Source organism: Micromonospora sp. A3M-1-15 (assembly GCF_024213425.1).
GTDB lineage: Bacteria > Actinomycetota > Actinomycetes > Mycobacteriales > Micromonosporaceae > Micromonospora > Micromonospora chersina.
On the sequence record NZ_JANAVK010000008.1, the window covers coordinates 225,541 to 280,228 of the forward strand.

General features: G+C 73.2%; 55 protein-coding genes, 2 tRNA genes and 1 pseudogene (2 of these 58 running past the window's edge). 35 read left to right on the top strand and 23 right to left on the bottom strand.

Annotation, left to right across the window (positions count from 1 at the left end):
- The 4 genes in view from yidC to rpmH are tightly spaced (at most 41 nt apart) and all read right to left on the bottom strand, a layout consistent with a single transcriptional unit that may run on beyond the window.
- Window positions 1-820: the 5' portion of a membrane protein insertase YidC gene (yidC, locus tag NLX85_RS31305; protein WP_254341269.1), read on the bottom strand. 179 nt of this gene lie to the left of the window's left edge; the window shows 820 of its 999 coding nt (coding positions 1-820); its start codon is at window positions 818-820; its stop codon lies off the left edge, out of view.
- Entirely contained in the window at window positions 821-1,060 is a 240-nt protein-coding gene (gene yidD, locus NLX85_RS31310; protein WP_013477538.1) for a membrane protein insertion efficiency factor YidD, read from the bottom strand.
- Between the two features lie 41 nt (window positions 1,061-1,101).
- The gene (gene rnpA, locus NLX85_RS31315) at window positions 1,102-1,515 is read right to left on the bottom strand and encodes a ribonuclease P protein component (protein WP_254341271.1); all 414 of its coding nucleotides are present in this window, start codon (window positions 1,513-1,515) and stop codon (window positions 1,102-1,104) included.
- Between the two features lie 34 nt (window positions 1,516-1,549).
- Entirely contained in the window at window positions 1,550-1,687 is a 138-nt protein-coding gene (gene rpmH / locus NLX85_RS31320; protein WP_074478258.1) for a 50S ribosomal protein L34, read from the bottom strand.
- Between the two features lie 575 nt (window positions 1,688-2,262).
- Here rpmH and dnaA point away from each other — a divergent pair.
- The 5 genes from dnaA to NLX85_RS31345 all read left to right on the top strand — a co-directional run bounded on the left by dnaA (window position 2,263) and on the right by NLX85_RS31345 (window position 8,649).
- Entirely contained in the window at window positions 2,263-4,089 is a 1,827-nt protein-coding gene (gene dnaA, locus NLX85_RS31325) for a chromosomal replication initiator protein DnaA (RefSeq protein WP_254341273.1), read from the top strand.
- A gap of 759 nt (window positions 4,090-4,848) precedes the next feature.
- Window positions 4,849-5,982, top strand: coding sequence for a DNA polymerase III subunit beta (dnaN, locus tag NLX85_RS31330; protein WP_148429202.1), 1,134 nt, complete (start codon window positions 4,849-4,851; stop codon window positions 5,980-5,982).
- A 40-nt stretch (window positions 5,983-6,022) separates the two neighbouring features.
- Window positions 6,023-6,895, top strand: coding sequence for a phosphogluconate dehydrogenase (NAD(+)-dependent, decarboxylating) (gnd, locus tag NLX85_RS31335; RefSeq protein WP_254341275.1), 873 nt, complete (start codon window positions 6,023-6,025; stop codon window positions 6,893-6,895).
- A gap of 16 nt (window positions 6,896-6,911) precedes the next feature.
- A complete protein-coding gene (recF, locus tag NLX85_RS31340; RefSeq protein ID WP_254341277.1) occupies window positions 6,912-8,045 on the top strand; it encodes a DNA replication/repair protein RecF in 1,134 nt (377 codons plus the stop codon).
- Window positions 8,035-8,649 (top strand): DUF721 domain-containing protein, encoded by a 615-nt coding sequence (locus NLX85_RS31345; RefSeq protein ID WP_374628705.1) that lies wholly within the window; start codon window positions 8,035-8,037, stop codon window positions 8,647-8,649. Before recF ends, NLX85_RS31345 begins: the two co-directional genes overlap by 11 nt.
- Window positions 8,650-8,652: 3 nt before the next feature.
- Here the strand turns inward: NLX85_RS31345 and NLX85_RS31350 are convergent, their stop codons facing one another.
- Complete coding sequence (locus NLX85_RS31350) at window positions 8,653-8,883, bottom strand: hypothetical protein (protein WP_254341278.1); 231 nt, start codon at window positions 8,881-8,883, stop codon at window positions 8,653-8,655.
- 100 nt (window positions 8,884-8,983) lie between these two features.
- On the opposite strand from NLX85_RS31350, the gene NLX85_RS31355 reads away from it, so the two are divergent.
- Entirely contained in the window at window positions 8,984-9,478 is a 495-nt protein-coding gene (locus NLX85_RS31355) for a MarR family transcriptional regulator (RefSeq protein WP_254341280.1), read from the top strand.
- Here the strand turns inward: NLX85_RS31355 and NLX85_RS31360 are convergent.
- Window positions 9,463-10,017 carry a hypothetical protein gene (locus NLX85_RS31360; protein WP_254341281.1) on the bottom strand — a complete coding sequence of 185 codons (555 nt, stop codon included), beginning with the start codon at window positions 10,015-10,017 and terminating at the stop codon, window positions 9,463-9,465. The two genes, NLX85_RS31355 and NLX85_RS31360, sit on opposite strands and share 16 nt — an antisense overlap.
- Before the next feature lie 581 nt (window positions 10,018-10,598).
- On the opposite strand from NLX85_RS31360, the gene gyrB reads away from it, so the two are divergent.
- The 7 genes from gyrB to NLX85_RS31395 all read left to right on the top strand — a co-directional run bounded on the left by gyrB (window position 10,599) and on the right by NLX85_RS31395 (window position 17,283).
- Window positions 10,599-12,545, top strand: a complete 1,947-nt coding sequence (gene gyrB, locus NLX85_RS31365) for a DNA topoisomerase (ATP-hydrolyzing) subunit B (protein WP_254341283.1) — start codon at window positions 10,599-10,601, stop codon at window positions 12,543-12,545.
- Between the two features lie 130 nt (window positions 12,546-12,675).
- A complete protein-coding gene (gene gyrA / locus NLX85_RS31370; RefSeq protein WP_254341285.1) occupies window positions 12,676-15,201 on the top strand; it encodes a DNA gyrase subunit A in 2,526 nt (841 codons plus the stop codon).
- Window positions 15,202-15,204: 3 nt separating this feature from the next.
- Window positions 15,205-16,113, top strand: coding sequence for a DUF3566 domain-containing protein (locus NLX85_RS31375; RefSeq protein WP_254341287.1), 909 nt, complete (start codon window positions 15,205-15,207; stop codon window positions 16,111-16,113).
- Window positions 16,114-16,265: 152 nt separating this feature from the next.
- Window positions 16,266-16,339 (top strand) — tRNA-Ile (locus tag NLX85_RS31380).
- Between the two features lie 43 nt (window positions 16,340-16,382).
- Window positions 16,383-16,511 carry a DLW-39 family protein gene (locus tag NLX85_RS31385; RefSeq protein ID WP_222866068.1) on the top strand — a complete coding sequence of 43 codons (129 nt, stop codon included), beginning with the start codon at window positions 16,383-16,385 and terminating at the stop codon, window positions 16,509-16,511.
- A gap of 45 nt (window positions 16,512-16,556) precedes the next feature.
- Window positions 16,557-16,632 (top strand) — tRNA-Ala (locus NLX85_RS31390).
- Between the two features lie 63 nt (window positions 16,633-16,695).
- A complete protein-coding gene (locus tag NLX85_RS31395) occupies window positions 16,696-17,283 on the top strand; it encodes a VanZ family protein (protein WP_254341288.1) in 588 nt (195 codons plus the stop codon).
- A 22-nt stretch (window positions 17,284-17,305) separates the two neighbouring features.
- Here the strand turns inward: NLX85_RS31395 and NLX85_RS31400 are convergent, their stop codons facing one another.
- On the bottom strand, window positions 17,306-17,599 hold the full coding sequence (locus tag NLX85_RS31400; protein ID WP_254341290.1) for a hypothetical protein: 294 nt from the start codon (window positions 17,597-17,599) through the stop codon (window positions 17,306-17,308).
- Window positions 17,600-17,742: 143 nt separating this feature from the next.
- Here NLX85_RS31400 and NLX85_RS31405 point away from each other — a divergent pair, with 143 nt between their 5' ends.
- From NLX85_RS31405 to NLX85_RS31420, 4 genes are all read left to right on the top strand, one after another.
- Entirely contained in the window at window positions 17,743-18,153 is a 411-nt protein-coding gene (locus NLX85_RS31405) for a VOC family protein (RefSeq protein WP_254341292.1), read from the top strand.
- Between the two features lie 67 nt (window positions 18,154-18,220).
- Complete coding sequence (locus NLX85_RS31410; RefSeq protein WP_254341294.1) at window positions 18,221-18,685, top strand: helix-turn-helix transcriptional regulator; 465 nt, start codon at window positions 18,221-18,223, stop codon at window positions 18,683-18,685.
- Between the two features lie 29 nt (window positions 18,686-18,714).
- Entirely contained in the window at window positions 18,715-19,170 is a 456-nt protein-coding gene (locus NLX85_RS31415) for a pyridoxamine 5'-phosphate oxidase family protein (protein ID WP_254341296.1), read from the top strand.
- 105 nt (window positions 19,171-19,275) lie between these two features.
- Window positions 19,276-19,629, top strand: coding sequence for a hypothetical protein (locus NLX85_RS31420; RefSeq protein ID WP_254341298.1), 354 nt, complete (start codon window positions 19,276-19,278; stop codon window positions 19,627-19,629).
- Between the two features lie 4 nt (window positions 19,630-19,633).
- On the opposite strand, the gene NLX85_RS31425 is transcribed toward NLX85_RS31420, so the two are convergent.
- A complete protein-coding gene (locus tag NLX85_RS31425; protein WP_254341300.1) occupies window positions 19,634-20,224 on the bottom strand; it encodes a dienelactone hydrolase family protein in 591 nt (196 codons plus the stop codon).
- A 63-nt stretch (window positions 20,225-20,287) separates the two neighbouring features.
- Here NLX85_RS31425 and NLX85_RS31430 point away from each other — a divergent pair, with 63 nt between their 5' ends.
- On the top strand, window positions 20,288-20,902 hold the full coding sequence (locus NLX85_RS31430; protein ID WP_254341303.1) for a helix-turn-helix domain-containing protein: 615 nt from the start codon (window positions 20,288-20,290) through the stop codon (window positions 20,900-20,902).
- Here the strand turns inward: NLX85_RS31430 and NLX85_RS31435 are convergent.
- Window positions 20,896-21,809: pseudogene (locus tag NLX85_RS31435) on the bottom strand (aminoglycoside phosphotransferase family protein). The gene NLX85_RS31430 and the pseudogene NLX85_RS31435 sit on opposite strands and share 7 nt — an antisense overlap.
- A gap of 182 nt (window positions 21,810-21,991) precedes the next feature.
- Between NLX85_RS31435 and NLX85_RS31440 the strand changes: the two are divergent.
- A complete protein-coding gene (locus NLX85_RS31440; protein WP_254341420.1) occupies window positions 21,992-22,939 on the top strand; it encodes an L-threonylcarbamoyladenylate synthase in 948 nt (315 codons plus the stop codon).
- Window positions 22,940-22,943: 4 nt separating this feature from the next.
- On the opposite strand, the gene NLX85_RS31445 is transcribed toward NLX85_RS31440, so the two are convergent.
- The 3 genes from NLX85_RS31445 to NLX85_RS31455 form a co-directional block, all read right to left on the bottom strand.
- Window positions 22,944-23,402: a GNAT family N-acetyltransferase gene (locus NLX85_RS31445; RefSeq protein ID WP_254341306.1), complete on the bottom strand. Its 459-nt coding sequence runs from the start codon at window positions 23,400-23,402 to the stop codon at window positions 22,944-22,946.
- A gap of 42 nt (window positions 23,403-23,444) precedes the next feature.
- Window positions 23,445-24,935 (bottom strand): serine/threonine-protein kinase, encoded by a 1,491-nt coding sequence (locus tag NLX85_RS31450; protein ID WP_254341309.1) that lies wholly within the window; start codon window positions 24,933-24,935, stop codon window positions 23,445-23,447.
- A gap of 156 nt (window positions 24,936-25,091) precedes the next feature.
- On the bottom strand, window positions 25,092-25,382 hold the full coding sequence (locus tag NLX85_RS31455; RefSeq protein WP_254341311.1) for a hypothetical protein: 291 nt from the start codon (window positions 25,380-25,382) through the stop codon (window positions 25,092-25,094).
- Window positions 25,383-25,501: 119 nt separating this feature from the next.
- Here NLX85_RS31455 and NLX85_RS31460 point away from each other — a divergent pair, with 119 nt between their 5' ends.
- Window positions 25,502-25,921: a CBS domain-containing protein gene (locus NLX85_RS31460; RefSeq protein ID WP_254341323.1), complete on the top strand. Its 420-nt coding sequence runs from the start codon at window positions 25,502-25,504 to the stop codon at window positions 25,919-25,921.
- An 85-nt stretch (window positions 25,922-26,006) separates the two neighbouring features.
- Here the strand turns inward: NLX85_RS31460 and NLX85_RS31465 are convergent, their stop codons facing one another.
- Entirely contained in the window at window positions 26,007-30,569 is a 4,563-nt protein-coding gene (locus tag NLX85_RS31465) for an HAD-IC family P-type ATPase (protein WP_254341325.1), read from the bottom strand.
- A gap of 227 nt (window positions 30,570-30,796) precedes the next feature.
- Here NLX85_RS31465 and NLX85_RS31470 point away from each other — a divergent pair, with 227 nt between their 5' ends.
- The 5 genes from NLX85_RS31470 to NLX85_RS31490 all read left to right on the top strand — a co-directional run bounded on the left by NLX85_RS31470 (window position 30,797) and on the right by NLX85_RS31490 (window position 34,245).
- Entirely contained in the window at window positions 30,797-31,057 is a 261-nt protein-coding gene (locus tag NLX85_RS31470) for a hypothetical protein (RefSeq protein ID WP_212838912.1), read from the top strand.
- Between the two features lie 55 nt (window positions 31,058-31,112).
- Window positions 31,113-32,495 carry an MFS transporter gene (locus tag NLX85_RS31475; RefSeq protein WP_254341328.1) on the top strand — a complete coding sequence of 461 codons (1,383 nt, stop codon included), beginning with the start codon at window positions 31,113-31,115 and terminating at the stop codon, window positions 32,493-32,495.
- A gap of 118 nt (window positions 32,496-32,613) precedes the next feature.
- On the top strand, window positions 32,614-33,393 hold the full coding sequence (locus tag NLX85_RS31480; RefSeq protein WP_254341330.1) for an SDR family oxidoreductase: 780 nt from the start codon (window positions 32,614-32,616) through the stop codon (window positions 33,391-33,393).
- Between the two features lie 37 nt (window positions 33,394-33,430).
- A complete protein-coding gene (locus NLX85_RS31485) occupies window positions 33,431-33,625 on the top strand; it encodes a hypothetical protein (RefSeq protein WP_148429245.1) in 195 nt (64 codons plus the stop codon).
- 71 nt (window positions 33,626-33,696) lie between these two features.
- Window positions 33,697-34,245, top strand: a complete 549-nt coding sequence (locus NLX85_RS31490; protein WP_212838969.1) for a YbaK/EbsC family protein — start codon at window positions 33,697-33,699, stop codon at window positions 34,243-34,245.
- A 36-nt stretch (window positions 34,246-34,281) separates the two neighbouring features.
- Here NLX85_RS31490 and NLX85_RS31495 read toward each other — a convergent pair whose 3' ends face one another.
- The 4 genes from NLX85_RS31495 to NLX85_RS31510 all read right to left on the bottom strand — a co-directional run bounded on the left by NLX85_RS31495 (window position 34,282) and on the right by NLX85_RS31510 (window position 37,675).
- Complete coding sequence (locus tag NLX85_RS31495; protein ID WP_254341332.1) at window positions 34,282-34,914, bottom strand: DsbA family protein; 633 nt, start codon at window positions 34,912-34,914, stop codon at window positions 34,282-34,284.
- Between the two features lie 20 nt (window positions 34,915-34,934).
- Window positions 34,935-35,360: a SufE family protein gene (locus NLX85_RS31500; RefSeq protein ID WP_254341334.1), complete on the bottom strand. Its 426-nt coding sequence runs from the start codon at window positions 35,358-35,360 to the stop codon at window positions 34,935-34,937.
- A 70-nt stretch (window positions 35,361-35,430) separates the two neighbouring features.
- Complete coding sequence (locus NLX85_RS31505; RefSeq protein WP_212838907.1) at window positions 35,431-35,850, bottom strand: CBS domain-containing protein; 420 nt, start codon at window positions 35,848-35,850, stop codon at window positions 35,431-35,433.
- A 55-nt stretch (window positions 35,851-35,905) separates the two neighbouring features.
- Window positions 35,906-37,675 carry a proline--tRNA ligase gene (locus NLX85_RS31510; RefSeq protein ID WP_254341336.1) on the bottom strand — a complete coding sequence of 590 codons (1,770 nt, stop codon included), beginning with the start codon at window positions 37,673-37,675 and terminating at the stop codon, window positions 35,906-35,908.
- A gap of 91 nt (window positions 37,676-37,766) precedes the next feature.
- Between NLX85_RS31510 and NLX85_RS31515 the strand changes: the two genes are divergently transcribed.
- Together NLX85_RS31515 and NLX85_RS31520 are read left to right on the top strand one after the other, a co-directional pair.
- The gene (locus tag NLX85_RS31515; protein WP_254341339.1) at window positions 37,767-38,141 is read left to right on the top strand and encodes a VOC family protein; all 375 of its coding nucleotides are present in this window, start codon (window positions 37,767-37,769) and stop codon (window positions 38,139-38,141) included.
- A gap of 29 nt (window positions 38,142-38,170) precedes the next feature.
- Window positions 38,171-38,956: a class I SAM-dependent methyltransferase gene (locus NLX85_RS31520; RefSeq protein ID WP_254341341.1), complete on the top strand. Its 786-nt coding sequence runs from the start codon at window positions 38,171-38,173 to the stop codon at window positions 38,954-38,956.
- A gap of 224 nt (window positions 38,957-39,180) precedes the next feature.
- Here NLX85_RS31520 and NLX85_RS31525 read toward each other — a convergent pair whose 3' ends face one another.
- Window positions 39,181-39,366 carry a DUF397 domain-containing protein gene (locus NLX85_RS31525; protein WP_254341343.1) on the bottom strand — a complete coding sequence of 62 codons (186 nt, stop codon included), beginning with the start codon at window positions 39,364-39,366 and terminating at the stop codon, window positions 39,181-39,183.
- Complete coding sequence (locus tag NLX85_RS31530) at window positions 39,357-40,160, bottom strand: helix-turn-helix transcriptional regulator (RefSeq protein WP_254341344.1); 804 nt, start codon at window positions 40,158-40,160, stop codon at window positions 39,357-39,359. The genes NLX85_RS31525 and NLX85_RS31530 overlap by 10 nt, the downstream gene beginning before the upstream one ends.
- Window positions 40,161-40,387: 227 nt before the next feature.
- On the opposite strand from NLX85_RS31530, the gene NLX85_RS31535 reads away from it, so the two are divergent.
- The gene (locus NLX85_RS31535; protein ID WP_254341346.1) at window positions 40,388-40,714 is read left to right on the top strand and encodes a hypothetical protein; all 327 of its coding nucleotides are present in this window, start codon (window positions 40,388-40,390) and stop codon (window positions 40,712-40,714) included.
- A gap of 127 nt (window positions 40,715-40,841) precedes the next feature.
- On the opposite strand, the gene NLX85_RS31540 is transcribed toward NLX85_RS31535, so the two are convergent.
- Together NLX85_RS31540 and NLX85_RS33330 are read right to left on the bottom strand one after the other, a co-directional pair.
- Window positions 40,842-42,404 carry a PQQ-binding-like beta-propeller repeat protein gene (locus tag NLX85_RS31540; RefSeq protein ID WP_305885076.1) on the bottom strand — a complete coding sequence of 521 codons (1,563 nt, stop codon included), beginning with the start codon at window positions 42,402-42,404 and terminating at the stop codon, window positions 40,842-40,844.
- A gap of 22 nt (window positions 42,405-42,426) precedes the next feature.
- Window positions 42,427-44,034, bottom strand: a complete 1,608-nt coding sequence (locus tag NLX85_RS33330; RefSeq protein ID WP_305885077.1) for a hypothetical protein — start codon at window positions 44,032-44,034, stop codon at window positions 42,427-42,429.
- 264 nt (window positions 44,035-44,298) lie between these two features.
- Between NLX85_RS33330 and NLX85_RS31555 the strand changes: the two genes are divergently transcribed.
- From NLX85_RS31555 to NLX85_RS31570, 4 genes are all read left to right on the top strand, one after another.
- The gene (locus NLX85_RS31555; protein WP_254341348.1) at window positions 44,299-45,069 is read left to right on the top strand and encodes an SGNH/GDSL hydrolase family protein; all 771 of its coding nucleotides are present in this window, start codon (window positions 44,299-44,301) and stop codon (window positions 45,067-45,069) included.
- A gap of 2 nt (window positions 45,070-45,071) precedes the next feature.
- Window positions 45,072-45,518, top strand: coding sequence for a hypothetical protein (locus NLX85_RS31560; protein ID WP_254341350.1), 447 nt, complete (start codon window positions 45,072-45,074; stop codon window positions 45,516-45,518).
- Between the two features lie 151 nt (window positions 45,519-45,669).
- Window positions 45,670-48,609: a hypothetical protein gene (locus tag NLX85_RS31565; RefSeq protein ID WP_254341352.1), complete on the top strand. Its 2,940-nt coding sequence runs from the start codon at window positions 45,670-45,672 to the stop codon at window positions 48,607-48,609.
- Window positions 48,610-48,743: 134 nt separating this feature from the next.
- Complete coding sequence (locus tag NLX85_RS31570) at window positions 48,744-49,646, top strand: sulfurtransferase (RefSeq protein ID WP_254341353.1); 903 nt, start codon at window positions 48,744-48,746, stop codon at window positions 49,644-49,646.
- Between the two features lie 67 nt (window positions 49,647-49,713).
- Here NLX85_RS31570 and NLX85_RS31575 read toward each other — a convergent pair whose 3' ends face one another.
- Window positions 49,714-50,289, bottom strand: a complete 576-nt coding sequence (locus tag NLX85_RS31575) for a TetR family transcriptional regulator (protein ID WP_254341355.1) — start codon at window positions 50,287-50,289, stop codon at window positions 49,714-49,716.
- Window positions 50,290-50,393: 104 nt separating this feature from the next.
- Between NLX85_RS31575 and NLX85_RS31580 the strand changes: the two genes are divergently transcribed.
- Window positions 50,394-51,548: an FAD-dependent monooxygenase gene (locus tag NLX85_RS31580; protein ID WP_254341358.1), complete on the top strand. Its 1,155-nt coding sequence runs from the start codon at window positions 50,394-50,396 to the stop codon at window positions 51,546-51,548.
- A gap of 3 nt (window positions 51,549-51,551) precedes the next feature.
- On the opposite strand, the gene NLX85_RS31585 is transcribed toward NLX85_RS31580, so the two are convergent.
- Entirely contained in the window at window positions 51,552-52,751 is a 1,200-nt protein-coding gene (locus tag NLX85_RS31585) for an MFS transporter (RefSeq protein WP_254341359.1), read from the bottom strand.
- Between the two features lie 113 nt (window positions 52,752-52,864).
- Here NLX85_RS31585 and NLX85_RS31590 point away from each other — a divergent pair, with 113 nt between their 5' ends.
- On the top strand, window positions 52,865-53,491 hold the full coding sequence (locus NLX85_RS31590) for a TetR/AcrR family transcriptional regulator (protein WP_254341361.1): 627 nt from the start codon (window positions 52,865-52,867) through the stop codon (window positions 53,489-53,491).
- 95 nt (window positions 53,492-53,586) lie between these two features.
- On the top strand, window positions 53,587-54,688 hold the 5' portion of the coding sequence (locus NLX85_RS31595; RefSeq protein WP_254341364.1) for an acetyl/propionyl/methylcrotonyl-CoA carboxylase subunit alpha. 236 nt of this gene lie beyond the right edge of the window; the window shows 1,102 of its 1,338 coding nt (coding positions 1-1,102); the start codon lies at window positions 53,587-53,589; the stop codon falls past the right edge of the window.

A 54,688-nucleotide genomic window follows, 5' to 3' on the forward strand; every position in this document is an offset into this window, starting at 1 on the left:
TCCCGGCGGTGCTGCTCTTCGGCGGCACCAGCGGCGGGAACTTCCGCAGCACCCACTGCTGCTGGCCGAGGGTGAAGAGGTTGTTGGTGACCCAGTAGATGATCACACCGATCGGGAAGATGGCGCCCGAGATGAGCAACGAGAACGGGATGCCGTAGAGCATCAGCCGCTGCACCATGCGCTGCTGCGGGTCCTCGGCCCAACCGGTCTTGAGGATCATCTGCCGGCTGGTCAGGTAGGTCGTGGCGATCATGATGCAGACCAGCACGCCGGCGACGATCTTCACGGTGGTGAGGTTCGCGCCGAGCGACGCCATCTCGGCGGCCGTGGAGCCGAACTTTCCGGAGATCGGGGCGGAGAAGAGCTTCGCGTTCGAGGCGCTGTTGAACTGCTCGACGGTCCAGCCGTACAGGGTCTTGCCCTGGTTGTCGGGGTTGAGCCGCTTGAGCGTGTGGAACAGGCCGAGGAAGACCGGGATCTGGAGGAACATCGGAAGGCAGCCCATGAGCGGGTTGGCCTTTTCGGTCCGATAGAGCTCCATCATCTCCTTCTGGAGCGTCTCCCGGTCACCCTTGTGCTTCTCCTGCAGCTCCTTGACCTTGGGCTGGAGCGCCTGCATGGCCCGCTGCGACTTGATCTGCTTGACGAAGACCGGGAACAGGATCACCCGGACCGTCACCACCAGGAAGATGATGGAGAGGATCCAGGCCCAGTTCGTGCCGATCACGGCGTCGACCGAGACCCCGATGGCGTCCCAGGCCGAGTGCCAGGTCAGCAGGATCCACGAGATCGCGTAGTAGATCCAGTCGAGACTAAACACTCAGGCTCCAGTCACGTCGGAACGGCGGCGGTCGCCCGGCTCCGGCACCGGGTCGTGTCCACCTGGGTGGAAGGGGTGGCAGCGCGACAGCCGCCGGACCGTCAGCCAGGCTCCCCGCAGCGCACCGTGCCGGGACACCGCCTCGACGGCGTAGGCACTGCACGACGGGTAGAACCGGCAGCGGGCCGGCAGTGCCGGACTTATCCACCGACGGTACGCGATGATGGGCGCCAGCAGCATGCGGGCACCGGTGGTGGGCCGCCGCGCGGCAGTGTGTTCGGTCACCGGGACCGCCGACCTCGGGGGGAGCGCGCGGCGGCGAGGGCGGCGTCCAGGTCGGCCCCGAGCCGGGCGTACGACGCCTCGGCGGCCGGCGGCAGGGCGCGTACCACCAGGGTGCTGCCGGCGGGCAGGTCGTCAAGCCGCTCGCGGACCAGGTGGCGGAGCCTGCGGCGGACCTTGTTCCGGACCACGGCGTTGCCGACGGCCTTGGAGACGACGAAGCCGGCGCGGCGGGGTGCGGAGGTCTCCGCACCGCTGCTCCGCGCCGGCTCCGGCGAGGGTGTCGCGGTGGGTCCGGTCTGCTCGGGGAGGGTCAGGTGGACCACGACGGCGCCGCGGCCGACGCGGCGACCACCCCGGACCGCTGCGGCGAAGTCGCTACTGCGCCGCAGTCGTTGCGCGGCGGCCAGCACGACTGCCCACGTCCCCGGACCGGACCGGTCGGCCTCAGGCCGACAGGCGGGTGCGGCCCTTGGCGCGACGGGTCGAGATGATGGCGCGGCCGGCACGGGTGCGCATGCGCAGCCGGAAGCCGTGGGTCTTCGCGCGCCGGCGGTTGTTCGGCTGGTAGGTGCGCTTGCTCACGTCAGGCTCTCCGTTGTCGTCGGCCCCGCGCGGGGGATCGCCCGGGGTCGTGTGGTGGTCCAGGCCACCTCTGCGGTGGCCTCCGATCGGTGCTGTCCGGCGGCGCGGGACCTCGGCGATGCGGGGAGGCGACCGCGGACAGCAAGCACCCATCACCCTAGCAGAGGGCGAGAGAGCAGCCGTTCCAGCCTACGCAGGGCGGCAATGACCGTCAAACCTCACACCAGGGCCCCGACCAGCGCCGGAAGCGCGACCGAAGGGGCGGTTTTCACTGATGTTGACAAGGCTGCCCCGGTGTCGACGGTTGATGGCGCGGGGTCCGCGCTGTTAGCGTGCCCGATTGCGGTCAGCGTCGGGGGTCTCGGTTTGTCGCTGACCGGCAAGACCGGACAAGGTAGTGAATCGTTCGGCACGGTGAACCCGCTTCAGCGCCTCCGGGAACCAGGGGGCAGGTCCGACCCGCGTCCGGTGGGCGGCCACAATCGGTCGGTACACACAGGCTGTGGATAACTTGTGGATGACGACCGGTCAGCCGTCCGGGCGGGCGTGAGGAGAGGCGAGGGGGTGGCACGACGGTGACCGGATCGAACGACCTTGCCGCGGTGTGGACGGCGACGACCGACGAGCTCGCCGACGAGATCATCTCCGCGCAGCAGCGGGCGTACCTCCGGTTGACCCGGCTCCGCGCGATCGTCGAGGACACCGCGCTGCTCTCCGTGCCGGACGCGTTCACCCGGGACGTGATCGAGTCCCGCCTCCGCCCGGCCATCACCGAGGCGTTGAGCCGCCGGCTCGGCCGGCCCATCCAGGTCGCCGTCACCGTTCGCGTGGCCGAGGACCCGGGGGCTCGCCCGGCCGGCACCGTCTACCGCAGCGCCCCCGAGCCGCTCGCAGGCACCGCCGACCTGCTCGCCGGCTTCGACCAGCCCGCACCGGCGGACGCCGCGCCCGGCTTCCCCGACCTGGGCTTCCCGCCGGCCCGGCCGGAGGCCCCCGCGTACGCCGACCCGCGCCCGGAGCCGCCGGCCGAGGAGCCGGCCCCCCGGCAGCGCACCGCCGACGGCGCCCGCCCCCAGCTGATCCCGGCCAGCCGGGACGGGCAGGACACGCTCTTCAGCGCCGCCTTCGCCGAGCCGCTGCGCGCCGCCCCCGAACGCCGCGCCTTCGACGAGCGGGCCCGGGTCGAGACGCCCGCCCCCGACGCCGGTGGCTACGAGCCCCGCTACCGGGAGGCGCCCGGCCCGGCCGACGCCCCGCCGCTGCGCGGCCTGCCCCGCGAGGGCGCCACGGACAGCGGCCCCGGCCGCGGCGCCCTGGACCACCGTCCCGGTGGCCCGGCCGACCGGCGGCTGCCCGGCGGGGCGGAGAGCGGCGGCAATCGGCTCAACCCGAAGTACATGTTCGAGACGTTCGTCATCGGCTCGTCCAACCGCTTCGCCCACGCGGCGAGCGTGGCGGTGGCCGAGTCGCCGGCGAAGGCGTACAACCCGCTGTTCATCTACGGCCACTCCGGGTTGGGCAAGACCCACCTGCTGCACGCCATCGGGCACTACGCCACGACGCTGGGCAACGCCCGCTCGGTCCGGTACGTCTCGACCGAGGAGTTCACCAACGACTTCATCAACTCGCTGCGGGACGACAAGACGAGCGCGTTCCAGCGCCGCTACCGGGACGTGGACATCCTCCTGATCGACGACATCCAGTTCCTGGAGAACCGGGAGCGGACGCAGGAGGAGTTCTTCCACACCTTCAACACCCTGCACAACGCCAACAAGCAGATCGTGATCACCTCCGACCGGTCGCCGCGCCAGCTCGCCACGCTGGAGGACCGGATGCGGACCCGGTTCGAGTGGGGGCTGCTGGCCGACATCCAGCCGCCGGACCTGGAGACCCGGATCGCGATCCTGCAGAAGAAGGCCGCGCAGGAGCGGATGTACGCCCCACCGGACGTGCTGGAGTTCATCGCCTCCCGGGTGTCGAACTCGATCCGGGAACTCGAGGGCGCGCTGATCCGGGTCACCGCGTTCGCCAGCCTCACCCGCTCGTCGGTCGAGCTGTCGCTGGCCGAGGAGGTCCTGCGGGACTTCATGCCGGACGGCGCCGGACCGGAGATCAACGCCGACCAGATCATGGCCTCCACCGCGGACTACTTCGGGGTGAGCCTGGAGGACCTGCGCGGCCACTCCCGGTCCCGGGTGCTGGTCAACGCCCGCCAGGTGGCCATGTACCTGTGCCGGGAGCTGACCGACCTGTCGCTGCCCCGGATCGGGCAGGCGTTCGGCGGCCGGGACCACACCACCGTCATGCACGCCGACCGGAAGATCCGCCAGCAGATGGCGGAGCGGCGCTCGCTCTACAACCAGATCGCCGAGCTGACCAACCGGATCAAGCAGACCACCTGATCCGTACGCCGACACGACGCCCGGCCGGACCCACCGGCCGGGCTTTTTCGTGCCTGTGGAGAGCCGGGCTTGACCCTCGACCCGGTTCAGGGCCCACGATCGGGGTCGTGTTCATCCACAACTCGGCCCGCTTGTCCACATCCCTTGTGTCACAGGCGGTGGATAACCACGCTCGGTTCCGGTCCGGTTACCCACAGACTGTGGACAACCCCTGGGGACGACGCTGTGGACGCCTGGGGACGACGGTCGGGTTGTCCACCGACGACGGTCGGCCTGTGGGCGACCTGTTGAAGGTTCTGGGGATGACGACGGTCGACGCGGCCGGCGCTGTCCACAACACTGGGGAGAAACCCGGTGGATTAGCGGTGGACAACCGGTGGACAGCCGTGGAAAACCCGGCGGCCGGTGACGGCTGTGGACCGCGACACGGGTTGTACCCCTGGTTCTCCACAGCGAAACCACCGGTGGATAACCTGTCTGACCTGGGCGGACGCCGGTTCTCCACAGTTTGCACAGGTGCGATGAAGACGATGAGTTATCTCTTCTAAACAACAAAAACCAATCATCACCGTTGGACTTCCTGTGGATCGGGCCGGAGCACTGCCGCCGGCAGTCGCCCGGGCACCTGGATCCACGGGGTCGGGCGCACAGCCGATGCCCACGCGCCCTAAGGTGCGATGGGTACCCGCACGGTCGGGCGGGACGGGTGGCAGCGGTCGGCATGAGAGAGTTGTCGCTGACGTCGACGCGGAGGCATTGATGAAGTTCCGAGTGGAGCGCGACGCGCTCGCCGAGGCGGTCGCGTGGACCGCCAAGAGCCTGCCCAACCGACCCTCCGTACCGGTGCTGGCCGGGGTGATGCTCCGCGTCACCGACGGCAACCTCCAGGTTTCCGGCTTCGACTACGAGGTCTCCAGCCAGGTCACGGTCGAGGTGCAGGGTGACGCCGACGGTGCCGCCCTGGTCTCCGGCCGGCTGCTCGCCGAGATCACCAAGGCGCTCCCGGCCAAGCCGGTGGACATCGCCGCCGTCGGCGCGCACCTGGAACTGGTCTGCGGCAGCGCCCGGTTCACCCTGCCGACCATGCCGGTCGAGGACTACCCGACCCTGCCCGAGATGCCGGAGAGCGCCGGCACCGTCGACGCCGCCGCGTTCGCCGCCGCCGTCGCCCAGGTGGCCGTGGCCGCCGGCCGCGACGAGACGCTGCCGATGATGACCGGCGTCCGGATCGAGCTGTCCGGCAGCACGCTGGCCATGCTCGCCACCGACCGCTACCGCCTCGCCCTGCGCGAGATGGAGTGGAACCCGGACGACCCGGAGATCAGCCTCAACGCGCTGGTGCCCGCCCGTACGCTGCACGACACCGCCAAGGCCCTCGGCCCGCTCGGCGGCCACGTCACCATGGCGCTGTCCCAGGGCGGCGCCGGCGAGGGCATGATCGGCTTCTCCGGCGGCACCCGCCGGACCACCAGCCGGCTGCTCGATGGGGCCAACTACCCGCCGGTGCGCTCGCTCTTCCCGGCCAGCCACAACGCCGAGGCCCGGGTTCCGGTCGCCACGCTCATCGAGGTGGTCAAGCGGGTGGCGCTGGTCGCCGAGCGCACCACCCCGGTGCTGCTCAGCTTCAGCTCCGACGGCCTGGTGGTCGAGGCCGGCGGCACCGAGGAGGCCCGGGCCAGCGAGGCCATGGAGGCGACCTTCACGGGTGACCCGCTGACCATCGGCTTCAACCCGCAGTACCTGATCGACGGCCTCACCAACCTGGGTGCGCAGCACGCCCAGCTGGCGTTCGTCGACGCCTTCAAGCCCGCGGTGATTTCCCCGGCGGGCGAGGATGGCGAGGTCATCCCGGGGTACCGGTACCTCATCATGCCGATCCGCGTGTCCCGCTGATCGACGGCAGCACCACCCAGACGTACGGAGGTAGGAGCAGATGCAGCTCGGCCTGGTAGGACTCGGCCGGATGGGCGGCAACATGCGCGAGCGGTTGCGCGCCGCCGGTCACGAGGTGGTCGGCTACGACCGCAACGCGGAGCTGAGCGACGTCGCGAGCCTCGCGGAGCTGGCCGAGAAGCTGGAGTCGCCCCGCGCCGTCTGGGTGATGGTCCCGGCCGGCGTCACCGACGCCACCATCGACGAGCTCGCCGGCGTCCTCGGTGAGGGCGACATCATCATCGACGGCGGCAACTCCCGGTTCAGCGACGACGCCCCGCGGGCCGAGCGCCTCAACGAGCAGGGCATCGGCTACATCGACGTCGGCGTCTCCGGCGGCGTCTGGGGCAAGCAGAACGGGTACGCCCTGATGGTCGGCGGCGCCCGGGAGCACGTCGAGCGGCTCATGCCGATCTTCGAGGCGCTCAAGCCGGAGGGCGAGTTCGGCTTCGTGCACGCCGGCCCGGTCGGCGCCGGCCACTACTCCAAGATGGTGCACAACGGCATCGAGTACGGCCTGATGCACGCCTACGCCGAGGGCTACGAGCTGCTGGCCGCCTCCGAGCTGGTGACCAACGTGCCGGGCGTTTTCAAGTCCTGGCGCGAGGGCACCGTGGTCCGGTCCTGGCTGCTCGACCTGCTGGACCGGGCGCTGGACGAGGACCCGGAGCTGGCCGAGCTGAGCGGCTACACCGAGGACACCGGCGAGGGCCGGTGGACGGTCGACGAGGCGGTCCGGCTCGCCGTGCCGCTGAACGTCATCACCGCCTCGCTGTTCGCCCGGTTCGCCTCCCGGCAGGACGACTCGCCCGCCATGAAGGCCGTCGCCGCGCTGCGTCAGCAGTTCGGCGGCCACGCCGTCCACAAGCGCTGACCGGTATCCACAGCCTGTGTACGTCCGCCGGCTCGAACTGGTCGACTTCCGCTCGTACGAGCGGGTCGGCGTCGACCTGGAGCCGGGCCCGAACGTGCTGGTCGGCGCGAACGGCGTCGGCAAGACCAACCTGGTCGAGGCGTTGGGCTACGTGGCGACCCTGGACTCGCACCGGGTCGCCACGGACGCCCCGCTGGTCCGGATGGGCGCCGCCTCGGCGGTGATCCGCTGCGCGGTGGTGCACGAGGGCCGGGAACTCCTGATCGAGCTGGAGATCGTTCCGGGCAAGGCCAACCGGGCCCGTCTGGGCCGCTCACCGGCCCGCCGCGCCCGGGACGTGCTGGGCGCGCTGCGGCTGGTGCTCTTCGCCCCGGAGGACCTGGAGCTGGTCCGCGGCGACCCGGCCGAGCGCCGCCGCTACCTGGACGACCTGCTGGTCACCCGCCAACCCCGGTACGCCGGGGTGCGCGCCGACTACGAGCGGGTGGTCAAGCAGCGCAACGCGCTGCTGCGGACGGCGTACCTGGCCCGGAAGACGGGCGGCTCGCGGGGCGGGGACCTGTCCACCCTCGCGGTCTGGGACACCCACCTGGCGCACCACGGCGCGGAGTTGCTCGCCGGCCGGCTGGAACTGGTCGCCGCGCTGACCCCGCACGTGGCCAAGGCGTACGACGCGGTGGCGGCGGGCCGGGGCGCGGCGGGGATCGCGTACCGGCCGTCGGTGGAGCTGCCGGAGTCGACCACGGACCGGGCGGCGCTGGTCGAGGCGCTCGCCGCCGCGCTGACCGCGAGCCGGTCGGCGGAGATCGAGCGGGGCACCACCCTGGTCGGCCCGCACCGCGACGACTTGGCGCTCTCCCTCGGCCCGCTGCCCGCCAAGGGTTACGCCAGCCACGGCGAGTCCTGGTCGTACGCCCTGGCACTGCGGCTGGCCGGGTACGACCTGCTGCGCGCCGACGGGATCGAGCCGGTGCTGGTGCTGGACGATGTCTTCGCCGAGCTGGACGCGGGCCGGCGCGAGCGGCTGGCCGAGCTGGTGGGCGGCGCGAGCCAGCTTCTGGTGACGTGCGCGGTGGACGACGACGTGCCGGCGACCCTGCGGGGCACCCGGTACGCGGTGGGCGAGGGGACGGTACGCCGTGTCGGATGAGGTGCAGCTCCCGCCCGCACGGCTGGGGCCGGGACGCGGTGGGCGTACCCCGGAGGGGCCGGAGGCGAAGCCGGGCGGTGAGGCCGGCGCGGCCCCGGCGGAGGGGGCGGCCGGGCCGGAGCTGGCCCGGGCGGTGCTGGACGCCGCGAAGGCCCGGCGGCAGGCGGCGGCGGGCACCCGGCGGCGGGGCGCGGTCCGGGGCGACGGCGAGAAGCGGCTGCGGGGCTACTCCGGCCCGGGGCCGGACCCGCGCGACCCGCAGCCGCTCGGCGCCGTGCTGGACAAGCTGGTCAAGGCCCGCGGCTGGCAGCAGCCGGCGGCCGAGGCGACGGTCTTCGGCGCCTGGGAGCGGGTGGTCGGGCCGGAGGTGGCGCAGCACAGCCGCCCGGTGAAGCTGGAGAACGGCGAGCTGACCGTGGAGGCGCGCTCGACGGCCTGGGCCACCCAGCTGCGGCTGCTCGCCGGCTCGCTGCTCAAGCAGATCGCTCGCGAGGTGGGCCACAACGTGGTGCGCAAGCTGCACATCCACGGCCCGGCCGCGCCGTCCTGGTCGCGCGGCCCGCGGCGGGTGCGGGGCCGGGGGCCACGCGACACCTACGGCTGACCGTCACCGTTCGGTGCGGCGTGCCTCCCGCTGGGCGCGCTTGAGTTCCCGCTGTTCGCGGCTCCACTGCTTGCGCCGCTCCAGGTCCTGCTTCCAGGCCTCGCGGGCCAGCCGGGAGCCGCCCTGCACGGCGCCCTGCACCTGGGACGGGCCGGCGAGGTTCTGGAACACCCAGCCCAGCAGGCGACCGCCCTTGCCGGAAGCGTCGCCCACCTGCTGCTCGTCGCCGCTCATCCGCCCGCCCTCTCCTCGCCGACCACGTTACGATTGGTGCCCCAATAATTGGTACACCAATCGTTGCTACCATCGCAACGACCGGACGAGGAGGACGAGGGTGGCCGATCGGCTCGAAGGCGATCCCCTGGCGCTGGAGCAGCAGGTGTGCTTCGCGCTCTCCGTCGCCGCGCGCGGCGTCGTCGCGGTCTACCGCCCGCTGCTGGAGCCGATGGGGCTCACCCACCCGCAGTACCTGGTCATGCTGGCGCTCTGGCAGCACGCGCCGCTGTCGGTCCGGGAGCTGAGCCGGCTGCTCCAGCTCGATCCGGGCACCCTGTCACCGCTGCTCAAGCGGCTCGAAGCCGCCGGCTACGTGCGGCGGGAGCGCGACGCGTCGGACGAGCGCAGCCTGGCCGTCTCGCTGACCGCCAGCGGGCAGGCGCTCCGGGAGCAGGCCGAGCGGATCCCCCCGGCGATCGTGCAGCGGCTCGGCCTGCCGCTGGCGGACCTGCGGCACCTGCACACGGTGCTCACCGAGGTGATCGCGGCGGCCAACCGGGCCGCGACGGCGGAGCCCGGTGCCGCCGGGCAGCCGGGTCAGGCGTCGGCGTAGACCGCGAAGCCGCGCTCGGCGCAGCGCCGGTAGAAGGCGGCGAGCACGCTCAGCTCGGCGCAGGTGAAGTTCCACTGCGGGGGCTCGCCGCTCTCGTCGCGCAGCTTGTCCAGCCGGCTGTCGAGCCAGCGGAGCTGCTGCTCGGCCAGGCGCCCGTCGCCGAGCAGCGAGCGCAGCACCTCGCTCACCGACTCGAAGGTGACCGCCTCGCCGAACGGGCGGTGCCGGGCCACGAACTTCTCCAACCCCTCGGCGATCCAGGAGCAGCCGTCCGGGTCGATCACCGGGTCTTCGTCCTCGGCCGAGTTCTCCGTGGCGTAGAGCACATTCTCCAGCCCGAGGATGAGGTCGACCAGCTCGGTGTACGCGGTCGCCCGCACCGTGCCGGTCTTCGCGATCAGCTCGGCGAGCGCGGCGGTCGGTGCCGAGATGCGTGGCATGTCCACGATCTCGCCGAAGTCGACGAACTCGGCCGGCGCGACCGGATCGTAGAAGCGGCCGGTCCGCGGCCAGTGCACCGCGACGTTGTCCAGCCCCATCTGGCGTCACCTCTCAGCAAGCACGTTGTCCGACCCGTCGGGTCGATCGTCCCGGTTCCGTCCCCTAAAGATCAAGACCGCAGGCGGCGACGCCGCAAAAGGTACGGCACGGCAGGTCCCGCCGCGACCCCCGGTCGGTTACCCGCCGCTACCGATCCGTGCCGGCCGCGCCCTCGATCAGGGCCACCGACGACTTCAGCTCCGCGCGTCTGATGCCGCGCCGCGACCTGAAGCCGTCGGTGGCGTGTAGGGGGAGTCGCGGACAGCGCGATTCGGGCCGCTACGGCATTCTCAGCCGCCCCGGAGGGGTGCCGAGTGGCGGTTTGGTCGGCTGCGCACAGTAAGATTGACGGCGAGACGAAAGACCCGACACGGAGCGACGGACACGGGCCCACCGGGCCCTTGATCATTGTCCCGCATCGGGTCGAGCCGATCGCGATCCGCGGGCAACCGCGGCGACCGGCGTACGCGATCCGTGACCTGGAGATCCGGGGACCGGTCCGTGCGCGCCGACGTCGCGTCCTGTCCGCCGAACCCGCGCCCCGCGCCTTGGCGCGGTCGGTGCGAGAAAGTGGCCGAGGGTGGCAGCGGAGGACAACAAGAAGTACGGCGCCGAGTCGATCACCGTTCTCGAGGGCCTCGAGGCGGTCCGGAAGCGGCCCGGTATGTACATCGGGTCCACCGGTGAGCGCGGCCTGCACCACCTCGTGTGGGAGGTCGTCGACAACGCGGTGGACGAGGCGATGGCCGGCTACTGCGACACCATCGACGTCGTGCTGCTGGCCGACGGCGGGGTCCGGGTCACCGACAACGGGCGTGGCTTCCCGGTCGACCTCCACCCCAAGCTGAAGAAGCCGGGTGTCGAGGTCGCGCTGACCGTGCTGCACGCGGGCGGCAAGTTCGACGGCAAGGCGTACGCGGTCTCCGGCGGCCTGCACGGCGTCGGCGTCTCGGTGGTGAACGCGCTCTCCACCAAGATGGCCGTGGAGATCCACAAGGACGGCTTCGTCTGGCGGCAGGAGTACCACCACTCCAAGCCCACCCCGCTGGAGAAGGGCGAGCCGACCGACCGGACCGGTTCGGCGGTCTCCTTCTGGCCCGACCCGGACGTCTTCGAGACCGTCGACTTCGACTTCCAGACCATCTACCGGCGCCTGCAGGAGATGGCCTTCCTCACCCGTGGCCTCACCATCCACCTGCTCGACGAGCGGGTCTCGGAGGGCGAGGAGGGCAAGCTCCGCGAGGTGACATTCCGCTACGACGGCGGCATCGCCGACTTCGTCCGCCACCTCAACGCCTCGAAGAACCCGATCCACAAGACGGTGGTCGAGTTCGGCGCCGAGGAAGAGGGCATGTCGCTCGAGATCGCCATGCAGTGGAACGAGTCGTACGGCGAGTCGGTCTACACCTTCGCCAACAACATCAACACCCACGAGGGCGGCACCCACGAGGAGGGCTTCCGCAGCGCGCTGACCAGCGTGGTCAACCGCTACGGCACGGACAAGAAGCTGCTCAAGGGCGACGAGAAGCTCTCCGGCGAGGACATCCGCGAGGGGCTGGCCGCGATCATCTCGGTCAAGCTGACCAACCCGCAGTTCGAGGGTCAGACCAAGACCAAGCTGGGCAACACCCCGGTGAAGAGCTTCGTGCAGCGGGTCTGCAACGACCGCCTGGTCGACTGGTTCGACCGGAACCCGGCCGAAGCCAAGATGATCATCCAGAAGGCATCCCAGGCGGCGCGGGCCCGGATCGCCGCGCAGCAGGCGCGCAAGCTGGCCCGGCGCAAGTCGCTGCTGGAGTCCGGCTCGATGCCGGGCAAGCTGGCCGACTGCCAGTCCACCGACCCGCGCGAGTCCGAGGTGTTCATCGTCGAGGGTGACTCCGCCGGCGGCTCGGCCAAGCAGGGGCGCGACCCGCGTACCCAGGCGATCCTGCCGATCCGCGGCAAGATCCTGAACGTGGAGAAGGCCCGGATCGACCGGGTGCTGAAGAACAACGAGGTCCAGGCGCTCATCACCGCGCTGGGCACCGGCATCCACGACGACTTCGACATCGAGAAGCTGCGCTACCACAAGATCGTGCTGATGGCCGACGCCGACGTCGACGGCCAGCACATCCAGACGCTTCTGCTCACCCTGCTCTTCCGCTTCATGCGACCGCTGGTCGAGCTGGGCCACGTCTACCTGGCCGCCCCGCCGCTCTACAAGATCAAGTGGAACAAGAAGGGCGACGACGCGCAGTACGCGTACTCGGACCGGGAGCGGGACGGGCTGATCGCGCTGCGCCAGCAGAAGAAGCCCAACGCCCGGCCGGACGACATCCAGCGGTTCAAGGGTCTCGGCGAGATGAACTATCCCGAGCTGTGGGAGACCACGATGAACCCGGCGACCCGCACGCTGCGCCAGGTGACCCTCGACGACGCCGCAACCGCCGACGAGCTGTTCAGCGTCCTGATGGGTGAGGACGTCGAGGCGCGCCGGTCGTTCATCCAGCGCAACGCCAAGGACGTGCGGTTCCTGGACATCTGACGGGCCGGGCCGGGTCGGCCGGAGATCCACCGGCCGACCCGGCGGTCCACAGAGTTATCCACAGTCTGGCCGGTTTCCACAGCGGTTATCCACAGCACGAAAACGACTCTGAGTCTGATAAGGGTTAACAGTGACCGATACTCCCGAGTCCACGCCGAACGAGCCGGAGACCCCGGAGACACTCGCCGCGGTCGTCGAGCACGACCGGATCGAGCCGGTCGGGCTCGAGGTCGAGATGCAGCGCTCGTACCTCGACTACGCGATGAGCGTGATCGTCGGGCGGGCCCTGCCGGACGTCCGGGACGGGCTCAAGCCGGTCCACCGCAAGATCCTCTACGCCATGTTCGACTCCGGCTACCGGCCGGACCGCGGCTACGTGAAGTGCTCCCGCGTCGTCGGTGACGTGATGGGTCAGTTCCACCCGCACGGCGACTCGGCCATCTACGACGCGCTGGTCCGGATGGCGCAGCCCTGGTCGCTGCGCTACCCGCTGGTCGACGGCAACGGCAACTTCGGCTCGCCGGGCAACGACCCGGCCGCGGCCATGCGGTACACCGAGTGCAAGCTCGACCCGCTGGCGATGGAGATGCTCCGGGACATCGACGAGGACACCGTCGACCTCCAGGACAACTACGACGGCCGGGCCAAGGAGCCCACCATCCTGCCGTCCCGCATCCCCAACCTGCTGATCAACGGCTCCGAGGGCATCGCGGTCGGCATGGCCACCAAGATCCCGCCGCACAACCTGCGCGAGATCGGCGCGGCCGTGCAGTGGTGCCTGGAGAACCCGGAGGTCGACGAGGCCACCACCCTCGAGGCGCTGCTGGAGATCGTCAAGGGCCCGGACTTCCCGACCCACGGCCTGATCGTCGGCCAGGCCGGCATCCAGGACGCCTACCGGACCGGGCGCGGCTCGATCCGGATGCGCGCCGTGGTCGAGGTCGAGGAGGACAAGCGCGGCCGGCCGGCGCTGGTGGTCAGCGAGCTGCCCTACCAGGTCAACCCGGACAACCTGGCCGAGCGCATCGCCGAGCTGATCAAGGAGGGGAAGCTCGCCGGGATCGCCGACATCCGCGACGAGTCCTCCGGGCGCACCGGCATGCGGATCGTGCTCGTGCTCAAGCGCGACGCGGTCGCCAAGGTGGTGCTGAACAACCTCTACAAGCACACCCAGCTCCAGGAGACCTTCGGCGCCAACATGCTGGCGCTGGTCGACGGCGTGCCGCGCACGCTCAACCTGGCCCAGTTCCTCCGCTACTACGTCGAGCACCAGATCGAGGTCATCCGCCGGCGGACCGCGTTCCGGCTGCGCAAGGCCGAGGAGCGGGCGCACATCCTGCGCGGTCTGGCCAAGGCGCTGGACGCCCTCGACGAGGTGATCGCCCTGATCCGGCGCTCGCCCACGGTCGAGGACGCCCGCCAGGGCCTCATCCGGCTGCTGGAGATCGACGAGGTCCAGGCGACCGCGATCCTCGACATGCAGCTGCGCCGGCTGGCCGCCCTGGAGCGGCAGCGCATCCTGGACGACCTCGCCAAGCTCGAGGTGGAGATCGCCGACCTCAAGGACATCCTGGCCAAGCCCGAGCGGCAGCGGCGGATCGTCTCCGAGGAGCTGGGCGAGATCGTGGCCAAGTGGGGCGACGACCGGCGCACCAAGATCGTCCCGTTCGACGGCGAGGTCTCGATGGAGGACCTCATCGCCCGCGAGGACGTGGTCGTCACGATCACCCGCACCGGGTACGCGAAGCGCACCAAGGTCGACCTCTACCGCTCGCAGCGGCGCGGCGGCAAGGGCGTCAGCGGGGCGACGCTGCGGCAGGACGACATCGTCAGCCACTTCTTCGTATGCTCCACTCACGACTGGATTCTGTTCTTCACGAACAAGGGCCGGGTCTACCGGGCCAAGGCGTACGAGCTTCCCGAAGCCAGTAGGGTGGCCAAGGGCCAGCACGTGGCCAATCTGCTCGCCTTCCAAGCGGACGAGCAGATCGCGCAGATCATCGAAATTCCGAACTACCAGGTGGCCCCCTACCTGGTACTGGCCACGAAGAACGGCCTGGTGAAGAAGACGCGGCTCGAGGAGTTCGACTCCAACCGTTCCGGCGGAGTCATCGCGATCAACCTGCGCGATGAGGACGAGCTGGTCGGTGCTGCCCTCGTCGCGCCGACCGACGACCTGCTGCTGGTCTCCAAGAACGCCCAGGCGATCCGCTTCAACGCCAGCGACGAGGCGCTGCGCCCGATGGGCCGGGCCACCTCGGGTGTGATCGGCATGCGGTTCAGCGAGGAGGACGTCCTGCTCGCGATGGAGGTCGTCCGCGAGGGCATGGACATGGACGTGCTGGTCGCGACGAACGGGGGATACGCGAAACGTACCCCGATCGAGGAATACCCGGTCCAGGGCCGGGGAGGTAAGGGCGTGCTGACTGCCAAGATCACCGAGCGACGCGGTGGTCTGGTCGGCGCCGTGGTGATCAGCCCGGACGACGAGCTGTTCGCCATCACCAGCAACGGTGGCGTCATCCGGACTCCGGTGAAGCCTGTACGCCGTACACGGGACCGGAACACAATGGGGGTCAAGCTGATGGACCTCCCGGACGGCGTGACTATCGTGGCGATTGCTCGCAATGCCGACGAGCCTGACGAACAGGACTAGTTGATGACGGAGACACAGGCGAAGTCGGGGAACAAGGGGACCTCGGCCAACCCGGTCGACGAGGAGGCCGCACAGGGCGGTACACCAGCGACCGGCCGCGCGGCCGTGGGCCGGGCCACCGTCCCCGCCGACGCGCCTGCCCCGAAGTTCACCCGGGCCCCCGGCATGACACCGCCGCCGGACAAGCCCGGCGAGGACTCGCGGCCGTCCGACCAGGCCGAGACGAAGGTCGACGCCCCGACGTCGGCCGACGGCCTGGCCGCCCCGGCCGCGGCGAAGCCCGCCACGACCCCGCAGCCGGCCAAGCCGGCGGCGGCCGCCCGCCCGTCCACCGGCACCACCGGCACCCAGCCGCGTGTCGGCGCCGGCCTCGGCACGGCGCCGAAGCCGTCGCCGGACGGCGCGCGTCCCGGCACCCCGGGCCGCCCCGCCAACGGGGGCGGCCTGCCGCCGGGCATCAGCGGTGCGGCGGCCGTCGGTGCCGCCCGCGTGGGTGAGGCGGTACGCGCCGCGCGTACCTCGGTCAGTTCGGCCGCGTCGCGCGGGCCGCGCCGGGCCCGGCTGAACCTCAAGCGGATCGACCCGTGGTCCGTGATGAAGTTCGCGTTCGCGGTCTCCGTGGTGCTGTTCATCGTGGTGGTCGTCGCCACCTCGGTGCTCTACCTGGCTCTGGACGCGATGGGCGTGTTCAAGAGCGTCAACGACAGCCTGACCGACCTGGTGAACGCCGGCGGCGGCCAGGGCGGCGGCGGCTTCCGGATCACCGCCAAGGGCGTGATCCTCAGTTCCGCGCTGATCGGCCTGGTCAACGTCGTGCTCTTCACCGCGCTGGCCACGCTTGGCGCATTCGTCTACAACGTCTGCGCCGACCTGGTCGGCGGGATCGAGCTGACGCTCGCCGAGCGCGACTGAACCCGACGACGACGCCGGGGCACCGCGTAAAGCGGTCGCCCCGGCGTCGCGTGTCCGGGTAGGTTCGAAGGTGGTGCGGGCGAGCCGCGCCGCGACGGCCCCCCGATTTGGGAGCCACGGCGGCGATGGGTTAACCTTGCTCGTCGCTACGCGGGGCTATAGCTCAGTCGGTTAGAGCGCAGAGCTGATAACTCTGAGGTCGCTGGTTCGATTCCAGCTAGCCCCACCGCACATCGTCCGACGGTAGTCGAGCGCGAGGGGTCAAGCCCATGTTCAAGAAGCTCCTGATCCTGGTCGGCGTCGTCGGCGCGGCCGCCGTCGTGGCCAAGAAGATCAAGGCCTCGAACGACGAGCGCGCTCTCTGGCACGAGGCGACCACCGCGCCCGACCTGCGCTGACCGCGCTTCCTCCGACTGTCGGCACCGGGCGACTCCGCCCGTCTCGGGGCCCTAGCTCAACTGGCAGAGCACTGCCTTTGCAAGGCAGGGGTTAGGGGTTCAAGTCCCCTGGGCTCCACCATCTCCACTCCTCACCTGCGGTTTCCCGTTCGTGCTCTCACAGTCGGCCGGAAGCGGGGGTGCCATGATCCGGGGCTGGCACGGCTGGCTCGGCACGTTCAACGGCGTCGTGCTCCTCACGGTGGCCGCGCTGCCGTTGGTCGCCCTTGTGGTGTGGGCTCTGGCCCGCCGCCGGAGGGTCCTCGGCGCCGCGCAGCCGTGGCGGATGTCGCTGGCCGAGGTCGGCATCGTCTACGGCACGGTGCCGTGGGTGTGGATGATCATGTTGCCGGGCGACCGCGCCGGCGCCGTCCCCGGTCGGATCAGCCTGGTGCCGCTGCGGGATCTCCTCACGATCCTCGCGGCCGGGCCGCTGACGGTGACGGTCCAGATCGTCGGCAACCTGCTGGTGTTCGCGGCGCTGGGGTTCCTCGCCCCGCTGCGGTTCGCGGCGCTGGCATCGGTGCCGCGGATCCTGGCGCTCGCGGCGGGCTGCTCGGTCCTGGTCGAGGTCGCGCAGTACGTCCTGCGGCTGGACCGGGTGTCCTCTGTGGATGACGTGCTGCTCAACACCGCCGGCGCCGGGCTGGCCGCGCTGGTCTCGCGCCGCTGGTGGCGCACCACGACCGGAGCGCCGTCGGATCGACCGCGAGCCCTGGTGCCGGAACGCTGAGCCGCCGCTGCCGCGGGAGGGCCTAGTCCTTCTCCCACTGGTGCTGCCGCTCGGTGTGAAACGGCCGGTCACCCAGAGAATGGCCCGGCATGGAGACGCAGTTCTGGCCCGGGTGAGCGCCGCAGACCGGGCAGTCGCACATGTCCTCGGGCGCCAGGCACGGCTGTCCCTGCCCGCGCCGTACGGTGCACACCGCGTAGCCGATCTCCGCGGCAGCCTGGTGCAACTCCTCGTCCTGGTGTCGCACCGCGGCCTGGCGGATCCGCCGAACGGCGTTCCGGAACAGGGTCAGCAGCTCCGCGTCCTCATCCGCCACGATTCCGAGGATAGGGATCCAGGGTGCGGGAGGTGGTCAGGTCTCCCGGGCTCCACCATTCGATCGGATGATCGCCGAAGTCCGGCGCGGATCGATCAGGAATCGAGAAGCCCGCGCACAGCGCCGTGCCTAGCATGATCGGCATGGACATCACCATCCACACGAGCTTCCTGCCGCACGTCGACCCGGACGAGTCGCTGGCCTTCTACCGCGACGTCCTCGGCTTCGAGGTCCGCAACGACGTCGGCCAGGGCAAGATGCGCTGGATCACGGTCGGCCCGGTCAATCAGCCCGACACGTCCATCCTCCTGGCGCCGCCGGCCGTCGATCCCGGGCTCACCGACGACGAGCGCCGCACCATCTCCGAGATGATGGCCAAGGGCACCTACGGCTGGATCCTGCTGGCCACCCGGGACCTCGACGACACCTTCGAGAAGGTGCAGGCCAGCGACGCCGAGGTCGTCCAGGAGCCGACCGAGCAGCCGTACGGCATCCGCGACTGCGCCTTCCGCGACCCGGCCGGCAATCTGGTCCGCATCCAGGAGCTTCGCTGACACGTCCGGTCATCCGTCCCGCCCGTCAAGGCCGGCGCCTCGGGCATCGAGGAAAGGACTCCCCCTCATGTGTCACCCCTCGTGGGGGCGCGCACGCGCCCACGCGCAGCGCCTGAACGACCTCACCCGGCTGCGCCGCGTCCGGGACCGGATCGACCGGGAGTACGCGGAGCCGCTGAACGTCGAGGCGCTCGCCCGTGACGTGAACGTGTCGGCCGGGCACCTCAGTCGCCAGTTCCGGCTGGCCTACGGCGAGTCGCCGTACTCCTATCTGATGACCCGGCGGATCGAGCGCGCGGCGGCGCTGCTGCGTCGCGGCGACCTCAGCGTCACCGAGGTCTGCTTCGCGGTGGGCTGCTCGTCGCTGGGCACCTTCAGCAGCCGCTTCACCGAGCTGGTGGGCATGCCGCCCAGCGCCTACCGGAGCCGCGCGGCGGGCGCGGCGACGGGGATGCCGCCGTGTGTGACGAAGCAGGTGAGCAGGCCGGTCAGGAACCAGGAGACGCCGGTCACCGCAGCCCTCCTGGTGTGAACGGGACCCGAAGGATCGAAGGGGAGAGCATGACGAGCACGCCGCCGCGGGGACGTGAGGAGCGCCTGCGGGACACCCGCGCGAAACTGGAGAGCGACATCGACCTCTGGGTCGCGACGTCGGGCTCCCCGGGCGGCGTCCACCTCATCCCGCTTTCGTACCTCTGGGACGGCGCCGCGTTCCTCGTCTCGACGCCGCGTGCCTCGATCACCGGCCGCAACCTGCTGGCGGACGGCCGGGTGCGACTGAGCCTCGGGCCGACCCGCGACGTCGTCATCGTCGAGGGCGTCGCCGAGCCGGTGGACGTCGCCGACCTCGCTCCGGGAACGGGCGACGCGTTCGCCGCCAGGACCGGTTTCGACCCGCGCGAACTCGACGAGCCCTACCAGTACTTCCTGATCCGGCCGCGGCGCATCCAGGCCTGGCGGGAGGCGAACGAGCTACGGGGACGCGACCTCATGCGCGACGGCCGCTGGCTCGGCTGACCGCCGGAGCTGAGGCCCCCAGAGGTTCGATCGCACCACTTCGGAAGACGTTGGCGGAGATCATCCTGCTGGCTGAGTTGATCGCGTCGTGACTAGGCTGAGCCGGTGATCGAAGACCGCCGGCGGCCGTCCCGCCTCAGCGGTTTCCGGGTCTGCCTCATCGGCGGGGCCTTCTTCGCGTCGTTGCTGGCGGTCCTCCAGCCGATCACCCGCTACGAGGACTGCCCCAACTATGGCGGAAACGGCAACGCGAGCGCGTTCGCGAACCCCGCCTGGGACTTCTATCTGACGCTCCTGCTGTTCGGCTGGGTGGTCCTGGTCGTCCTGGAGCAGACGCTGTCGGTCACCCGGCGCGGACGTGGTGGCGCCGACGTCGCGCTCCGGGCGGCCGCCGCGATCGCGTTGTCGACGGTGGCCTCGTGCGGCCTCTTCGTCAACGTGGCGGTGCTGTGCCACTGACAATTCAGCCCAGCCGGTCGAGGAACTCCCGGGAACGCCGTACCGCCAGGGCTGTGGCGTCCGCGTCGTACGACGGCAGTGAGCTGTCGGTGAACAGGTGTGCCTCGCCCGGGTAGACGAACAGCTCGCCCCGCTCGGGTCCGACGATCCCGACCAGCTCGCGGGCGGCGTCGATGTCGCCCTCCAAGGCGAAGAACGGGTCCCTGTCCATGCCGTGGATCTGCACCGGGACGCCCTCGGGCCACGGGCCGACGGCCCATTCGCCGGTGACCGGCAGGCAGGACTCGTAGAGCAGGGCGCCACGGGCGCCGGGCCGGGTCTGGGCGAGCCGCTGCGCGGTGGCGGCGCCCCAGGAGACGCCGGCGTAGACGAGGTCCTTCGGCAGGTCGGCCACGGCCCGGTCGGCGCGCTCGTCGAGCACCTCGCCGCCGATGCGCCTGGTCAGCGCGGCGCCCTCGTCGATCGTCGCCGGCCGCTCGCCGTCGAACAGGTCGGGGGTGTGCACGGTGTGCCCGCCGGCGCGCAGCTGGTCGGCGAAGGCGCGTACGCCGTCGGTGAGCCCCTGGATGTGGTGGAAGAGGACGATGTCGGCCATCTCTAGACTCCTGTCAACGAACCAGAGCGATCGAATGATCCAGAATTCTAGAACGGTCGAGAAATGTCGGTCAATCAGCAGATCCCGGACTACGACCTCGACGAGATGCTCGTGGTCACCGCACCCGAACAGTTACGGGCGCTGGCCGACCCGCTGCGCGCCACCCTCCTGGAGTTGCTCCTGGAGCGGGCCGCCACGGTCAACGAGATGGCCCGGGCGGTCGACCGCCCGAAGAGCAGCGTGGCCTACCACGTGAACCTGCTGGTCGACGCCGGCCTGCTCCAGGTGGTGCGGACCCGGCGGGTCCGGGCCATCGAGGAACGGTTCTACGGCCGGGTCGCCCGCACCTTCTACGTCGGCGTGCTCAAACGACCCGAGGACAAGCAGGTCGTGGCGCGCATCAACGGCCTGGCCGAGGCGGCCGCCGAGGCCACGCCGGCCCACGCCGCCGACGACCTGCGGTGCACGCTCGTCCACGCGCGCATCCCCATCGAGGAGGTGCGGACGTTCTGGACGGAGGTCCAGGCGCTCGCCCGCCGCTTCGCCCAGATCCCCCGGTCCGGGGACCAGGTGTACGGCTTCGTCGCAGGCCTCTACCCCACCGACGCGCCCACCCTCCCGGACACCGACCCGGACCCGGCCGACCGGGACCCGGTCGACCGGAACGCCGGTCAGTAGCCGCCGGCCGCGTCGGCCAGCACCTCGCGCAGCGCGTGGGAGGTCTGCCGGACGATCCCCGGGTTGGTGTCCCAGTAGTAGGGCAGGGCGAGCACCGCCTGGAGCAGCGCCCAGCCCCGGCCGCGCAGCCACGAGGCGTCGTCCACCGCCAGTTCGGTGCGGAACCGGGCGCGACTCGGGCCGGTGAAGACGTTCCACGCCGGCTGCAGGTCGCAGGCCGGATCCCCGACGTTCAGCCCGCCGAAGTCGATGACCGCCGAGAGCCGGCCGTCGACCACCAGCAGGTTGCCGGGCAGCAGATCGCCGTGCAGCCAGAGCCCCGGCCCGTCCCAGGCCGGCGCGTCCAGCGACTCCTGCCAGGCCCGCAGCACCGCGCCGCCGTCGACCCGGTCGCCGAGCCGGCGCACCGCGTCCCGAACCCCGTCGTCCAGCTCGGCGAGGTCGGCGCCCCGGGCGCGGGGTGGCCGGGGGTACGCGCCGGTGGTGTCGATCCGCCGCAGCGCGGTGACGAAGGCGGCCAGGTCGACCGCCGCCCGGTCCAGGTCGGCGAGACCGGTGGCGGCGTTCTCGCCCGGCAGCCACTCGTAGACCGACCAGTCGAGGGGTAGCCCTCGGCGGGGCGACCCATGGCCACCGGCACGGGCAGCGCGAGCGGCAGGTGCGGGGCCAGGCGGGGCAGCCACTCGGCCTCCCGGGCCGCCTGCCTCGTGGCCCAGCCGATCCGGGGCAGCCGCACCGCCAGGTCGTCGCCGAGCCGGTAGACGTCGTGGTCCGTCCCGTACGAGGGAACGAGGCGGACCAGTCGGTCGGCCCAGTGCGGGAACTGTCCGGCGAGCAGCCGGCGCACCAGGTCGGCGTCGGTCTGTACCTCGTCGGCGTGCATCTTCGTCCGGGTCACGGCGCTCATCCTGGATCGGCCCCGGCACGGGCGGCAAACGAGTTCAGTCCGGCCGGCGGCGCCACGCCAGCGTCCTGCCGAGGATCACCAGGCCCGCCACCAGCAGTCCCTGGTCATCCGGCAGGGTAGTGCCGGGCCGGCGTCCCCGGCAGGCTAGCGTCGGGTGCGTGAGCACCGGATCCCCGCGCGTCCTGCCGGCCGAGAGCGGCATCGCCGAGGCCGCCGCCGTCCTGCGCTCCGGCGGGCTGGTCGCCTTCCCCACCGAGACGGTCTACGGGCTGGGCGCGAACGCGCTGGACGCCCGGGCCGCGGCCCGGATCTTCGAGGCGAAGGCCCGACCCAGCTTCGACCCGCTGATCAGCCACCTGGCCGACGCCGCCGACCTGCCCGGTCTGGTCGGCGCGGTGCCGCCAGCGGTGGCCGCGCTGGTGGAGCGTTTCTGGCCCGGCCCGCTCACCCTGATCGTGGACCGGCCGGCGGTGATCCCGCCGATCGTCACGTCCGGCCTGGACACCATGGCGGTCCGGGTGCCCGACGAGCCGTCCGCGCGGGCGTTGATCGCCGCCGCCGGGGTGCCGGTGGCCGCGCCGAGCGCCAACCGGTTCGGGCAGCTCAGCCCCACCCGGGCCGAGCACGTGGTGGCCGGGCTGGGCGGGGCCGTGGACGTGGTGCTCGACGGCGGGCCGACCCGGTGCGGGATCGAGTCGACAATCGTGGACGCGCGGGGCGAGCGGCCCGTGGTGCTCCGGCTGGGCGCGCTGCCGGTGGAGGCGCTGATCGAGGCGGTCGGCCCGGTGGAGGTACGCCAGGGCAGCTCGGGTCAGCCGGTCGCGCCCGGGACGCTGGCCGCGCACTACGCCCCGCGTACCCCGTTGCGGTTGGGCGCGGCGGCCGAGGGGGACGGCGGCCGGCGGGGATTCCTGGCCTTCCGGGAGCCGCCGGCCGGCGGTGACTGGTCGGCGGTGGAGGTGCTGTCCCCCGAGGGTGACCTGACCGCGGCGGCCGCGCGGCTCTTCGACGCCCTGCACCGGCTCGACGCCACCGGGGTGACCGAGATCGTGGCCGAGCCGGTCCCGGAGGTCGGTGTGGGCCGGGCGATCAACGACCGGCTGCGGCGGGCGGCCGCCACCTGGCGCTGACCCGTCAGAGGGCCAGTTCGCCGACCACCTGGTCGCCGCTGCGCTCGCCGGTCAGCCGGAAGCCGAGGCGGCCGTAGAAGCGTTCCGGGCCGTGCGGGCCGGGCGCCCAGGTGACGAACATCCGGTCCGCGCCCCGGCGGCGCAACTCGTCGGCGAGCGCCGCCACGGCGAACCGCCCGTGGCCCCGGCCCTGCTGGTCCGCGGCGATGTTCAGCCGCCACAGGCCGGACCGGACGTCGGTCGGGTCCTGACCCCACTGGATGTCGAGGAAGCCCATCAGGAAGCCCACCGGGCGGTCGCCGTCCACGATGAGCCGGGGCCAGGCGACCGCCGGCTGGGCGTACGCCTCGGCGAGCGACCGGGCCACCGGGGCGACCAGCCCCTCCTGGTCGGGACGGACGGCGATCGCGCAGGCGGCCAGGACGTTGTCCGGGGTGATCTCTTCAAGACGTGGTGACGGCACGGGGGCACCCTAGCCGCCGGACCGCACCCGCCTCGACCGGTTTCAGGTCAGCTCGGCGGCGACCCGGTCGACGTCCGCGCTGAGCGCGTCGTAGCCGTCGGCGGTGAGCTTTCCGCCCCGGAGCAGCTCGCTCAGCTTGTCGCGGAGCTTCTTGATCTGCTCCTGCGCCTGGTCGGTGTCGCCCTCGGCGGTCTCCTTGGCGATCGCGTCCACCTTGGCGTGCAGGTCCTTCGCCGCGTCCGGGTTCAGCTGCCCGGCGTCCACCTGCTCCTGGATCGACAGCCGCAGGGCCACGATCGGGTCCCGGGGTGGGGCGGGGGTCGGCGTCGCGGAGGTGAGGCGGGGGCTGGGCGTCGGCGTGGCGGCGGGGGTGCGGGTGGTCGGCGTGAGCGTCCGCGGCTGTGGCGTGGTCGGGGCCACCGTGACCGGCACGACCGGCGCGCTCGGCGCGGCAGAGGTGGTGACGGACGGGGCCGCCGCCGGGGTCGGCCCGGCCGGCGAGGTCCCGCCGTCCCGATCGAGCAGCGTGACACCGGCGAGGGCGACCAGCACGAGGCCGACCAGGCCCGCTGCCACCAGCAGCCGCCCGCGTCGGAACCGTCCCGGCCGGTCGACCGGGTCCGCGGCCGGCCCGGGTGCGGCCGGCGGCGCGGCCGGCGGCCCGGCCTCGGCCGGCGCGGCGTCGACCGCGACGACCGCGAGCGGCGTGCCGGCGCGGGGCAGCAGGGCCGCGAGGCGCTCCCGGACCAGGCCGGCGTCGGTGGGCCGGTCGGCCGGGTCCTTCGCGAGCAGCTCGGCCACCAGGGCGTCGAGTTCGACGGGTACGTCCGGCCGGCGGTCCCGCAGCGGCGGGGGTGGCTCGTTGACGTGCTGGTGCAGCACGCTGAGCGGGTCACCGGCGAACGGCGGGGCGCCGGTGAGCATCGCGTAGAGGGTGCAACCCAGGCCGTACAGGTCGGTGCGGGGGTCCACGGGACCGCCGAGCGCCTGCTCCGGGGACATGTACGAGCTGGTCCCGAGCTTGGTCGCCGGGCCGGTGAGGGTGTTCTGCCCGGCCAGCCGGGGCAGGCGGGCGATGCCGAAGTCGCAGATCTTCACGGTGCCGGCGGGGGTGACGATGAGGTTGCCCGGCTTGATGTCCCGGTGCACCACCCCGGCGGCGTGCGCGGCGGCGATCCCGTCGCAGGTCTGCACGGCGATCGACAGCGCCTGGACGACCGGCAGCGGGCCCGCGGCGACCAGGTCGCCGACCGTCCGGCCCTCCACCAGCTCCATGACCAGGTAGGAGTGGTCCTCCTCGGTGCCGAAGTCGTAGACGCCGACGATGTGCGGGTGGGTCAGCCGGGCCGCTGTGCGGGCCTCGCGGTCGAAGCGTTCCGCGGCCATCGGCTCCCGCACGCCGGCCGCGGTGAGCACCTTGATCGCGACGGGCCGGTCCAGCCGCAGGTCCCGGCCGCGCCACACCTCACCCATGCCGCCGCTGCCCAGCAGCTCCTCGGACTGGTACCGGCCATTCAGCAGACGTCGCGACACGACGTCACCTTTTCCAGCCGGGCACGATCCCACACCGGGCGCGGGCCACCGGAGCGGGCGCTGTTCGTCCTGGACCATCCACACAAGGTAGTCAATCCATCGCTCGGCGCCCGTACCGGCGGGCCGGCCGGCTCCGCTGCCGGCCGGCCGATCGGGTCACGTCTGCTGCTGCCTCACGTCCAGGTTGAGGAACCGCGGTTCGCCGCTGGCGAGTTGGCGGATGCGCTCGGCGTACTCGCCTGTCTGCGGTCGGCCGCTGTGGGCCATGGCCTGCTCGTAGCTGTCGAACTCGGCGACTATGACGAAATGGCCGGGCCGCTCCCGGTCCTCGGCGAAGGTCACCCGGGCGGGCCCGGGGGACGGGTGCTCGCGCGTCCACTCCTCGCTGAGCCGGCGCACCTCGTCGGGGCGGTCCGTCTGATACTCGACGACCTGCACGAACGGCATCTCCATCACCTCCACCCGCCGTGTTCCCACCGGTCCGCCGTCCATGTCGGCGGCATGGCCCCGGCCGCCGGGGGTAGGAGGTACGGGTAACAACCCCCCGAAAGTGAGGTGTCATGCCAATGCCGACCGCACGCGAGATCATGACCAGCGACGTGAGCTGTGTCCGGGAGCAGGACGACCTCCGGACCGCCGCCCGACGGATGGCCGAGCTCGGGGTGGGCTCGCTGCCCATCTGCGGCGACGACAACCGCCTCAAGGGCATGGTGACCGACCGCGACATCGTGGTGAAGGTGCTCGCCCAGGGCAAGGACCCGGCCGCCGTGACCGCCGGTGAGCTGGCCCAGGGCGAGGCCGTGACCATCGGCGCGGACGACGACGCGGCCGAGATCCTGCGGACCATGGGCCAGCACAAGGTACGCCGGCTGCCGGTGATCGACGGGCACGACCTCGTCGGCATCGTGGCCGTCGCCGACGTGGCCCGTTCGCTGCCGGAACGCCCGGTGGGTGACCTCATCGAGGCGATCTCCGAGCGCTCCTGACCGTAGCCACCGACCGTTCGCCGCCCCTCCGGCCCGCGCCGGGGAGGGCGGCGAGCCGCGTCAGGGCGTCAGCGGCACGGTGACCTCAGGCGTCATGCTCCTCGCCGTGCCCCTGGACGGTTTTCCCATGCGAATCGGCGGCGCGCTGTGGGAGGCGGTCGACAAGCCGGGTCAGCGCGCCGTTGGCGAAGGTGGCGCCGAGCGCGGAGCCGGCGGCGATGGTCCAGCCCACCGGGCCGAGCGGGGTGCAGCCGAAGAACTGGCTGACCCCGGGCGTCTGCACCACGGCGACCAGGACGCCGATCGACGCGGCCGTGGAGGCCAGCACGGTGGGGCTGGTGCCGCCGGCCAGCACGGTCTGCCCGAGCTGGGTGCCGACCAGCGAGGCGAGCGCGACGGTGCCCGCCCGGCGCTCCCGGCCGGTCCACCGGGCGAGCGTCCAGCCGGCGGTCGCGCCCAGCGTGGTGGCGCCGGCCCGGAGCGCGATCTCCCGGGTCAGCGTCTCACCGAGCGAGGTGTCCGGTCCCTCCCGCAGCAGGTGGTCGGCGCCGTCGGAGGCGGGCGGGCGGACCGCGATGGCCAGCGCGGGCACCAGGTCGGTGAGCAGGTTCACCAGGAGCAGTTGCCGGCCGGTGAGCGCCGACCGGCCGGTGCTGGCGGCGGTCAGCACGCTGAACGCGATCTCGCCGAGGTTGCCGCCGACCAGGATGCTCAGCGCGTGGCGGACCGACGACCACATGGCCCGCCCCTCCACGAGGGTCGCGATGATGGTCTCCAGCCGGTCGTCGGTGACCACCAGGTCCGCGGCGGCGCGGGCCGCCGGGGTGCCGCGCTGGCCGAGAGCGATGCCCACGTCGGCGAGCCGGATCGCCGGGGCGTCGTTGGCGCCGTCGCCGGTCATCGCCACGGTCCGCCCCCGGCGTTGCAGCGCCTGGATGATCCGCACCTTGTGCGCCGGGGTGCAGCGGGCCACCACGTCGGTGGCCATGAGCCGTTCCGCCAGGGCCTCGTCGTCGAGCCGGTCCAGCTCGGTGGCGGTGACCACCCGCTGCTCCCCGTGGTCGGGGCTGATGGTGGCGGCGATCGCCTCGGCGGTGGCCGGGTGGTCGCCGGTGATCATGATGGTGTGCACGCCGGCCTGCCGGATCCGCCGCACCGCGGGCGCGGCGCTCTCCCGCACCCCGTCGGCGAGGGCCAGGAAGCCGACGAAGACCAGCCCGTCGACCTGCTCGTCGCTCACCGACTCGGCACCCACCGGGCACTCGGCCACGGCCAGGATGCGGTGCCCGGCCCCGGCCCGTTCGGCGAGCATCGCGTGCAGCGCGTCCCGGCCGGCCGGATCCAGCGGCGTGTCGCCCTGGGCGGTCCGCCGCGCCGCGCAGCGCGGCAGCACCGACTCGGGCGCGCCCTTCACGCTGAGCAGCAGCCCGTCGGCGGTCCGGCCGACCGTGGCGTGGTAGCCCCGGGACGGCTCGAACGGCAGCCCGCCCACCGCCGTCCAGTCCGGTGCGCCGGTCCACTCCAGCACGCCGGCCGTGCCCGCGCCGCGGCGTACCGCACGGTCGGTCTGCTGGGGCAGCTCGTCCGGGTCGGCCGCCGCGGGAGTGGCCCGCAGCGCCGCGGCAAGGGTCAGCCGCAGCGGCTCGTCCAGCCGGTCCGGCGGTGCGTACCGGTCGTCGCCGCCGCCCACCCCGGCCAGCAGCAGCTTCCCCTCGGTGAGGGTGCCGGTCTTGTCGAAGCAGAGCACGTCGACCCGGCCCAGCGCCTCGATGGTCCGCGGGTTGCGGACCAGCGCGCCGTGCTCGGCCAGCCGCCGCGCCGCCGCCAGCTGCGCGGCGCTGACCAGGAACGGCAGCCCCTCCGGCACCGACGCCACGGCCAGGTTCGCGGCGGTCGCGGCCGTCTCCGCCAGGGGTACGCCCCGGAGCAGCCCCGCCCCGGCCACCGCGATCGCCGAGCCGGCGGCCAGCGGCACGGCGGCGCTGGTCAGCTTCCCGAGCCGGGTCTCCACCCCGCTGGCCGGAGGCGCCTCCCGGGCCAGGGCGAGGCTCCGCCCCGCCTCGGTCTCGTGGCCGGTGGCCACCACCACGGCGGTGCCGTGGCCGGCGGCGACCGTGGTGCCCTCGTAGAGCATCGAGTGGCGCTCGGCGACCGCGGCGGCCACCACCGGCTCGGCGGTCTTGCCCACCGGCAGGGACTCGCCGGTCAGCGACGACTCGTCGGTCTCCAGCCCGTCGCTGGTCAGCACCCGGCAGTCGGCCGGGATGGCGTCGCCGGGCCCCACCGCGACCACGTCGCCGGCCACCAGATCCTCCGCGGCCACCACCTGCTCCGCGCCGTCGCGCAGCACCCGGGCGGTCACCGCCGAGCGGGACAGCAGCTCGGCCAGCGAACGCTCGGTGTTGTGCTGGTGCACCGCGCCGATCAGCGCCGAGCCGCCCACCACCCCGCCGACCAGCGCGGCGTCGACAAGCGAGCCGAACGTCGCGGAGAGGACCGCCCCGGCGGCGAGCACCGGGGTGAGCGGGTTCGACAGCTCGTCGACGAACGCGCGGAGCAACCCGGGTGGGCCGTGCCCGTCCCCGGTGACGGCACGCCGGCGGCGGGCCGCCTCCTCGCCGGTCAACCCACCGGCGTGCGTGCCGAGCTGGTCGAGGACGATCTCCACCGGCATCAGGTGCCAGGCGGTGAGCGCGGGCGCCGGCGTACGGGTCCGGTCGGGCAGCCGCCGGGCCCGCCAGACGCCGTGCGCGAAGGCGAGGGCGGCGGCCCCGTTCACGGCGCCGAGGGTCCGGCCGGGCAGCCGCTCCCGGTCGGCCGTGAACGCGCCGAGCGCTCCCAGCCCGGTGCCGGCCATCGAGATCCGGATGTTCTGCCGGGTCATCCGCCGGGCCACCCCGGTCGCGTCGATGAGCAGCGCGGGAATCCGCAGGTCGTCGCCCACCAGCAGGTGCGCGCCCCAGGGCGGCAGGTCCTCCGGGGCGGAGACGCCCAGCCCGCAGTCCGCGGCGCCGAGCGCGGCCCGGTCACCGGAGACCACCATCACCACCGCGCCCTCGCGTTGCAGGTCGCGGACCGATTCGGCGAGCCGGGGACCGCCGGGCACGAGGACGTCGGCGAAGTCGTACCGGCCGTCCTCGTCCCCGGCGACCACGAGCCGCAGGCCGGCGTGGCGGGCGGCGGTCGCCAGGGCGTCCACCCCCGGTACGGGCTCCGGCTCGACCCGCAGCACGGCGGCGAGCCGCCCGCCCTCGGCCAGCCCGAGCAGCCGGCCGCCCTCCGCGCGCAGCCTCGCGCTGTCCGGGGTGTCCCCCGGGTCCGTCACGTCCATCCGGTCCAGCGGACCGAGCCGCCAGCCCTCGGCGTTCCGGACCGCGTCCGGGGCGGCCGGGTCGAACAGGCCGAACGACCGGGCGGCCACCTCACCGGTGTCCGTACCGGCCAGCGGCGCCAGGTCGGCCAGCACGCCCCGGTCGGAGCCGAGCACCGCGGCGTCCAGCAGCACCGTGTCGATCCGGTCCAGCTCGCGCAGCACGCTGCGGTCCATGGCGATCACGCCGCGCCGACCGAGCATCCGGCCGAGCTGGGCGGCGTACCCCTCGCGGCCGCTGCCCGGGGCCTTGGGCAGCGACGACAGGGCCAGCGCGGCGGCCCGCTTCCCGCCGGCGACCGGCACCGCGGCCGCCCCGGCCGCCGCACCCGCGGCCAGCATCCGGCTCACGTAGCGCTCGGCCGGGCCGTCCGGGACCGGGCAGGGCCGCTCGCCGTCCGGCACCCGCGCGACCGCCCGGTCCGGGTCGCCGGTCAGCCGCGGCTCGGCCTTCGTCCAGGCGGCGAGCTGGGCCTGCGCCTCGCCCCACCGCACGACCCGCTGCGCGCCGTCGAGCACGATGCCCGCCCAGCCGCCCGTGAGCCCCTGGACCACCGCCTCGGCGAGCGGGAAGAGCAGTTCGGCGCGAGGGTCGGCCCGCAGGCCCCGGTCGGCGAGCGCGTGCAGCTTCGGGTGCAGGTCGACCGCGGCGAGAAGGCCCGCCACCTCGCCGGGCACCGGGGTGAACGGCAGGATCCGGGTGGCCGCCGAGATGGTCAGGCCGAGCGCGTCGGAGGCCAGCGCGCCCAGGGCGCGGGGTGTGCGCGGCCCCTCCTCGGGCGGATGCGGCGGCGGGACCTCCGGGTCCGGCTCGTGCGGGCACACCCGCTCGGTCCGCGCCACGGTGGCGATCAGGTCGCGCAGCTTCGGCTTCGGCTCCTCGACCGCCACGATCACCCGGCCCGACGGCGCGTTGACCCGGGCCCAGGCCACCCCGGGCAGCGACTCCAGCGCCGCCTCGACCTGCCGGGCCAGCCGATCCCCGCCGTCCTGGCAGACGCCGTGCACCTCGATGTGGTGCCGGCCGTCACGGGACCAGACCCGGCGCCGGGTCAGCCCGGCCATCCGGGCCAGCCGGGTCGCCGCCGCGCCCACGCTTCCCGCCGCCTCGGCCACGCTGCCCGGCACGGCGTTCCGGGCCGTGGCCGGCAGGGCGGATCCGACGGTACGGGCGGTGTCCGGCACGGCGGTGGCGACGCCGCGCGCGACCCGGGCCACGGCGTCCGGCACGGCGGCCGGCGACAGGAGGAGGCCGGCGACGCGGCCCAGCGAGGTCATCGAGGCGTACGGCCGGGCTGCCGGCCCCGCTCCCCGGTACTCCCGCCGTCGTCGTAGCCGTACGCCATCTCGCCTCCCGCGGCCTCGTCCCGGCGGCCCGACTTCCCGGCGCGCCGTCCGTTATGCCCCTCGGGCGGGGGAAGTTTCCGCACTGCCCGGGGCATGGACGGGCAGGCCGGTGGAATGCCGCTCGGACAGCGATGTCGTCGTCGGAACCGGGAGGCCCCATGAGCACGCTGACACGGAACCTCAACGGGTCGCGGGAGATGATGAAGACGTACTGCCGGCGGGTGGAGATCCCGGTGCTGGGCGAGGTGGCGGTGCCCCCGCCGGACAAGCTGGCCTACTACGCGGGGCTGGGCGTGCTGGCCGCGCTCCAGGTGATCGAGTGGCCGCTGGCCCTTGTCGTGACCGCCGGGCACCTCCTGGCCGACCAGCACTACTCGGGCCTGGTGAAGGGTGTGGGCGAGGCGCTGGAGTCGGCCTGACGAGACGGGGCTCACCGTTGACCTCAACCCCGGTTGAGGCCCGAGGCTTGAGCCCATGTCGACCGCCACCGCCGCACCGACGGCCCCGCCCGTACACCTCTGGTCGCCGCGGCTACGGGCGATGACCGTGGGCAGCGTCGCCCTGGTGTCGCTGCTCGCCTTCGAGGCCCTGGCGGTGGGCACCGCGATGCCCACGGTCGCCCGGACCCTGGACGGGCTCGGCCTCTACGCCCTCGCCTTCGGCGGCCCGTTCGCCTCCGGGGTGGTGGCCATGGTCGCCTCGGGCATCTGGTGCGACGCGCGCGGCCCCCGCCCGGCCATGTGGCACGGCGTGGCGTGGTTCGTGGCGGGCCTCGTGGTGGCGGGCGCCGCGCCCACGATGGAGGTACTGGTCGTCGGGCGGGTCGTGCAGGGCTTCGGCTCCGGCCTGCTCTCCGTGGCGCTCTACGTGATCGTCGCGCAGGCGTACCCGGAGGAGTTGCGGCGGCGGGTGTTCGCCGCATTCGCCGCCGCCTGGGTGGTCCCGTCGCTGGTGGGTCCGGCCGTGGCCGGGCTGATCGTCGAGCACCTGGGCTGGCGCTGGGTGTTCCTCGCGGTGCCGGCGGTCGCGGTGCCGGCGGTGCTGCTGATCCAGCCGGGGCTGCGGGCGTTGGGGGCGACCGTCCCGACCCGGCCGCCGACCGGCGCGCTGGCGCGGATCGGCTGGGCCTGCGGGGCGGGGGCGAGCGCCGCACTGCTGCACTACGGGGGGCAGCAGCGCGGCGCGCTCGCCGCCGGGCTGATCGGCGCGGCGCTGGTCGGGCTGCTGGTCTGCGCGCCGCGGCTGCTGCCGGCCGGCTTCCTGCGGGCCGCGCGCGGCCTGCCGACCGTGATCGGGCTGCGTGGCCTGGCCTCGGCGGCGTTCGCCGGGGCCGAGGTGGTGATCCCGCTGATGCTGTCCCGGGAGCGGGGTTTCTCGCCGACGGCGGCCGGGCTGGTGCTGACGGTCGGCGCGGTCTCCTGGTCGGCGGGCTCCTGGATCCAGGGCCGGATCGCCGCGCCGCGCTCGGCCGCCACACTGCCGCGGGCCGGGCTGACCTGCATCGCCGTCGGCACGGCCGGCGTGGCGCTGGCCCTCCTGCCGGCCCTGCCGGTGGCGCTCGCGGTGCTGGCCTGGGCGGTCGCCGGGCTCGGCATGGGGCTGCTCTACCCGTCGCTGTCGGTGCTCACCCTGGACCTGTCGGCCCCCGCCGAGCAGGGCCGGAACAGCTCGGCGCTGCAACTGGGCGACTCGCTCTCCGCCGCCACCGTGCTGGCGCTGACGGGTGCCGTGCTGGCCGCCGGGTCGGCGCCCGGCCGGGCGAGCTACGCGACCACCCTGGCCGTGGCGGCCGCCTGCGGGCTGCTCGGCGTCCTGCTCGCCGGGCGTGTGGTGCGCCGGCCGGCCGCGACCGCCTGACCACCGGATCCGCCCGCGCCACGCCGGCCCGGGGACGCAGGATCGGCGGTACGGGGGCCGGCCGTCACGATCCGGTCCGCCGTCCCGTCGGGTGGAGGGGCGCGGGAGAGGAGCGACGATGCGGGTGCTGGTGACCGGGGCGACCGGACGACTCGGGCGGGTGGCGCTGCCGCGGCTGCGCGACGAGGGGCACACCGTGCGCGGGGTGAGCCGCCGGGCCCGGAGCGACGCCGGCGCGGAGTGGGTGGCGGCCGACCTGGCCACCGGTGAAGGGCTGGCCGCGGCGGTCGACGGGGTCGAGGCGGTGCTGCACCTGGCCTCCTCACCCGACCGGCGCACCCACGAGATCGACGTGCTGGGCACCCGCCGGCTGGTGCTGGCCGCCGGGCGCGCCGGGGTGGGCCACCTCGTGTACGTCTCGATCGTCGGCGTCGACCGCGTGCCGCTCGGCTACTACCGGCACAAGCTGGCGGCCGAGCAGGTGGTGGCGGCCGGGCCGGTGCCGTGGAGCGTGCTGCGGGCGACGCAGTTCCCGGAGTTCCTGGAGGAGTTGCTGCGATCCGCGAGCCGGCTCGGCCCGGTGCTCGGGGACCGGGCGGTGCTCGCCCAGCCGGTCGACCCCGGCGAGGTGGCGGGCCGGCTCACCGCGATGCTGGCCGCCGGCCCGACGGGCCGGATCGAGGAGTTCGGCGGCCCGGAGGTGCTGCGCTACGACGAGGCGGTCCGCGCCTGGCGCACGGCCAGAGGATCGCGGCGCCCACTACTGCCGGTCCGGATCCCGGGGCGGCTCGGCCGCGAGTTGCGCGCCGGCGGGCTCACCACCACCGCCACCCCGACCGGCACCCGCACCTGGGCCGACCACCTGGCCGACACGTACGGGGGAACCGGCCGGAGATGAAACCTTCTGCGGTTCCGGGCCGCCCTACCGTGACCGCATGCTGGTCTTCGTCACCACCGTGATCCTGTACGTCTTCGGCTTCGTCTTCCTCTACGGCGTGATCCGGCTCGGGGTCCGGCACGGCATCGAGGACGTGGAGACCCATCGCGTCAACCAGTTGCGGGCCGAGGAGCTGGCGGCCCACCAGGACCGCACGTTCGCCCGCGAGAACGCCTTCCTCACCGGCAGCTGACGTCCGGCATGCGGGCCGGTCGGTACGTCGGCGAGCGGCGGCGCCCGGCGGGTGCGAGGATCGCAGCCGTGATGGGGACGCTGAAGACCGAGCCCGCCCGGACCCGGCTGGACCTGCTGGCGGCGCCGGTCGCCGCGGCGATCGAGCGGTGGCCGGACGAGGCTCCGGTGGACGTGGACGACGTGCTGGTCGCCCCGATCGACGCCGAGTTGGCCGACACGGCGGCGTTCTGCGCGGCGTACGAGGTGGGGCTGGACGAGTCGGCCAACTGCGTGGTGGTCGCCGGCAAGCGGGGTGGCGAGACCCGGTACGCCGCCTGCATGGTGCTCGCCACCACCCGGGCCGACGTGAACGGCGTGGTTCGCCGGATGCTCGACGTGCGCAAGGCGAGCTTCGCGCCGATGGCCGACGCGGTCGAGCTGACCGGGATGGAGTACGGCGGGATCACCCCGATCGGGCTCCCCGAGGACTGGCCGATCCTGGTCGACTCGCGGGTGATCGCCATGCCGCACGTGATCATCGGATCCGGCGTGCGGCACAGCAAGATCGCGTTGCCCGGGCCGGCGCTGGGCGCCCTGCCCGGGGCAACGGTCGTGGAGGACCTGGCCCGACCGGCCTAGGTCGTCACTCGCATCGATCTTGTTCCACGTGAAACATCACGCGGCGGCCTCGCGCTGCGCCACCTCGTGCAGGGCGGCGAGCAGGGTCTCCGGCTCCTGGGCGCCGGTCACGGCGTACTTCCCGGCCAGCACGAAGGTCGGCACGCTGGAGACGCCGAGCTGGTGCGCGGCGCTCAGGTCCGCGGCCACCTCCCGGCGGCCGAGGTTCGACTCCAGGTACTCCCGGGCCTCGGCCTCGTCCAGGCCCACCTCGCCGGCGAGCTTGACCAGCGCGTCGGTCGACCCGACGTCGATTCCGTCCTGGAAGTGCGCCCGGTAGAGCCGCTCGACCAGTTCGGCGGCCCGGCCCCGCTCGGTGGCCAACCGGACCAGCCGGTGCGCCTCGAAGGTGTTCGCGGCCACCGCGCGGTCGAAGCGCATGTCGATCCCGGCGCCCTTGGCGACCTGGGTGACGTGGGCGGCCATGCCCTCGGCCTTGTCGCGGCCGCCGAACTTCGCGCCCAGCGCCTCGATGAGCGGCTTCGGCTCGGTCACCGGCGTCGGGTCGAGCTGGAACGGCCGGAACCGGACGGTCACCTCGCCGTCGTAGCCCGCGAGGGCCTGCTCCAGGCGGCGCTTGCCGATCCAGCACCAGGGACAGACCACGTCGGCGTAGATCTCGATCTCCATGACCAGCGACAACCCGTCGATCAGGAGATCTGTTCCCGGACCTGGCGCTTCAGCCGGGCCAGGATGGCCGTGCCGCCGCGCACCCGCAGCGGGCTGATCGCCTGCGCCAGGCCCATCCGCTGGTAGAGGTCGTCCGGCACGGCCAGCACCTCCTCGGCGCTGGCCCCGGCCAGCCCCTCGGCGAGGATGCCGGCGAACGCCCGGGTGGTCGGCGCCTCCGGCGGGCAGTCGAAGATCGTGCTCACCGTCTTGTCCGGGTTGACCTCGGCGCGCAGGAAGAACGCGGTCTGGCACTCCGGGACCTGCTCCAGGTCCTCCCGGTCCACGCCCTCGGGCAGCGGCGGGATCACGTCGGAGAACTCCAGCAGCATCTCCAGCACGAGGTCGCGTGGGGCGGCGGCGAACTCGTCGACGATCTCGGCCAGCTTGGTCGGCATCTCGGACATGACCGCCAGGCTACCGCCGGACGACCCGGCGCCCTCCGGGGTCGGCCGGGAGGGCACCGGGTCGGGCGGATCACAGGTTCGGGGCGGCCTCGCTGATGTCGCTCAGCGCGGAGTTCGGGTCGAGCTGCATGGCGAGGTCGCCAAGGGAGACGATGCCCACCAGCTTGCGCTCGTTGTCGCAGACCAGCACCCGCCGGATGTTGCGCTCGCGCATCAGCGCGGCCGCCTCGCCCGCGGTGCAGTGCTGCTCGATCATCACCACCTCGCGGGTGATGATCGAACCGATCGTGGTGCTCGTCGGGTCGGCCCGCTCGGCCACCGCCCGGACCACGATGTCGCGGTCGGTCAGCATGCCGGCGAGGGTGGCCCCGTCGGTGACCACCACGTCGCCGATGTCGGACTCCTTCATCACCCTGGCCGCCTCGTCCAGGGGAGTCTCCGCGGGCAGGTAGACCACCTGCTTGGTCATCACGTCACTGACCCGGTACATGAGAGCCTCCGAAACACCTCGATCGATCCGACTGCGGTACCCCGTGGCGCGTCCGCTACACCCCGTCGCGGCGCGTCCCGCGTGCCTCGTCGAGCAGGCGCTCGACGAGGCCGTCCACCGGCAGCTCGATCCGCTCGCCGGAGGCCCGGTCGCGCAGCTCGACATACCCCTCGGTCAGCCGGCGGCCGACCACGACGGCGCGCGGGATGCCGATCAGCTCGGCGTCGGTGAACTTCACCCCGGCGGAGACGTGGGTGCGGTCGTCGACAAGCACCCGCAGGCCCGCCGCGGAGAGGCACCCGCCGAGTTCCAGCGCCGCGTCGAGCTGCGGACCCTTTCCGGCCGCCACGAGGTGTACGTCGCACGGCGCGACCTCGGCCGGCCACACCAGCCCCCGGTCGTCGTGGTGCTGCTCGGCCACCGACGCGACGGCGCGTGAGACGCCGATGCCGTAGCAGCCCATGGTCGGGCGGACCGGCTTGCCCTCCGGGCCGAGCACATCGACCGCGAAGGCGTCGGTGAACCGGCGGCCGAGCTGGAATATGTGCCCCACCTCGATGCCCCGCCGCATGGTCAGCTCGCCGTCGCCGCAGGCGGGGCAGGGGTCGCCCGGACGCACCTCGGCCGCCTCGATGGTGCCGTCCGGCACGAAGTCCCGCCCGCACACCACATCGGTGGCGTGCCGGCCCGGCTCATTCGCCCCGGTCAACCACGCGGTGCCGGTGACCACCCGGGGGTCGACCAGGTAGCGGACCCCGTGCTTCGCCAGGATCTGCGGCCCGAGGTAGCCGCGGACCAGCTCCGGATGCGCCGCCCAGTCCTCGAAGATCGCCACGGTGGCCGGGTGCAGCGCCGCCTCGACCCGCTTCAGGTCCACCTCGCGGTCCCCCGGCAGGCCGATCACGAGCAGCTCCGCCTGCTCGGCGCCGGGCCGGCGCACGGCCAGCACCACGTTCTTCAAGGTGTCGGCGGCGGTCCAGCCGGTCCGGCCGGCGAGCGCGCGGGCGTTGGCCAGGTCGACCAGGGACGCGATGGTCGGCGTCTCCGGGGTGTCGTGCACCTCCACGGCCGGATGGGCCTCGGGGTCGCCGGCCACCGGCGCGCGGGTCACCACGGCCTCCGTGTTGGCGGCGTAGTCGCAGGTGGTGCAGCCGACGTAGGTGTCCTCGCCGACCGGCGTGGCGGCCAGGAATTCCTCCGACGCCGAGCCGCCCATCGCCCCGGACATCGCGTGCACCACGGTGAAGTCCAGCCCGAGCCGGGTGAAGATCCGCTGGTACGCGTCGCGGTGCCGGTCGTAGGCGGCCTGGAGCCCCGCCTCGTCCAGGTCGAAGGAGTAGGCGTCCTTCATGAGGAACTCGCGCCCGCGCAGCAGCCCGGCCCGGGGCCGTGCCTCGTCCCGGAACTTCGTCTGGATCTGGAAGAGCGTCACCGGGAAGTCCCGGTACGAGCTGAACAGGTCCTTCACCAGCAGCGCGGCCATCTCCTCGTGGGTCGGGGCGAGCAGGTGCTCGGCGCCCTTCCGGTCTTCGAGGGTGAAGATGTCGTCGCCGTACTCCGCCCACCGCCCACTCGCCCGGTACGGCTCGGCCGGCAGCAGCGCCGGGAAGTGCACCTCCTGGTCGCCGATCGCCGCCATCTCGGCGCGGACGATCTCGGTCACCCGGTCCAGCACCAGCTTGCCGAGCGGCAGCCAGGTGTAGCCGCCCGGCGCGGCGCGGCGTACGTAGCCGGCGCGGAGCAGGAGCCGGTGGCTCGGCACCTCGGCGTCGGCCGGGTCCTCGCGCAGGGTCCGGAGCAGCAGGGTCGACATGCGCAGCAGCATTGCCGCAGCGTACGGCGGTCGGGCCCGGCAGGCGATCGGATTCGCCACTGTCCGGGGTGGAGGACGCCGCCGTGTGGGGTAGGAGAAGGACATGGATGAGAGGCCGCGGATGACGTTGACGACGACCGTGCTGGACGCGCCCGACGCGCGGGAGCTGGCCGGGTTCTACGAACGGCTGCTCGGATGGTCCCGGGACGAGGACGAGCCGGACTGGGTCGTCCTGGCCGCGCGGGATGGCGGTGCCGGACTGGCCGTCCAGACCGAGCCGGCTTACGTGCGTCCGGTCTGGCCGGCCGGCCCGGGCGATCCGCAGATGATGGCGCACCTCGACATCAAGGTGGACGACCTCGACGCCGCGTCGGCGTACGCGGTGTCCGTGGGGGCCACGGTGGCGGACTTCCAGCCCCAGGACGACGTACGCGTCCACCTCGACCCGGCCGGCCACCCGTTCTGCCTGTACCTCTGAACCGCGGCGGTCGGCCTAGGCTCCCAGTCATGACCGTCACTCCGTCGGCCCGGGCCGTCAGCCAGTACGCGACGACCACCGGCAACCTCACCGCCCGCATCGCGCTGCACGACCACGGCACGAACCCGCAGGGCTGGTTCGCCTGGCTCGACGAGCGGCTACCGCTGACCGGGGACGTCCTCGAGGTGGGCGCCGGCACGGGCAGGTTGTGGAGCCAGGTGGACCACCGCGGCCGGGGGCTGCGGCTCACCCTGAGCGACTTCTCGGCGGCGATGTGCGCGCGGCTGCGGGAGGTCCCCGGCGCCCGGGTCGAGCGGTGCGACGCCACCCGGCTGCCGTTCGCCGACGCCAGCTTCGACACCGTCATCGCCAACCACATGCTCTACCACCTGGACGAACCGGCCGCCGCGCTGCGCGAGTTCGCCCGGGTGCTCCGCCCTGGCGGGCGGCTCGCCGCCGCCGTCAACGGCAGCGACCACCTCGCCGAACTGAACGCGGTCGGCCCGGCCATCGGCCAGCCCGACCTGGTGATCGGCTTCCACCAGAACGATGTCACCGCCGAGACCGCACCCGCCCGGGTGGCGGCGTACTTCACCGACGTCACGGTCGAGCGCTACCCCTGCGACCTGGAGATCCCCACCGTGGCGCCGGTCCTCGACTACCTCGCCAGCATGGCCGAGCAACCCCTCACCGCCGGGCAGGAAGCGGCGGTCCACGACCTTGTCCAGGCCCGCATCGACGCTGACGGCGCCTACCGGGTACGCAAGCACACCGTGCTGATCACCGCGACGCGCGGTCCTCGGGAGCGGGGGTGAGGACCAGGCCCGGCCTTCTGTCGCGGGCCCGCTAACCCCGCCGGCGGGAGCGACGTGCCGCCCACACGCCGCCCGCGACGGCCGCCGCCGTGGGCAACAGGCAGCACAGGGCGAGGACGAACAGGTGCCACGGCTTGATCGCTCCCATGGGCGTGAGCATAGAGCGATTTCTCTTGGCACCTTGTCGGGGAACCGACTTACAAGATCACCATCGTGCCCAGGAGTCAGCGGCCCTTGGCGTGGGTGATGAAGGCGCGCCAGGTGTCGGGGGTGAAGGTGAGGACCGGGCCGGTGGGGTCCTTGCTGTCCCGGACGCCGACCACGCCGGGCAGGTTGTCGGCCACCTCGACGCATTCGCCCTGAGTGCCGCTGCGGGTGGACTTGCGCCAGACAGCGCCGATCAGCTCCATGACGTCATCACTTCCTTCACCAGCTCGATCGACTGCCGGTGCGGCAGAGCTTCGCTACGGACGCTCTCCCACCTCGACAGCAGGATAGCCAGATCCTCATCTCTATCGACCACCATCCCGCCGAGCTGTGTCTCCAGATGGCCGATCCAACCGCCGTCATCGCCACGTGCGAGGACGAAGGGCCCGACAAGTCCGACGTGGACGCTGACTTCGGCCGGGATCACATGCACGCTGATGTGGGGCTGCTCCGCGCACTCGACCAAGTAGTCGAGTTGCTGCACCATCAATCCTCGGAAGCCCTCGTCTGCCCGCCGCAGGACTGACTCCTCAATCACGGCGACAAACTTCGGCGGGTTCGGCTGTTGGAAGATGTTTTGTCGGTCCATTCGCACCGACAACCTTCGATCGACCTCGTCATCGTTGATTGCGTCGTCGCAGCGAATCAGCGCGCGGGCATAGTTCTCCGTCTGGAGCAGGCCGGGGATGAGGCTCGGTTGATAGCAGCGCAGCTGCTGCGCCTGGCGCTCCGCTTCCAGCCAGGGGCGGAACCAGCTCGGCTGGCCGTCGCGTTCGGCCAGCTTGAGCAGCGACGTCAGCAGGCCACCCGTGCCGAGCACCTCGTCGGCCCGTTTCAGGAAGAACCGGTCCAGCGGTCGCTGGCCCAACTCGACCGCCGACACCTGCGATCCGGAGAAGTGGACCAGCTTCCCGAACTCCTCCTGGCTCAGTTCGGCCTTCAGCCGCAGCCGCCGGAGTTGGGCCCGGATGAGTTCCGCGGTCGGTTCGCTCTCCACACTTCCTCCCCGATTTCCCGACGCCTCCCCGGCGTCGCCGTGTGCCGGCAAAAGCCGACGGAAGGTCGCCACGGACCGCCTCGACGACTTCCGAGCGTAGTGGCGTCCTCAGCAGACTGTCACGCAGCGAGCCGCCTCCCGTCCGGCCCGCTGCGGGGCCGTCCCGAATCCCCCGATCGCCGGGGCGGCCCCGCCCTCGTACCGGAGAAGCGCAGAAGGACCCCGCCATGACCCTCCCCGTGCCGCGCCTCGGGCCGTACCCCGACCGGCCGCGCGCCTACCCGCCGGACCAGCCGGCGCACCTGCCGCTCCGGCCGCTGTGGCTGTGCCGGGCCTGCGGGCTGCCGTGGCCGTGCGCCCAGGCCCGGCTGCTGCTCAAGGCCGAGTACGCCGACCACCCGATCGACCTGGCCGTCTACCTGTCCGGGCTCTACCACGAGGCCACCCACGACCTGTTCCGGCTGAACCCGCACGACGGGCCGACCCCGCGTGAGCTGTTCGAGCGGTTCGTGGCCTGGGGGCCGTACCGGAAGGGGATCGTTCAGAATCGGTGACCCCGCCGGCAACCATGGCGCGGCGAGGTGGCGTCTGGGAGGGCGTCACGATGATGCACCACCTGGCCCCAAGGATCGGCTCGTGTGGACCCTCTCCTGAGTGAGTTCGACTCGGGCCGCCCCTCAGTCAGCGCAGCACGGTGATCGCCCGGTCGGCCACGACGTGCTTCCAGGGCACGATCACCACGACCCCGTCCCGCTCCATGACCTTGGCCTCCTCGCCCTCGAACCCGGCCGAGAGCGGCCCCTTGGCCACGGGGCTGACCTTGCCGGTGGCGGGGTCGATACGGACCAGCCGCGGCGGCAGCTTCCGCCGGTCGCCGGTCTCCCAGGCCAGCAGGCCCTGCTCGTCCCGGTGGATCAGCTCGACCTTGCTGGCGCTGTGCCCGGACGAGATCCAGCGCTGCTTCCCGGTGGCCAGGTCGATGGCGATGATCTGGTTGGCCGACCGGCCCGAGTTCGGCACGTTCTTCGGGAACGTCGGGTAGTAGAGCGTGTCGTCGTCGGCCAGGAACTGGTAAACGGCCGGGCCGTCGATCGCGTTGGACCGGTTGGGCGGCACGTCCCAGAGTTCGGTGCCGTCGACCGGGTCGGTGAACGAGCCGGTCTGCCGGCCGCTCCTCGGGTCCCGCACCGTGTAGCTCTCGTGCCCCAGCCCGGGCAGGCTGATCAGCGGCCGCACGCTCAGCACGCCGTCGGTGACCTTCGCCTCGGGCAGCCGCTGCCGCCAGCGCACCTTGCCGGTCGCCGGGTCGACGCCGTCGACCTCACCGCCGATCGAGCAGCCGTAGGTGACCACGACCAGGTCGGCGGCGGCCCGCATGTCCTTGAACCCGCAGTCCCGGCCGGGCAGCAGCTTCTCGCCGGTGGTGCGCCACAACTGCTTCCCGTCGGCGAGGGAGAACCCGATCATCGTGTCGCCGGAGCGGACGATCACCTGCTGGCCGGCGACGGAGAGGTCCGGTGCGGCCAGCGCGTCCCGGCCCTCGCGGGCCGGCGCCGGGAACTTCGCCTGCCAGGTCAGCTTGCCGGTGGACACGTCGAAGCCGGCCACCGTGTCGCAGGACCGGTCGGAGCCGGCCGCCACCGCGCCCCGGCCCTCGGTCACCTCCTGCGCCGCGACGCAGAGCGAGGTGCCCTCCGGTGCGGGCGCGCCCCACGCCTGCCCGCCGTCGGAGAGCCGGTAGGCGAGCAGCCCGTCCCCCTGCGCCCGGACCACCGTGTCACCGGCCAGCCAGGCGCCGAACATGTCCTGCTGGTCGTAGGTGGTCAGGCCGGTGTCCTGCCGCTCGGGGAAGTCCAGCACCCAGGCGGTCGTCAGCTCGTCGTCGCCACCCGAGCCGCCGCCGACCAGCCGGGAGACGCCCCAGGCGGTGCCGGCCCCGACGGCCAGCACGGCCACCAGCCCGCCGGCGATCAGCAGCGCGAGGCGCCCGCGCCGCCCGGGCGCCGCCGGCGGGGGCGGTGCCGCCGCGGGCCACCCCTGCGGCGGGTACGCCGGCTGACCGGCCACGGGGTACGCCGGCTGTCCGGCCTGCGGGGCCGGTGGCCAGCCCGGGTGCCCGCCGTGGGCCGGCGCCGGGACCTGCGCCCCGGGCTGTGCCGGCGGGGGCGACGGGTGCTGCGGCGGGGCCGGCCAGCCGCCCGGCGCTCCGGGCTGCGGCTGCCAGGGGGACTGCGGGTTCGTCATCGTGCGCTCCTCGGGTTCCCGCTCACCGCGCCTGCGCCCGCACGTACGCCGCCCAGCCGGACTGGAACCGGGCCAGGGGGACGCCGAGCACCTGCTGGCTGGCCTGGTCGGCGGTGGCGCCCTGGTAGCGGGCGGTCACGAACTGGAACAGCTTCTGTTCGCCGTACTTCTCCGCCAGGTGGGTCATCACCGCGTGCCCCAGCCAGTAGTGGAAGCTGAGCCGCCCCGGGGAGTCCCAGTCGACGTTGCCGGGCAGCGTGCCGTCCCAGTCGCCGGAGCGGACGAGCGACCGGGCCTGGGCGGTGCGGTCGCTTGCGCGCAGCGGCTCGCCCCGGTGGGCCAGGTACTCGGCGAAGCCCTCGACGATCCAGTTCTCGATGCCGTCGAAGAAGTCCTGCTTGTCGGCGTCCTCCAGGCTGGCGACCAGCGAGTGGCCCACCTCGTGCCGGAAGATCTCACGCGGACCCTTCCGGTCGCCGGGGGCGAAGAACGACCGGTCGGCCACGTCGACGACGATCCGGCTGCCACCGATGTCGACGCCGTTCTGCCGCTCGGTGGAGACCATGCCGATCGAGACACCGGCCTCGGTGGTCTCCTCCTTGTTGATCCGGTAGAGCGAGCCGAGGTCCGCCTTTCCCTTGACCAGGCTGATGACGAAGCCCTTCGGGATGTCGGCCGTGACCCCGCCGGCCTGCCAGGCGGCGAAGTCGTCGGCCACCGCCGCCTCGGCGACCGGCGCGTACCGCTTCGCCTCGGCGGCCAGCGCGGCGTCGGTGATGACCAGGGCGTGCGCGGTGCGCTCGACGTGGATGTCGGCCCACTTGTCCCAGGGGCCGGGGTAGTAGACGGTCTTCGAGTTGCCCAGCGCGGCGGGCGCACCGGTGACGGCCGTGACCTTGAGCGGCGCGCCCTGGCTCTCCCGGACGACGGTCCAGCGGTACCACTCGGCGACCGGGGTGAGGTCGTACCCCTCGAACTGGTGCACGAAGGACACGTCGAGCTGGAAGCTGACCCCGCGGCCGAAGCTGTCGGTGGTCCGGCCCTGCTGGGCGACGGTGCGGTACCGGCCGACGGCGAGGGGCAGCTTGCCCAGGTTGGTGAAGAGCCGGGTCTGCCCGGCGACCAGGTCCTTGCGGGCCGGGTCGAAGGGGGCCAGGTAGCCCTTCAGGTCCTTGTCGGCGAGGGCCTTGCTGTGCCGGGCCAGCAGGTCGTCCAGTTCCTGCTGGGTGACGGTCACCCCGTTGGCCGCGGCGGCGGCCTTCGGGGCCGCGTCCTCGCCGCGCTCGCTGAGCCCGACACCCACGCCGATGGCCGTGCCGGCGCAGAGGGTCAGCGCCAGCACCCCGGCGCCGATCCCGATCCAGAGGCCGCGCCGGGACTTCGGCCGTGGCGGCGGGACCGGCGGGTACGGCCCGAATCCCGGCTGCGCCGGCCCGCCCGGGTACGCCCCCGGCGGCCCGTGGCCGGGTGCGGTGGGAAAGCCCGGCGGCGCGTGGCCGGGTGTGGCGGGAAAGCCCGGCGGCGCGTGGCCGGGTGTGGCGGGAAAGCCCGGCGGCGCGGCCGGGTACGCCTGGACCGGCGGGTGCGGCTGACCGTCGCCCGGGTGGGCGGCCGGGTGTCCCTGGGTCATTGCGTGCCTCGTTCGCGCCGTCGGTGAGCAGCCGCAGCGGCGGGCGCCTCCCGCCCCCGGACCGGATGACGGGCAACATCATCCACAATCCGTCGGCCGGTTTCTGCCCCGGATCCATCAAGCGGGACATTTGTCCCGATGACTCCGCTCACGGTCGCCGCCCCGATGACCTCCGCCACGTCCGGCGCGGGGGTCGGGCGGTGGGCGGCCGGTCGGTGCGAGACTGGCCGACGCAGCTCTGCGGGTCGGTCAGAGGGAGGCGCAGTGCGCTGGCGCAACTTCGTGGCGGTGGGCGACAGCTTCACCGAGGGGATGGACGACGCGTATCCGGACGGCACCTACCGGGGCTGGGCCGACCTGGTCGCCACCCGGCTCGCCGCCGAGGCCGGCCCGGATTTCGGGTACGCCAACCTGGCGATCCGGGGCCGCCTGTTCCCGAACGTCGTGGCCGAGCAGGTGCCGGCCGCGCTGGCCATGAAGCCCGACCTGATCAGCTTCGCGGCCGGCGGCAACGACGTGCTGCGCCGCACCTTCGACCCGGACTCCTTCGTGCCGCGCTTCGACGGGGTGGTCGGCCGGCTGCGCTCCAGCGGCGCCGACGTGGTGCTGTTCCGGTTCGCCGACGTGATGGCCCGGCTGCCCGGGCAGCGGCTGGTGGCTCCCCGGGTGACCCTGCTCAACCGGGTGGTCGGCGAGGTCGCCGAGCGGCACGGCGCCATCCTGGTCGACCTTTACGCCGACGACGCCTACCTCAACCCGATGCTCTGGAGCACCGACCGGCTGCACCTGTCGGCGGCCGGGCACCGGCGGGTGGCCGGGCAGGTGCTCGCCGCGCTCGGCGTGGGCTGCGAAGAGGAGTGGCTGATGGTGCCGCCGCACCCCGCCCCCACCCCGTGGCTGGCCGCCCGGGCGGCCGACCTGCGCTGGGTCGGCCGGCACCTGGCCCCGTGGATCAAGCGCCGGCTGACCGGCCGCTCCTCCGGCGACTTCGTCACCGCCAAGCGGCCGGTGCTCGGGCCGATCACCCTCGACTGACGGTGCGGACCCTGCACGCCGCGTCCCTGCTGCGGCTCACCCTCGACGGCGAGCCCCGGCCGGGTCACGCCGTCCTGGTGACCGGCGACCGGGTCGAGGCCGTCGCGCCGTTTGAGGAGCTGACCGGGGCGTACCCCGAGGTGCGGGTGCGGCGGTGGGCCGGCACCCTCGGGCCGGCGCTGGTGCACGACGGGCCGCTGCCGCCCGCGCCGACCCCGCGCGAGCGGGTGCACGCCCTGTTCCGGCTCGGGGCCGCCGCGGTGCTCGCCGACCACGTCGCCGACCCGGCGCTGCGGGCCGCCGCCGCGCGCAACGAGGTGGCGGTGCTGCCCGCCGCCCGGCCGCCGGCGCTGGAGGTCGGCGGCCGGGCCGACCTGGCCGTCTTCGGCGCCGACGGCTCCTGTCTGGCCACCGTGGTGGCCGGCCGGCTGGTGCACCGCCGCGCCTGACCGGCGGCCGAACGGGTGAATCTGCACTCCGGCAGGTCCAATGTGGGTGCCGCGTCGGAATCGGGATCGCCGAATGTCTTCCCCGCCGGATAGCATCCGCTGCCCCCCGGCGATCGTGCCCGGGGTGAAATCGGGGAAAGGTGGATGAGGGATGGCCCTCATACCTGCACGAAATCCGTCCCGCGCCGGTGGCCGAAGTCTGTTCGCCGCCGCCCTGTCCATGGTGGTCGCCGCCGGCACGGTTGTCGCGACCGCCGCGCCGGCCGCCGCCTACGACGTGCGCTACGAGACCAACACCTCCTGGGCCTGGACCGACTCCAGGCTGCCCAGCAAGAACAACATCGACCGGGCCGGCGACGTGCCGGTCGGCACGTGGCTGGACGGCGAGGGTCACCCGCACACATCGCGCGCCTACTTCACCTTCGACATCTCCCGCTACCGGGGCGCGGACATCGAGTCCGCCAAGCTCGACGTGAAGGAGACCGCGGCGCCGGACTGCGCGAAGCGCCCGGAGATCGAGCTGTGGCGCACCGCGCCCTACACGGTCAAGTCGAGCTGGTTGAAGCCGCCGGCGGACCTGGCCCGGATCGACACGACCAGGCTGCCGGACCAGTCCGGCTGCCCGGCTCCCTACGTGGGCTTCGACGCCACCGAGGGGCTGCGCCAGGCGCTCGCCGAGGGTAGGTCGACGCTGACCCTCTCGCTGCGGCTGCCCGCCGACGTGGAGGCGGACCCGACGCTGGCCCGGAAGTACGCCAGCCGGGCCGGCCTCTCCATCGACCACAACTTCCGGCCAGGCGTGCCGACCGACCCGCAGACCAACGGCAAGGCCTGCACCACGGCCGAGCCGTACCAGCTGGTCCGCCGGGGTGACCTGGGCCTGTCGGCGATCCTGCACGACAAGGACCGGAACGACACCGGCGGCACCGACCAGCTCACCGCGACCGTCGCCCTCTGGCCGGTCGACGAGCCGGACGCCCGGATCGAGCGGATCGACACCGCCTGGGACGGCGAGCGCGCCGTCGGCCGGTTCAGTTACGACCTGTTCCAGCACGACCGGACGTACGCCTGGCAGATGCGCGCGGCGGACAGCCGGGCCACCGGCGAGTGGAGCGCGGTCTGCTACTTCCGGACCGACTTCCAGGGCCCGGCCACGGCCCCGACGGTCACCTCCTCGGACTTTCCCCAGGACGGCTGGCCGCCGGCCCTGGCCGGCGAGTTCACCTTCGGCGCCAACGGCGCCGCCGACGCGGTCGGATTCGGCTACTCGCTGAACGACCAGCTCGACAAGGCGGTCGCCGCGGACCGGCCGGGAGGCACGGCCACGGTCACGGTGACCCCGCGGGCCGGCATCAACTACCTCCGCGTGTGGAGCCTCGACGCGGCCGGGAACCGATCGGCGACCACCACCTACGACTTCCGCGCCAGCGACGTCTCGCCGATCGTCGACGGCACCCTGACCGAGATCGGGGTGGCGACGACCTTCCAGGTGCGGCCGCGGATGGACGGGGTGGTGCGCTATCGCTTCGGCCTCGACGGCGACCCGGAGCAGACCGTCGACGCGGCCGCCGACGGCACCGCCTCGATCACCGTCACCGCTACCCGGGGCGGCAACCGGACGCTCTCCGTCACCAGCCTCACCGCCGCCGGGGTGGCGGCCACCGCCACGCGCAGCTTCAGCCTGCTCACCGAGCCGAGGATCTCGGCGACGGTCTACGAGGAGTACGGCTTCGGCGGCGGCCAGGGCGTGCCCGGCGTCTTCACGTTCACCCCGCGCCTGCCCGACACGGTCAGCTACCGCTACCAGTTCAACGGCGAGGAGGCCACGGTCGAGGCGAACGCCGACGGCGCCGCCTCGGTGACCTGGGCGCCGAAGGAGGCCGGCTGGACCCACCTCGCGGTGTGGAGCGTCAGCCGCGACGGCACCGAGTCCGAGCCGGCGACCTGGTACTTCACCGTGCGGGACCTGCTGCCCGGCATCTCCGGTGACCCGTACAACCCGAGCTGGTGGGCCGGCGGGCCGGGCCAGGCCGGGGAGTTCCGGTTCAGCTCCGAGGTGCCGGAGACGACATCCTTCCGCTACCGCTTCGACGGCGGCGCCGAGCAGAGCGTCGACGCCGACGGCAACGGCTACGCCAGGGTCAGCTGGACGCCCGACCAGGGCGGGACCCACACCCTGGTGGCCCGCAGCGTCACCGCGGACGGCACGGTGTCCCCGGAGCGGACGTACACCTTCCTGGTGAACGACGCGCCGCTTGTCGAGTCGGCGCAGTACCCGAAGGACACCAACAGCGGCCTGCCCGGCGTGGCCGGGGTCTTCACCTTCACCCCGCAGCGGCCGGACGTGGTGAAGTACCACTACACGTTCTACGGCGAGGAGACGAAGACGGTCGACGCGGCGGCCGACGGCACCGCGTCGGTCACCTGGACGCCGGAGCGCTCCGGCTGGCAGATGGTGACCGTCGTCGGGGAGACCGGCGACGGCACGGTGACCCAGCCCCGTGAGTACGCCTTCTCGGTGCGGGAGCCGAAGCCGACGATCATCTCGTACCTCTACAACGAGTACGACCCGCAGGGCGGGATCGGCGTGGCCGGTGGCTTCCGCTTCGACTCCGAGCTTCCGGACACCGTGGCGTTCGTCTACCGGCTCAACGACGGGCCGGAGCAGACCGTGGCGGTGACCGACGGCGCGGCCGCCGAGCTGACCGTCACCCCGGACCGGGGCTTCCGGAACACCCTGACGGTCCGGGCCCGCTCGGCCGCCGGTGAGCTGTCGCCGGAGGCCACCTACTCCTTCATGGTCAGCACCGCCCCGACCGTCACCTCGACGACCTACCCGTCGGGTGAGGCCGCCGGTGGGGTGGGCGTGCCGGGCGTCTTCACCTTCGCCCCGCGCATGCCCGACGTGGAGACGTACGTCTACCAGTTCGACAACGGGCCCGAGGTGACCGTCCAGGCGGGCGCCGACGGCACCGCCTCGGTGACCCTCACGCCGACCGAGGCGCGCTGGTACCCGATCTCGATGTACGCGGTCGACAAGGCCGGCAACCGCTCGGACTACGCGTACTACTGGTTCGTGGTCCAGGGCTGACGCCCCTCGACCGAGCCGGCCGGCCCATCACCCTCGCCCGGGTGGTGGGCCGGTCGTGTGTGGGCCGCCACCTCCGGCGACCCCGATGCGGGATGGCCGGTCGCGACCCGCTGATCCGGCGTACCTTGGGGCTCATGCCTGTGCCGAGTGATCCGAATCCGCACCTCCAGTCGTACGCCGACCCGCAGCGCCTGGTCACCACGGAGTGGCTGGCCGAGCACCTGGGCGACGAGGGCCTCGTGGTGGTCGAGTCCGACGAGGACGTCCTGCTCTACGACACCGGCCACATCCCCGGCGCCGTGAAGGTCGACTGGCACACCGAGCTGAACGATCAGGTGAGCCGGGACTACCTGGACGCCAAGAGCTTCGCCGAGCTGTGCGCCGCCAAAGGCATCGGCCGCGACGACACGGTGGTCTTCTACGGCGACAACTTCAACTGGTGGGCCGCGTACGCCCTCTGGGTGTTCGGGCTCTTCGGCCACGCCGACGTCCGGCTGCTCGACGGCGGCCGAATGAAGTGGGTCGCCGAGGGGCGCGAGATGTCCAAGGACAAGGTGACCCGGCCGCGCGCCGACTACCCGGTGCCGGAGCGGAACGACGCGCCGATCCGGGCGTTCCGCGACGAGGTGATGGCGCACGTGGCCGCCGGCCGGCCGCTGGTCGACGTGCGGTCGCCGGGGGAGTACACGGGCGAGATGCTGCACATGGCGGCGTACCCGCAGGAGGGCGCGCTGCGCGGCGGGCACATCCCGGGCGCGGTGAGCAAGCCGTGGAAGGCGGCCGCGAACGAGGACGGCACCTTCAAGCCGGTGGACGAGCTGCGCGCCATCTACCAGGACCAGCTCGGGCTGAGCCCGTCCGACGACGTGGTGGCGTACTGCCGGATCGGCGAGCGGTCCAGCCACACCTGGTTCGTGCTGCACCACCTGCTCGGGTTCCCGCGGGTGCGCAACTACGACGGCTCGTGGACCGAGTGGGGCAACCTGGTCCGGGCCCCCGTCGTGCGGGGCGACGAGCCGGGCAGCATCACCGGCTGACCCGGCCGGCCGGTCCCCGCGTGGCGTGTCGCCCGCGGGGACCTTTTCGTTTCCCGGGCCGGGTGGGTCAGCTCTCGGGCCGGCCGGTCAGGTAGCGCTGGAGGGTCGGTGCGACCCAGGCGACGAGGTCGTCCGGCGCCATCTCCACCACGGGCGGCAGCCGGACGATGTACCGGGTGAAGGCCAGGCCGAGGATCTGGCTGGCCACCAGGCCGGCCCGGCGGGCGGTGGACGCCGGGTCGGTGCCGAAGCCGGCCACGGCCGCGGCGAGCTGGTCGGCGAAGACCAGGCGCATCCGCTCGGCGGCTCCCGGGTTGGTGCTGGCGGCCCGGAGCAGGGCGGCGAGCGTCTCGTCGCCTTCCCAACGGCGGAGGAAGTGCCGCACCAGCGTCTCGCCGAGCCGGTCCGGCGGCACGGCGGCCAGGTCGGGCAGGCGCAGGTCGAACTCGGCCGCCGCGGCGAAGAGCCCCTCCTTGCTGCCGTAGTAGCGCATCACCATGGACGGGTCGATCCGGGCGTCGGCGGCGATGGCGCGGATGGTGGCCCGCTCGTAGCCGTCGGCGGCGAAGCGTTCCCGGGCGGCGCGCAGGATGGCGGCCCGGGTGGCGTCCGAGCGGCGGGCGCGGGGTGCCGTGTCGGTCATGCCCACAACTGTAGGCCAACAAGCGTTGACATGGAAACGTCACCGCGCCTACCGTTGTCAACAAGTGTTGGCAAACAGTTGTTGACAACCCTGGAGGTGGGACCATGCTTCCCGAGCGCACCGACGTCCTCGTGGTGGGTGCCGGGCCGACCGGCCTGGCCGTGGCCGCCACCCTGGCCGGGCACGGCGTCACCGCGACCGTGGTGGACCGGCTCGCCACCCCGCCGGTCACCTCGCGGGCCGCCGTCGTGCACGCCGGCACCCTGGAGGTGCTGGACCGGATCGGCGTCGCCGCCCCGCTGGCCGCCCGCGGCCTGCCGTCGAGGCGGTTCACCGTCCGCGAGCGCGACCGGGTGCTGCTCAGCGTTCCCTTCGACCGGTTGCCGTCCCGCTACCCGTACGCGCTGCTGGTCTCCCAGGCCGAGACCGAGGCGGTGCTCGCCGACCGGCTCACCGCGCTCGGCGGGCGGGTCCTCCGGCCGTACGAGCTGACCGGCCTCGACCTCGACGCCGGTGGCGCCACGGCCACGTTCGCGGGCGGCGAGAAGGTCCGGGCCCGCTGGGTCGTCGGCGCTGACGGCATGCGCAGCCCGGTCCGCGAGCTGTCCGGCATCGACTTCGGTGGGCCCACCGACCCCGGCGAGTCGTTCCTGCTCGCCGACATCCGCGTGGACAGCGCGCTGCCCCGCGACCAGGTCAACCTCTTCCTCGCCCCGCAGGGGCCGCTGGTCTGGGCACCGCTGCCCGACGGCACCGTACGGGTGGTCGCCTCGATGCCCGACGCCCCCCGCGAGCCGCAGGCCCGGCACTTCCAGGACCTGCTCGACGAGCGGGGGCCGGCCCGGCGGCCGGACCGGGTCACCGACGTGCGCTGGAGCTCCCGGTTCCGGATCCACCACCGGATCGCCGCCACCTACCGGTCCGGGCCGGTGCTGCTCGCCGGGGACGCGGCGCACGTGCACAGCCCGGCCGGCGGGCAGGGGATGAACCTCGGCCTGCGCGACGGGGTCGTCCTGGGCGACACCCTCGCCGCCGTGCTGGCCGGGGGGCCCGACGCGCTCCTCGACGGGTACGCCACCGCACGCCGCCCGCTCGCCGAGGAGGTGCTCGGCTTCGCCGCCGGTCTCACCCGGCTCACCGCCGTCCCGCCGGCCGCCCGCCCCCTGCGCGACCTGCTGCTCCGGGGCGCCTCCGCCCTGCCGCCGGTCCGGCAGCGGCTCGCCGTCCGGCTGGCCGGCTTCGAACCGGCCGCCGGCTGAGGATCAGGCCGTGCGGCGGAACGTTCCCCAGGCGGCGACCGTGACCAGGGCGAACACGCCCGCCGCCGCGCCGACCACCGGCCCCACCCCGTACGCCTCGCCGGCGAGCCCGGCCAGCGCCGCCCCGAGCGGCGCGGCGGCCAGGCCGACCACGCGCTGCGCCGCGCCGACCCGCCCGAGCAGCTCCGCCGGCACGTGCCCCTGCCCGTACGCCGACCAGAGGCTGTTCCAGATCGTGGTGCCGGCGGCGAACGCGGCAAGCGCCAGGCCCCCGGTCACCGGGCCGCGGGCCAGGGCGAACCCGGTCAGCGCCACGGTCTGCCCGAGCAGCACCGCGCGCAGCGCGGGCAGGGTGCCGAACCGGGCCGCCACCCGCCCGGCGACCAGCGCCCCGAGCAGCCCACCGGCCACCACCCCCGCCGCGAACAGCCCGTACGCCGGCGCCGGCACCCGCAGCGCCCCGAGCGCGTAGAGCACCAGCACCGCCATCAACCCGCTGATCGCCAGGTTCGACCCGGCCGAGGCGAGGGCGATCCCCCACAGCACCCGGTCCCGGCGCACCCACCGCATCCCGGCCCACGCCTCCCGCCACACCCCCCGCCCGGCCGGCCGGGGCGGGCCCGCCGGCAGCGGACGGAGGGCGAGGACGAGGGCGGCCGCGAGGGCGAAGGTGAGCGCGTCCACGGCGAACGGGAGGGACGCGGCCAGGGCGAAGAGGACCCCGGCCAGCGGGGTGCCGAGGAGGCCGCCCGCCACGGCCGTGCCGGCCTGGAGCCGGCCGTTGGCCGTGGCCAGGGCGGTCGGCGACACCAGCGACGGCAGCAGGGCGAAGGCGGACGCGTCGAAGAGCGTGCCCAGGGTGGCGAGCAGGAACGCGGCGGCGGCCAGCGCGGCGACCCCGGCCCGGCCGGTGGCGACCAGCGCGGCCAGCCCCGCCACCACCACGGCCCGGGCCCCGTCCACCGCCGCCATGGTCCGGCGCCGGTCCCACCGGTCGGCGTACGCCCCGCCGAGCAGCCCGAACAGCAGCGGCGGGAGCTGCCCGGCCACGGTCACCGCGGCGATCGCCCGGGGGTCGCGGGTGAGCGCGGCGGCCAGCAGGGCAAGGGCCGGCGTACGCAGCGCGTCCCCGAAGCGGGACGAGACGGCGGCGGACCAGAGCAGCCGGTAGTCCCGGCCGAGCACGGTAGCGGTAGCGGTCATGCCGACGGACCCTGTGGCCTGAACCCGGTCGAGGGTCAAGCGGCCCGGGATGTGAGGCGACCGACGGGTAACCGAGACTCCACCAGCTTGGGCGCGCGGTCTAGGCTGGCCCGGTGGCGGTGGAACAGCAGGCGCGGGGCGCGGCGAACGGGGCGACGGGTGCGGGCCGGCGCCGGTCCCGGCGGGACGAGATCCTGGAGATCGCGGTCGGGCTCTTCGCGGCGCGCGGCTACCACGGCGTGTCGATGGACGACATCGGCGCGGCCGCCGGGGTCACCGGCCCGGCGCTCTACCACCACTTCGCCGGCAAGGAGGCGATGCTGGTCGCCGCGCTGATCCCGGTCAGCGAGGGGCTGCTCGCGGGCGGGAAGGAGCGGGCCGCCAACCACCCCGACGACCCGCGCGGCACCCTGGAGTCGCTGATCGACTTCCACCTCGACTTCGCGCTGGCCAACCCCGCGGTGATCGCCCTCCACCTGCACGAGCTGGACCGCCTCCCGGACGAGCCGCGCCGCCGCATCCGCCGGCTCCAGCGGATGTACGTCGAGGAGTGGGTGACCGTGCTGACCGCGCTGCACCCGGGGCTGCCGGACGGCGAGGCGCGGGTGCTCGCGCACGCGGCGTTCGGCCTCATGAACTCCACCCCGTTCCTCGGTGGCGAGGTGGACCGCCGGCGCCGGGCCGAGCTGCTGCGCGGGGCGACGCTCGCCGCGCTGCTCGCCCCCACCGACCGCGCCTGACGCTCGGCGCGCCTTAACGTCCGTTAAGCATGCGCGCCGTCCGCGTGTTAAGAAGAGGCCCCTGCTATGCAAGAAGCGTGAGAGGGGACCCTTCCTTGTTCGAATCGCTGTTGGTGGCCAACCGTGGCGAGATCGCGCGCCGGATCATCCGTACCGCGAAGAAGCTCGGGATCCGGGCGATCGTGGTGCACTCGGAGGCCGACGCCGGCCTGCCGTTCGTGACCGAGGCCGACGTGGCGGTCTGCGTCGGCCCGGCCAACCCCGCGCTCAGCTACCGCAACGTCGAGGCGATCCTCGCCGCGGCGAAGGACACCGGCGCCCAGGCGATCCACCCCGGCTACGGCTTCCTGTCCGAGAACGCGGACTTCGCCCGTACCGTCGAGGCCGGCGGCCTGATCTGGGTCGGACCCGGCGCGGACGCGATCAGCGCGATGGGCGACAAGATCAATGCCCGGAACCTCATGGCGGCGGCCGGGGTGCCGGTCGCGCCCGGCACCACCGAGCCGGCGGCCGACCTGGACGCGGCGGTCGCCGCCGCCGCCGAGATCGGCTACCCCGTGATGGTCAAGGCCGCGGCTGGTGGCGGCGGCATGGGCATGGGCGTGGCGACCGACGAGGCCGGGCTGCGCACCGAGTACGACAAGGTCCGCTCGTTCGCCGAGCGGATGTTCGGCGACGGCTCGGTGCTGATCGAGCGCTACTTCCCCCGGGTACGCCACGTCGAGGTGCAGATCCTCGGTCTGGCCGACGGCCGGGTGGTGGCCCTCGGCGAGCGCGAGTGCTCGGTGCAGCGGCGCAACCAGAAGCTGGTCGAGGAGTCCCCGTCGCCGGCGGTCTCGCCCGAGCTGCGGTCGCGGTTCCTGGCGGCGGCGGTCCGGGCGGGTGAGGCGGTCAACTACCGCAACGCGGGCACCGTGGAGTGCCTCCTCGACCCCACCACCGGTGAGTTCTTCTTCCTGGAGATGAACACGCGGCTCCAGGTCGAGCACCCGGTCACCGAGTACGTCTACGGCGTCGACCTGGTGGAGGAGCAGTTGCGGGTGGCCGCCGGCCTGGCCCCGACGTTCGACCCGGACGCGCTCGCGCCGCGCGGGCACGCCATCGAGCTGCGGATCAACGCCGAGGACCCGAAGCGGTTCCTGCCCGGCCCGGGGGCGATCACCACCTGGAACGAGCCGTCGGGTTCCGGGGTGCGGG

What these genes read in the sequence shown, in the direction of transcription:
- yidD (WP_013477538.1), bottom strand. Translation starts at nt 1,060, where the DNA reads ATGCTGCTGGCGCCCATCATCGCGTACCGTCGGTGGATAAGTCCGGCA.
- dnaN (WP_148429202.1), top strand. Translation starts at nt 4,849, where the DNA reads ATGAAGTTCCGAGTGGAGCGCGACGCGCTCGCCGAGGCGGTCGCGTGG.
- gnd (WP_254341275.1), top strand. Translation starts at nt 6,023, where the DNA reads ATGCAGCTCGGCCTGGTAGGACTCGGCCGGATGGGCGGCAACATGCGC.
- NLX85_RS31350 (WP_254341278.1), bottom strand. Translation starts at nt 8,883, where the DNA reads ATGAGCGGCGACGAGCAGCAGGTGGGCGACGCTTCCGGCAAGGGCGGT.
- NLX85_RS31360 (WP_254341281.1), bottom strand. Translation starts at nt 10,017, where the DNA reads ATGGGGCTGGACAACGTCGCGGTGCACTGGCCGCGGACCGGCCGCTTC.
- NLX85_RS31375 (WP_254341287.1), top strand. Translation starts at nt 15,205, where the DNA reads ATGACGGAGACACAGGCGAAGTCGGGGAACAAGGGGACCTCGGCCAAC.
- NLX85_RS31385 (WP_222866068.1), top strand. Translation starts at nt 16,383, where the DNA reads ATGTTCAAGAAGCTCCTGATCCTGGTCGGCGTCGTCGGCGCGGCCGCC.
- NLX85_RS31395 (WP_254341288.1), top strand. Translation starts at nt 16,696, where the DNA reads ATGATCCGGGGCTGGCACGGCTGGCTCGGCACGTTCAACGGCGTCGTG.
- NLX85_RS31405 (WP_254341292.1), top strand. Translation starts at nt 17,743, where the DNA reads ATGGACATCACCATCCACACGAGCTTCCTGCCGCACGTCGACCCGGAC.
- NLX85_RS31410 (WP_254341294.1), top strand. Translation starts at nt 18,221, where the DNA reads ATGTGTCACCCCTCGTGGGGGCGCGCACGCGCCCACGCGCAGCGCCTG.
- NLX85_RS31415 (WP_254341296.1), top strand. Translation starts at nt 18,715, where the DNA reads ATGACGAGCACGCCGCCGCGGGGACGTGAGGAGCGCCTGCGGGACACC.
- NLX85_RS31425 (WP_254341300.1), bottom strand. Translation starts at nt 20,224, where the DNA reads ATGGCCGACATCGTCCTCTTCCACCACATCCAGGGGCTCACCGACGGC.
- NLX85_RS31430 (WP_254341303.1), top strand. Translation starts at nt 20,288, where the DNA reads ATGTCGGTCAATCAGCAGATCCCGGACTACGACCTCGACGAGATGCTC.
- NLX85_RS31455 (WP_254341311.1), bottom strand. Translation starts at nt 25,382, where the DNA reads ATGCCGTTCGTGCAGGTCGTCGAGTATCAGACGGACCGCCCCGACGAG.
- NLX85_RS31460 (WP_254341323.1), top strand. Translation starts at nt 25,502, where the DNA reads ATGCCGACCGCACGCGAGATCATGACCAGCGACGTGAGCTGTGTCCGG.
- NLX85_RS31465 (WP_254341325.1), bottom strand. Translation starts at nt 30,569, where the DNA reads ATGACCTCGCTGGGCCGCGTCGCCGGCCTCCTCCTGTCGCCGGCCGCC.
- NLX85_RS31470 (WP_212838912.1), top strand. Translation starts at nt 30,797, where the DNA reads ATGAGCACGCTGACACGGAACCTCAACGGGTCGCGGGAGATGATGAAG.
- NLX85_RS31475 (WP_254341328.1), top strand. Translation starts at nt 31,113, where the DNA reads ATGTCGACCGCCACCGCCGCACCGACGGCCCCGCCCGTACACCTCTGG.
- NLX85_RS31480 (WP_254341330.1), top strand. Translation starts at nt 32,614, where the DNA reads ATGCGGGTGCTGGTGACCGGGGCGACCGGACGACTCGGGCGGGTGGCG.
- NLX85_RS31485 (WP_148429245.1), top strand. Translation starts at nt 33,431, where the DNA reads ATGCTGGTCTTCGTCACCACCGTGATCCTGTACGTCTTCGGCTTCGTC.
- NLX85_RS31490 (WP_212838969.1), top strand. Translation starts at nt 33,697, where the DNA reads ATGGGGACGCTGAAGACCGAGCCCGCCCGGACCCGGCTGGACCTGCTG.
- NLX85_RS31495 (WP_254341332.1), bottom strand. Translation starts at nt 34,914, where the DNA reads ATGGAGATCGAGATCTACGCCGACGTGGTCTGTCCCTGGTGCTGGATC.
- NLX85_RS31500 (WP_254341334.1), bottom strand. Translation starts at nt 35,360, where the DNA reads ATGTCCGAGATGCCGACCAAGCTGGCCGAGATCGTCGACGAGTTCGCC.
- NLX85_RS31505 (WP_212838907.1), bottom strand. Translation starts at nt 35,850, where the DNA reads ATGTACCGGGTCAGTGACGTGATGACCAAGCAGGTGGTCTACCTGCCC.
- NLX85_RS31510 (WP_254341336.1), bottom strand. Translation starts at nt 37,675, where the DNA reads ATGCTGCTGCGCATGTCGACCCTGCTGCTCCGGACCCTGCGCGAGGAC.
- NLX85_RS31515 (WP_254341339.1), top strand. Translation starts at nt 37,767, where the DNA reads ATGGATGAGAGGCCGCGGATGACGTTGACGACGACCGTGCTGGACGCG.
- NLX85_RS31520 (WP_254341341.1), top strand. Translation starts at nt 38,171, where the DNA reads ATGACCGTCACTCCGTCGGCCCGGGCCGTCAGCCAGTACGCGACGACC.
- NLX85_RS31525 (WP_254341343.1), bottom strand. Translation starts at nt 39,366, where the DNA reads ATGGAGCTGATCGGCGCTGTCTGGCGCAAGTCCACCCGCAGCGGCACT.
- NLX85_RS31535 (WP_254341346.1), top strand. Translation starts at nt 40,388, where the DNA reads ATGACCCTCCCCGTGCCGCGCCTCGGGCCGTACCCCGACCGGCCGCGC.
- NLX85_RS31540 (WP_305885076.1), bottom strand. Translation starts at nt 42,404, where the DNA reads ATGACGAACCCGCAGTCCCCCTGGCAGCCGCAGCCCGGAGCGCCGGGC.
- NLX85_RS33330 (WP_305885077.1), bottom strand. Translation starts at nt 44,034, where the DNA reads ATGACCCAGGGACACCCGGCCGCCCACCCGGGCGACGGTCAGCCGCAC.
- NLX85_RS31565 (WP_254341352.1), top strand. Translation starts at nt 45,670, where the DNA reads ATGGCCCTCATACCTGCACGAAATCCGTCCCGCGCCGGTGGCCGAAGT.
- NLX85_RS31570 (WP_254341353.1), top strand. Translation starts at nt 48,744, where the DNA reads ATGCCTGTGCCGAGTGATCCGAATCCGCACCTCCAGTCGTACGCCGAC.
- NLX85_RS31575 (WP_254341355.1), bottom strand. Translation starts at nt 50,289, where the DNA reads ATGACCGACACGGCACCCCGCGCCCGCCGCTCGGACGCCACCCGGGCC.
- NLX85_RS31580 (WP_254341358.1), top strand. Translation starts at nt 50,394, where the DNA reads ATGCTTCCCGAGCGCACCGACGTCCTCGTGGTGGGTGCCGGGCCGACC.
- NLX85_RS31585 (WP_254341359.1), bottom strand. Translation starts at nt 52,751, where the DNA reads ATGACCGCTACCGCTACCGTGCTCGGCCGGGACTACCGGCTGCTCTGG.